The sequence below is a fragment of the Lentzea miocenica genome (assembly GCF_033949945.1).
Lineage (GTDB): Bacteria > Actinomycetota > Actinomycetes > Mycobacteriales > Pseudonocardiaceae > Lentzea > Lentzea miocenica.
This window is the reverse complement of the sequence record NZ_JAXAVW010000023.1, coordinates 112,465-166,863: the sequence shown is the minus strand read 5'-3', so window position 1 is coordinate 166,863 and position 54,399 is coordinate 112,465. Positions and strand designations below refer to the sequence as shown.

The 54,399-nt window shown below is 68.4% G+C and carries 57 protein-coding genes, 1 tRNA gene and 1 pseudogene (1 of these 59 only partly in view); 38 read left to right on the top strand and 21 right to left on the bottom strand.

Annotation, left to right across the window (positions count from 1 at the left end; genetic code table 11):
- Nucleotides 1-205 precede the first annotated feature (205 nt).
- Genes SK803_RS27490 through SK803_RS27480 form a run of 3 tightly spaced genes read left to right on the top strand, consistent with a single transcriptional unit; the run spans nt 206 to nt 1,635 of the window.
- Complete coding sequence (locus SK803_RS27490) at nt 206-508, top strand: YbaB/EbfC family nucleoid-associated protein (protein WP_319969005.1); 303 nt, start codon at nt 206-208, stop codon at nt 506-508.
- Complete coding sequence (recR, locus tag SK803_RS27485) at nt 509-1,117, top strand: recombination mediator RecR (protein WP_319968997.1); 609 nt, start codon at nt 509-511, stop codon at nt 1,115-1,117. It abuts the gene before it with no gap.
- Nucleotides 1,114-1,635: a uridine kinase family protein gene (locus tag SK803_RS27480; RefSeq protein WP_319968996.1), complete on the top strand. Its 522-nt coding sequence runs from the start codon at nt 1,114-1,116 to the stop codon at nt 1,633-1,635. The genes recR and SK803_RS27480 overlap by 4 nt, the downstream gene beginning before the upstream one ends.
- On the opposite strand, the gene SK803_RS27475 is transcribed toward SK803_RS27480, so the two are convergent.
- Nucleotides 1,614-4,892 (bottom strand): AfsR/SARP family transcriptional regulator, encoded by a 3,279-nt coding sequence (locus tag SK803_RS27475; RefSeq protein WP_319968995.1) that lies wholly within the window; start codon nt 4,890-4,892, stop codon nt 1,614-1,616. The genes SK803_RS27480 and SK803_RS27475 overlap by 22 nt on opposite strands.
- A 217-nt stretch (nt 4,893-5,109) precedes the next feature.
- On the opposite strand from SK803_RS27475, the gene SK803_RS27470 reads away from it, so the two are divergent.
- The 6 genes from SK803_RS27470 (at nt 5,110) to SK803_RS27445 (ending at nt 11,565) form a co-directional block, all read left to right on the top strand.
- Nucleotides 5,110-6,789 (top strand): ABC transporter substrate-binding protein, encoded by a 1,680-nt coding sequence (locus SK803_RS27470; RefSeq protein ID WP_319968994.1) that lies wholly within the window; start codon nt 5,110-5,112, stop codon nt 6,787-6,789.
- 42 nt (nt 6,790-6,831) lie between these two features.
- Nucleotides 6,832-7,836, top strand: coding sequence for an ABC transporter permease (locus SK803_RS27465; RefSeq protein WP_319968993.1), 1,005 nt, complete (start codon nt 6,832-6,834; stop codon nt 7,834-7,836).
- 5 nt (nt 7,837-7,841) lie between these two features.
- Complete coding sequence (locus SK803_RS27460; protein ID WP_319968992.1) at nt 7,842-8,765, top strand: ABC transporter permease; 924 nt, start codon at nt 7,842-7,844, stop codon at nt 8,763-8,765.
- Nucleotides 8,766-8,771: 6 nt separating this feature from the next.
- Nucleotides 8,772-9,770, top strand: coding sequence for an ABC transporter ATP-binding protein (locus tag SK803_RS27455; RefSeq protein WP_319968991.1), 999 nt, complete (start codon nt 8,772-8,774; stop codon nt 9,768-9,770).
- A gap of 26 nt (nt 9,771-9,796) precedes the next feature.
- On the top strand, nt 9,797-10,873 hold the full coding sequence (locus SK803_RS27450) for an ABC transporter ATP-binding protein (RefSeq protein WP_319969004.1): 1,077 nt from the start codon (nt 9,797-9,799) through the stop codon (nt 10,871-10,873).
- 80 nt (nt 10,874-10,953) lie between these two features.
- Complete coding sequence (locus tag SK803_RS27445) at nt 10,954-11,565, top strand: TetR/AcrR family transcriptional regulator (protein ID WP_319968990.1); 612 nt, start codon at nt 10,954-10,956, stop codon at nt 11,563-11,565.
- A 41-nt stretch (nt 11,566-11,606) separates the two neighbouring features.
- Here the strand turns inward: SK803_RS27445 and SK803_RS27440 are convergent.
- Nucleotides 11,607-11,978, bottom strand: a pseudogene (locus SK803_RS27440) (DedA family protein); the annotation flags it as partial.
- 277 nt (nt 11,979-12,255) lie between these two features.
- Between SK803_RS27440 and SK803_RS27435 the strand changes: the two are divergent.
- From SK803_RS27435 to SK803_RS27420, 4 genes are all read left to right on the top strand, one after another.
- A complete protein-coding gene (locus SK803_RS27435; RefSeq protein WP_319968989.1) occupies nt 12,256-12,432 on the top strand; it encodes a hypothetical protein in 177 nt (58 codons plus the stop codon).
- 157 nt (nt 12,433-12,589) lie between these two features.
- Complete coding sequence (locus SK803_RS27430; RefSeq protein WP_319968988.1) at nt 12,590-14,158, top strand: discoidin domain-containing protein; 1,569 nt, start codon at nt 12,590-12,592, stop codon at nt 14,156-14,158.
- Nucleotides 14,159-14,204: 46 nt separating this feature from the next.
- Nucleotides 14,205-15,338, top strand: coding sequence for an MFS transporter (locus tag SK803_RS27425; RefSeq protein WP_319968987.1), 1,134 nt, complete (start codon nt 14,205-14,207; stop codon nt 15,336-15,338).
- Nucleotides 15,335-16,279 carry a hypothetical protein gene (locus SK803_RS27420; protein WP_319968986.1) on the top strand — a complete coding sequence of 315 codons (945 nt, stop codon included), beginning with the start codon at nt 15,335-15,337 and terminating at the stop codon, nt 16,277-16,279. Before SK803_RS27425 ends, SK803_RS27420 begins: the two co-directional genes overlap by 4 nt.
- Here SK803_RS27420 and leuA read toward each other — a convergent pair.
- On the bottom strand, nt 16,276-18,066 hold the full coding sequence (leuA, locus tag SK803_RS27415) for a 2-isopropylmalate synthase (RefSeq protein WP_319968985.1): 1,791 nt from the start codon (nt 18,064-18,066) through the stop codon (nt 16,276-16,278). The genes SK803_RS27420 and leuA overlap by 4 nt on opposite strands.
- A 508-nt stretch (nt 18,067-18,574) precedes the next feature.
- Between leuA and SK803_RS27410 the strand changes: the two genes are divergently transcribed.
- From SK803_RS27410 to SK803_RS27400, 3 genes are read left to right on the top strand one after another with little or no spacing between them, the layout of a single operon-like run.
- Nucleotides 18,575-18,871 carry a hypothetical protein gene (locus SK803_RS27410; RefSeq protein WP_319968984.1) on the top strand — a complete coding sequence of 99 codons (297 nt, stop codon included), beginning with the start codon at nt 18,575-18,577 and terminating at the stop codon, nt 18,869-18,871.
- 18 nt (nt 18,872-18,889) lie between these two features.
- Nucleotides 18,890-19,177, top strand: a complete 288-nt coding sequence (locus tag SK803_RS27405; RefSeq protein ID WP_319968983.1) for a hypothetical protein — start codon at nt 18,890-18,892, stop codon at nt 19,175-19,177.
- 10 nt (nt 19,178-19,187) lie between these two features.
- Nucleotides 19,188-19,688 carry an NUDIX domain-containing protein gene (locus tag SK803_RS27400; protein ID WP_319968982.1) on the top strand — a complete coding sequence of 167 codons (501 nt, stop codon included), beginning with the start codon at nt 19,188-19,190 and terminating at the stop codon, nt 19,686-19,688.
- Here the strand turns inward: SK803_RS27400 and SK803_RS27395 are convergent.
- The gene (locus SK803_RS27395; RefSeq protein ID WP_319968981.1) at nt 19,674-20,234 is read right to left on the bottom strand and encodes a nitroreductase family protein; all 561 of its coding nucleotides are present in this window, start codon (nt 20,232-20,234) and stop codon (nt 19,674-19,676) included. The two genes, SK803_RS27400 and SK803_RS27395, sit on opposite strands and share 15 nt — an antisense overlap.
- Nucleotides 20,234-21,457: a hypothetical protein gene (locus SK803_RS27390; protein ID WP_319968980.1), complete on the bottom strand. Its 1,224-nt coding sequence runs from the start codon at nt 21,455-21,457 to the stop codon at nt 20,234-20,236. The genes SK803_RS27395 and SK803_RS27390 overlap by 1 nt, the downstream gene beginning before the upstream one ends.
- Before the next feature lie 104 nt (nt 21,458-21,561).
- Between SK803_RS27390 and SK803_RS27385 the strand changes: the two genes are divergently transcribed.
- The 6 genes from SK803_RS27385 (at nt 21,562) to SK803_RS27360 (ending at nt 28,680) form a co-directional block, all read left to right on the top strand.
- Entirely contained in the window at nt 21,562-22,827 is a 1,266-nt protein-coding gene (locus tag SK803_RS27385; protein ID WP_319968979.1) for an aspartate kinase, read from the top strand.
- Entirely contained in the window at nt 22,824-23,888 is a 1,065-nt protein-coding gene (locus SK803_RS27380) for an aspartate-semialdehyde dehydrogenase (protein WP_319968978.1), read from the top strand. Before SK803_RS27385 ends, SK803_RS27380 begins: the two co-directional genes overlap by 4 nt.
- Before the next feature lie 66 nt (nt 23,889-23,954).
- Complete coding sequence (locus SK803_RS27375; protein ID WP_319968977.1) at nt 23,955-24,695, top strand: class I SAM-dependent methyltransferase; 741 nt, start codon at nt 23,955-23,957, stop codon at nt 24,693-24,695.
- Nucleotides 24,692-26,107 carry a gluconokinase gene (locus SK803_RS27370; RefSeq protein ID WP_319968976.1) on the top strand — a complete coding sequence of 472 codons (1,416 nt, stop codon included), beginning with the start codon at nt 24,692-24,694 and terminating at the stop codon, nt 26,105-26,107. Before SK803_RS27375 ends, SK803_RS27370 begins: the two co-directional genes overlap by 4 nt.
- A gap of 195 nt (nt 26,108-26,302) precedes the next feature.
- Nucleotides 26,303-27,493: an MFS transporter gene (locus SK803_RS27365; RefSeq protein WP_319968975.1), complete on the top strand. Its 1,191-nt coding sequence runs from the start codon at nt 26,303-26,305 to the stop codon at nt 27,491-27,493.
- On the top strand, nt 27,490-28,680 hold the full coding sequence (locus SK803_RS27360; RefSeq protein ID WP_319968974.1) for an MFS transporter: 1,191 nt from the start codon (nt 27,490-27,492) through the stop codon (nt 28,678-28,680). Before SK803_RS27365 ends, SK803_RS27360 begins: the two co-directional genes overlap by 4 nt.
- Here SK803_RS27360 and SK803_RS27355 read toward each other — a convergent pair.
- Nucleotides 28,656-29,708, bottom strand: coding sequence for an alpha/beta hydrolase (locus tag SK803_RS27355; protein WP_319968973.1), 1,053 nt, complete (start codon nt 29,706-29,708; stop codon nt 28,656-28,658). The two genes, SK803_RS27360 and SK803_RS27355, sit on opposite strands and share 25 nt — an antisense overlap.
- 65 nt (nt 29,709-29,773) lie before the next feature.
- On the opposite strand from SK803_RS27355, the gene SK803_RS27350 reads away from it, so the two are divergent.
- The 3 genes from SK803_RS27350 to SK803_RS27340 all read left to right on the top strand — a co-directional run bounded on the left by SK803_RS27350 (nt 29,774) and on the right by SK803_RS27340 (nt 31,344).
- Nucleotides 29,774-30,349, top strand: coding sequence for an NADPH-dependent FMN reductase (locus tag SK803_RS27350; protein ID WP_319968972.1), 576 nt, complete (start codon nt 29,774-29,776; stop codon nt 30,347-30,349).
- A 79-nt stretch (nt 30,350-30,428) separates the two neighbouring features.
- On the top strand, nt 30,429-30,851 hold the full coding sequence (locus SK803_RS27345; protein ID WP_319968971.1) for an organic hydroperoxide resistance protein: 423 nt from the start codon (nt 30,429-30,431) through the stop codon (nt 30,849-30,851).
- 16 nt (nt 30,852-30,867) lie between these two features.
- A complete protein-coding gene (locus SK803_RS27340) occupies nt 30,868-31,344 on the top strand; it encodes a Dps family protein (RefSeq protein ID WP_319968970.1) in 477 nt (158 codons plus the stop codon).
- Here SK803_RS27340 and SK803_RS27335 read toward each other — a convergent pair.
- Complete coding sequence (locus SK803_RS27335) at nt 31,341-32,207, bottom strand: hypothetical protein (RefSeq protein ID WP_319968969.1); 867 nt, start codon at nt 32,205-32,207, stop codon at nt 31,341-31,343. The two genes, SK803_RS27340 and SK803_RS27335, sit on opposite strands and share 4 nt — an antisense overlap.
- Before the next feature lie 229 nt (nt 32,208-32,436).
- Complete coding sequence (locus tag SK803_RS27330) at nt 32,437-34,251, bottom strand: prolyl oligopeptidase family serine peptidase (protein WP_319968968.1); 1,815 nt, start codon at nt 34,249-34,251, stop codon at nt 32,437-32,439.
- A 159-nt stretch (nt 34,252-34,410) separates the two neighbouring features.
- On the opposite strand from SK803_RS27330, the gene SK803_RS27325 reads away from it, so the two are divergent.
- The 3 genes from SK803_RS27325 to SK803_RS27315 all read left to right on the top strand — a co-directional run bounded on the left by SK803_RS27325 (nt 34,411) and on the right by SK803_RS27315 (nt 35,836).
- A complete protein-coding gene (locus SK803_RS27325; protein WP_319968967.1) occupies nt 34,411-34,839 on the top strand; it encodes a hypothetical protein in 429 nt (142 codons plus the stop codon).
- Nucleotides 34,836-35,288 carry a DUF3291 domain-containing protein gene (locus tag SK803_RS27320; protein ID WP_319968966.1) on the top strand — a complete coding sequence of 151 codons (453 nt, stop codon included), beginning with the start codon at nt 34,836-34,838 and terminating at the stop codon, nt 35,286-35,288. Before SK803_RS27325 ends, SK803_RS27320 begins: the two co-directional genes overlap by 4 nt.
- 80 nt (nt 35,289-35,368) lie before the next feature.
- On the top strand, nt 35,369-35,836 hold the full coding sequence (locus tag SK803_RS27315; RefSeq protein ID WP_319968965.1) for a GAF domain-containing protein: 468 nt from the start codon (nt 35,369-35,371) through the stop codon (nt 35,834-35,836).
- Here SK803_RS27315 and SK803_RS27310 read toward each other — a convergent pair.
- From SK803_RS27310 to SK803_RS27290, 5 genes are all read right to left on the bottom strand, one after another.
- Entirely contained in the window at nt 35,829-36,125 is a 297-nt protein-coding gene (locus tag SK803_RS27310) for an antibiotic biosynthesis monooxygenase family protein (protein WP_319968964.1), read from the bottom strand. The two genes, SK803_RS27315 and SK803_RS27310, sit on opposite strands and share 8 nt — an antisense overlap.
- 10 nt (nt 36,126-36,135) lie before the next feature.
- Nucleotides 36,136-36,360 carry a hypothetical protein gene (locus tag SK803_RS27305; protein ID WP_319968963.1) on the bottom strand — a complete coding sequence of 75 codons (225 nt, stop codon included), beginning with the start codon at nt 36,358-36,360 and terminating at the stop codon, nt 36,136-36,138.
- Between the two features lie 383 nt (nt 36,361-36,743).
- Nucleotides 36,744-37,868, bottom strand: a complete 1,125-nt coding sequence (locus tag SK803_RS27300; protein ID WP_319968962.1) for a pentapeptide repeat-containing protein — start codon at nt 37,866-37,868, stop codon at nt 36,744-36,746.
- A 145-nt stretch (nt 37,869-38,013) separates the two neighbouring features.
- Nucleotides 38,014-38,087 (bottom strand) — tRNA-Pro (locus SK803_RS27295).
- 24 nt (nt 38,088-38,111) lie between these two features.
- A complete protein-coding gene (locus SK803_RS27290) occupies nt 38,112-39,059 on the bottom strand; it encodes a metallophosphoesterase (protein WP_319968961.1) in 948 nt (315 codons plus the stop codon).
- Between the two features lie 68 nt (nt 39,060-39,127).
- On the opposite strand from SK803_RS27290, the gene SK803_RS27285 reads away from it, so the two are divergent.
- The gene (locus tag SK803_RS27285) at nt 39,128-39,598 is read left to right on the top strand and encodes a GatB/YqeY domain-containing protein (RefSeq protein ID WP_319968960.1); all 471 of its coding nucleotides are present in this window, start codon (nt 39,128-39,130) and stop codon (nt 39,596-39,598) included.
- 43 nt (nt 39,599-39,641) lie between these two features.
- Here the strand turns inward: SK803_RS27285 and SK803_RS27280 are convergent, their stop codons facing one another.
- Nucleotides 39,642-40,358: a haloacid dehalogenase type II gene (locus SK803_RS27280; RefSeq protein ID WP_319968959.1), complete on the bottom strand. Its 717-nt coding sequence runs from the start codon at nt 40,356-40,358 to the stop codon at nt 39,642-39,644.
- 52 nt (nt 40,359-40,410) lie between these two features.
- Here SK803_RS27280 and SK803_RS27275 point away from each other — a divergent pair, with 52 nt between their 5' ends.
- Nucleotides 40,411-41,070 carry a GntR family transcriptional regulator gene (locus tag SK803_RS27275; RefSeq protein ID WP_319968958.1) on the top strand — a complete coding sequence of 220 codons (660 nt, stop codon included), beginning with the start codon at nt 40,411-40,413 and terminating at the stop codon, nt 41,068-41,070.
- A gap of 3 nt (nt 41,071-41,073) precedes the next feature.
- Here SK803_RS27275 and SK803_RS27270 read toward each other — a convergent pair whose 3' ends face one another.
- On the bottom strand, nt 41,074-43,512 hold the full coding sequence (locus SK803_RS27270; protein WP_319968957.1) for a transglycosylase domain-containing protein: 2,439 nt from the start codon (nt 43,510-43,512) through the stop codon (nt 41,074-41,076).
- A gap of 237 nt (nt 43,513-43,749) precedes the next feature.
- On the opposite strand from SK803_RS27270, the gene SK803_RS27265 reads away from it, so the two are divergent.
- On the top strand, nt 43,750-44,040 hold the full coding sequence (locus SK803_RS27265; RefSeq protein WP_319968956.1) for a WhiB family transcriptional regulator: 291 nt from the start codon (nt 43,750-43,752) through the stop codon (nt 44,038-44,040).
- Here SK803_RS27265 and SK803_RS27260 read toward each other — a convergent pair whose 3' ends face one another.
- The 3 genes from SK803_RS27260 to SK803_RS27250 are packed head-to-tail and all read right to left on the bottom strand — an operon-like array spanning nt 44,041 to nt 46,453.
- A complete protein-coding gene (locus SK803_RS27260; RefSeq protein ID WP_319968955.1) occupies nt 44,041-45,168 on the bottom strand; it encodes an ArsA family ATPase in 1,128 nt (375 codons plus the stop codon).
- The gene (locus SK803_RS27255; protein WP_319968954.1) at nt 45,165-46,157 is read right to left on the bottom strand and encodes an ArsA-related P-loop ATPase; all 993 of its coding nucleotides are present in this window, start codon (nt 46,155-46,157) and stop codon (nt 45,165-45,167) included. Before SK803_RS27255 ends, SK803_RS27260 begins: the two co-directional genes overlap by 4 nt.
- Nucleotides 46,158-46,201: 44 nt before the next feature.
- Complete coding sequence (locus SK803_RS27250) at nt 46,202-46,453, bottom strand: hypothetical protein (protein ID WP_319968953.1); 252 nt, start codon at nt 46,451-46,453, stop codon at nt 46,202-46,204.
- Between the two features lie 68 nt (nt 46,454-46,521).
- Here SK803_RS27250 and SK803_RS27245 point away from each other — a divergent pair, with 68 nt between their 5' ends.
- From SK803_RS27245 to SK803_RS27230, 4 genes are read left to right on the top strand one after another with little or no spacing between them, the layout of a single operon-like run.
- The gene (locus SK803_RS27245; RefSeq protein ID WP_089950120.1) at nt 46,522-46,677 is read left to right on the top strand and encodes a DUF4177 domain-containing protein; all 156 of its coding nucleotides are present in this window, start codon (nt 46,522-46,524) and stop codon (nt 46,675-46,677) included.
- Complete coding sequence (locus tag SK803_RS27240; RefSeq protein ID WP_319968952.1) at nt 46,674-47,129, top strand: RidA family protein; 456 nt, start codon at nt 46,674-46,676, stop codon at nt 47,127-47,129. Before SK803_RS27245 ends, SK803_RS27240 begins: the two co-directional genes overlap by 4 nt.
- Nucleotide 47,130: 1 nt before the next feature.
- Nucleotides 47,131-47,733 carry a hypothetical protein gene (locus SK803_RS27235; RefSeq protein ID WP_319968951.1) on the top strand — a complete coding sequence of 201 codons (603 nt, stop codon included), beginning with the start codon at nt 47,131-47,133 and terminating at the stop codon, nt 47,731-47,733.
- 11 nt (nt 47,734-47,744) lie between these two features.
- Nucleotides 47,745-48,902 (top strand): hypothetical protein, encoded by a 1,158-nt coding sequence (locus SK803_RS27230; RefSeq protein WP_319968950.1) that lies wholly within the window; start codon nt 47,745-47,747, stop codon nt 48,900-48,902.
- 3 nt (nt 48,903-48,905) lie between these two features.
- Here the strand turns inward: SK803_RS27230 and SK803_RS27225 are convergent, their stop codons facing one another.
- Together SK803_RS27225 and SK803_RS27220 are read right to left on the bottom strand one after the other, a co-directional pair.
- On the bottom strand, nt 48,906-49,715 hold the full coding sequence (locus SK803_RS27225; protein WP_319968949.1) for an MBL fold metallo-hydrolase: 810 nt from the start codon (nt 49,713-49,715) through the stop codon (nt 48,906-48,908).
- A complete protein-coding gene (locus SK803_RS27220; protein WP_319968948.1) occupies nt 49,712-50,506 on the bottom strand; it encodes an NUDIX hydrolase in 795 nt (264 codons plus the stop codon). The genes SK803_RS27225 and SK803_RS27220 overlap by 4 nt, the downstream gene beginning before the upstream one ends.
- A 39-nt stretch (nt 50,507-50,545) precedes the next feature.
- On the opposite strand from SK803_RS27220, the gene SK803_RS27215 reads away from it, so the two are divergent.
- Genes SK803_RS27215 through dnaN form a run of 3 tightly spaced genes read left to right on the top strand, consistent with a single transcriptional unit; the run spans nt 50,546 to nt 52,947 of the window.
- On the top strand, nt 50,546-50,902 hold the full coding sequence (locus tag SK803_RS27215) for a hypothetical protein (protein ID WP_319968947.1): 357 nt from the start codon (nt 50,546-50,548) through the stop codon (nt 50,900-50,902).
- 14 nt (nt 50,903-50,916) lie between these two features.
- Entirely contained in the window at nt 50,917-51,807 is an 891-nt protein-coding gene (locus SK803_RS27210) for a Gfo/Idh/MocA family protein (RefSeq protein WP_319968946.1), read from the top strand.
- Nucleotides 51,808-51,855: 48 nt separating this feature from the next.
- Entirely contained in the window at nt 51,856-52,947 is a 1,092-nt protein-coding gene (dnaN, locus tag SK803_RS27205) for a DNA polymerase III subunit beta (RefSeq protein ID WP_319968945.1), read from the top strand.
- Between the two features lie 355 nt (nt 52,948-53,302).
- On the opposite strand, the gene SK803_RS27200 is transcribed toward dnaN, so the two are convergent.
- Nucleotides 53,303-54,399, bottom strand: partial view of an MFS transporter gene (locus SK803_RS27200; RefSeq protein ID WP_319968944.1) — the 3' portion only. 157 nt of this gene lie beyond the right edge of the window; the window shows 1,097 of its 1,254 coding nt (coding positions 158-1,254); its start codon lies beyond the right edge, outside the window — the gene reads right to left on this strand; it ends in the stop codon at nt 53,303-53,305.

Genomic DNA, 54,399 nt, shown 5'->3' with positions numbered 1-54,399 from the left:
GCGCAACAGGCGTGCCATCAACCCGCCGGTGGCGTGGACAAGGTCCTTGATCAGATTGGCGGGGTCCGGGGCGGAGCCCCGAAATCTCTGAACCGGAACCGAACCACCCAACCCGACCACCACACCCCAAACCCGTACCCTGGAACCACAACCCCAGCGAACGGCTCACCCGAGAGGACCAGCGGTGCAACCCGGTCAGTTCGACATGCAGGCCCTGCTCCAGCAGGCCCAGAACATGCAGCAGCAGATGGCCTCGGCCCAGGAAGAACTGGCCAACACCGAAGTCACCGGCAACGCGGGCAACGGCCTGGTCACCGCCACGGTCACCGGCGGCGGCGAGATCACCAACCTCACCATCGACCCCAAGATCGTGGACCCCGAAGACGTCGACACCCTCCAGGACCTGGTGATCGCCGCCATCAAGGACGCCAACCAGAAGGCCCAGCAGCTGGTGGAGCAGAAGCTCGGCCCGCTCGCCCAGGGTGGCCTCGGCGGGTTGCTCGGCTAGATGTACGAGGGCCCAGTACAGGACCTGATCGACGAACTGGGCAGACTCCCGGGCGTCGGTCCGAAGAGCGCCCAGCGCATCGCCTTCCACCTCCTGGCAACGGAAGCAGCCGACATCGAACGGCTGCAGAACGCACTCCAGAAGGTCAAGGAAGGCGTCGTCTTCTGCGACGTCTGCGGCAACGTGAGCGCCGAGACCACCTGCCGGATCTGCCGCGACCCCAAGCGCGACCTGGCGCTGGTCTGCGTCGTCGAGGAGCCCAAGGACGTCCAGGCGATCGAGCGCACCAGGGAGTTCAAGGGCCGCTACCACGTCCTGGGCGGCGCGCTCGATCCGCTCAGCGGCGTCGGACCGGACCAGCTCCGCATCCGGCAGCTGCTCAACCGGATCGGCACGGCCACCGACGGGATCGACATCTCCGAGGTCATCATCGCCACGGACCCGAACACCGAGGGCGAGGCCACGGCCACCTACCTGGTCCGGATGCTCAGGGACTTCCCAGGCCTGTCCGTCACGCGACTGGCCAGCGGCCTGCCGATGGGCGGCGACCTGGAGTTCGCCGACGAACTGACGCTCGGACGTGCGCTATCTGGTCGCCGGAGCATGTGACCCGAAATCCACCGCGACTGGGCAACACCCGCCTGGTCGCGGTGGACGGCCCGTCGGGCTCCGGCAAGTCGACGTTCGCGAAGAACCTCGCAACCGAACTCGACGCCACGCTGATCCTCACGGACCACTTCGCCATGTGGGACGACCCGGCCATCGGCTGGTGGCCTGAACTGCTAGCCGTACTCGACGAGGTCGCCGCAGGCAGGCAGGCGCACTACCGCAAAACCGATTGGTCCCAAGGCTTCCCGCGCCGCAACGAGGGCCCAGTGGTCGAAGTCCGTCCAGGGAGGACGATCATCTTCGAGGGCATGTCCTCGGCCAGGAAAGCGATCGCCCACCGGCTGAGCCTCGCGATCTTCATCGACCACGGTGACGAAAAGGCCCGCCTCGAACGAGCGGTCGCGCGCGACGGTGAGAAGTACCGCAAGGACTTCGAGCGCTGGCAGCAGTACGAACGCGGCTGGTTCGCCGTTGACGAAACCAAGGCCAGAGCTGACTACGTTGTCACCTCGAGCTGAGCCCGGACCACCCCGGCCTCAGGCGTTCCGATCGCGCTGAACACCTCCAGCGACGACGTCCAGTAGTCCCGTGCCGAGTCCACGTCACCCAGCGCGGCACAGGCATCGCCGGCCAGCAGGAGAGCTCGCCCGAACACCCACCGGTGCCCGGAGTCCGAACCGACGGAAGCGGCTCGCTGCGCACATTCCAGCGCACCGGTCGCGTCCGAGGTGTCGAGGTGGATGCGCCCGAGCACGAGCAGCACCTCCATCTCGGCCAGCCGGAACTGCGACCGCCCCGCCTCCACCAGCGCCGAGGTCGCCATCGACAACGCGTCCTCGTACCGGCCCACCCCGCGGTACGCGGCGGCCAGGCCCCGCCGGGCCGAGCAGATGCCCCACGAGTAGCCGGTCTCGACCGCGATGGCCAGCGCCGCCGAGAACTGCTCGACCGCCGACTCGTACCGGCCGGCACCTTCCAAGGCGCGGCCGAGCAGGTTCAGCGCGTCGCAGACGCTCTTGACGTTCTCCAGGTCCTGCGCGATCTGCATGGCGGCGGAAGCCTCGACGGCCGCCTCTTCGTAGCGGCCGCGCATGATCAGCGTGATGGCCATGCCCTCGTGCATGGTGTGGCCGAAGTTGCGGGCGGCCGCACGTTCGTACAGCGCGCTGGCCTGCGCGAAGTAGGAGGCGCCCAGGTCGGGCTCTCCGCGCCACGCGTGCACCTCGCCCAGAGCGCGCATCGAGTTCGCCTGGCTGATCCACGAGTCGAGGCGCGTGCCGACCTCCAGCGCCTCCTCGAACGTGGTCGCCGCGCGGTCGAGCTGGCCCAGCTGCATGTAGACGCCGCCGAGGTTGAACAGCGCGTTGGCGAGCACCTGGATCGCGCCGACCCGGCGGGCGATCACCAACGCGCGCTCCAGGTGGTCGGCGGCGTGTTCGAGTTCGCCCAGGTCGATGTAGACGCTGCCGGCGTTGGACAGCACGGCGGCCTCGGCCTCTGGCAGGTCGATGCGTTCCTGCAGGGCGATGGCCTGCTGGTAGTAGCCCAGCGCGTTGCGGTGCTGGCCCGTCACCCAGTAAAGCGTGCCGAGCGAGGACAGCATCGCGAGCTGACCGAGTTCGTCCCGCGGTGCGCGAGCTCCCAGCAACCCAGCCTTGGCGGTCTCGCGCCACTCCGCGGTCAGGCCCTGCGTGTAGAAGTAGCCGCGCAGGGCGTCGGCCAGCTGCCACGGCGAGTTCTCGGGGTCGCGCTCGACGGCGTGCGCCACCAGGGCGACCAGGTTGGCCCGCTCGATGTCCAGCCAGGCCAGCGCCTCGGTGCTGGTGCTGAACGTGCGCGGCACCACGCTGTCGAGCGGAGCCGGGCGCGGGAAGCGGAACAGCGTCGACTTCATCGCCGCCGTCGCGTTGTCGACCGAGCGCACCGCCCAGTCCACCAGCCGCCGCAGCGACAGCCGGGAGTCCGCACGGCCTTCCTCGAACGCCAGGCGCTCGGCCGCGTAGTCGCGCAGCAGGTCGTGGAACTGGTAGCGCGACGGCGCGTGGTTCGCGATCAGGTTCGCGGTGGCCAGCCGGTCGAGCCGGCGGCGAGCGTCCTGAGTGGTCAGTCCGCTCAACGCGGCCGCCATCTCCGGCGTGAAGTCAGTACCCGGGACAAGAGACAGCAGCCGGAACATCTGCGCGAGCTCGGGCTTCAGGGCTGTGTAAGAGAGGTCGAACGCCGCGTGCACCGCCACCCGTTCGTCGCCCTCGACCGCCAGGGCAGCGAGCCGGTTGCCCGCCCGCAGCTCCTCCACGTAGTCCGCGATGGACAGTTCCGGACGCGACACGAGGTTCGCGGCTGCGATACGCAAAGCCAATGGCAGATGCGCGCACAACGCCGCCAGCTCCAGCGCCGCGCCCTCCTGGCACGCGACCTCGTCCGCACCCAAAATGCCTGCGAGGAGTGACTTCGTCTCGTGCCAGTCGAGCACGTCCAACCGCACGTTCGACGCCGCGTGCGACACGGCCAGACCGCGCAACGTGTCGCGTGAGGTCACCAGCACCGCACATCCCGGCGATCCGGGCAGAAGCGGGCGGATCTGCTCAGCGGACGACGCGTTGTCGAGCAGCAGCAGCACGCGCTGACCGGTCAACGTCGACCGGAACATCGCCTCCTGCTCGTCCTGGTCCAGCGGCACCTGGTCCGGCTCGGTCCCCAGCGCGCGCAGGAACCGCGGCAGCACGTCGACCGCGCTCAACGGCGGGCCGGGCGCGTATCCGCGCAGGTTCACGTACAGCTGACCGTCCGGGAAGTCCGCGCGCATCCGGTGCGCCGCGTGCACGGCCAGCGCCGTCTTGCCAACACCCGGCGGCCCGGCCAGTGTGACGACCGGCACACCCTGCGCGGTCCGCAGCAGCGCGATGATCAACGAAACGGCCTCGTCGCGGCCCACGAAGTCGGGGATGTCCCCCGGCAGCTGCGACGGCACGACCCGCTCGGGCTTCGCGGCCACCACGGGCGCACCGGACGACGCGGCGGCCACCGAGCCGATCGACCCGGACAGCACCTGGCTGTGCACGCGCCGCAGCTCGTCGCCCGGGTCGATGCCCAGCTCCTCGCCCAGCAGACGGGAAACCCGCTGGTAGGCGGCCAGTGCCTCGCTCTGCCTGCCGGACCGGTACAGCGCCACCATCAGCTGCGCCCAGAACCGCTCGCGCAACGGGTGTTCGCTGGTCAGCCGGGACAGCTCCGCGACCAGCTGGCCGTGGCGGCCCAGTTCGAGATCGACCTCGACCCGGCGTTCCAGCACGTGCAGGCGGCGCTCGTTCAGCCGCGGCACCTCGTCGCGGTGCAGGATCTCGGACGGCACGTCGACCAGTGCCGGACCCCGCCAGAGCCCGAGGGCGGCGGCGAACGCGGCCGAGGCGGCCTGCAGGTTGCCGGCGCCGCGCTCCTGCTCGCCCTGCTCGATCAAGGGCTCGAAGCGCATCAGGTCGATCGTCTTCTCGTCGACGTCGATCAAGTACCCGTCCGGAACGGTCCGGATGGGCACCGACGGCCCGAGCAGCTGTCTGAGACGCATCACGTAGGTCTGCAAAGTCGCGCGGGCACGCGCGGGCGGATCGTCGCCCCAGACGTTCCCGGCGAGCTCGTCCACGGACACCGACGTGCCCGCACGCAGCAACAACGACACCAGCAGGGCCCGCTGACGACCCGCGCGGACCAGCAGAGGTTCGGAGTCGAGGAGGACCTGGAGAGGGCCGAGCACGCGGAACTCGACCTGCCTGCTCATGCGACCTCCTCCGCGTGTCGGTGTTGTTTCTACAGCCTAGGAGAGCGTTCGACGCATCTGTGGTGCTCACGTTGGGTCAGCGGGCATGCGCCGGACGTATCAGAATGCCTGGTCTAGTGGCCGGATCGTGACCTGAGTTGCCCCGGAGGGGGTATGTACAACGGTTATCGTCGGCGACCACACCGTGAGACGTGCGGATTTCTGCAAGGGGTGTTTGATGGTCCACTCAGTAACGGCTCGACGCCGGTGGGTTGCCGTGATCGGCTTCCTGAGCGTCAGTGCCCTCGCCCTCTCAGGTTGCGCGACATCCCAGCGCGACTCAGGAGGTGGCGGCAAGGAAGGTGGCACGCTGACCTTCGGTGCCGCTGGCGCGCCGAAGCTCTTCGACCCGTTCTACGCGACGGACGGCGAGACCTTCCGGGTCTCTCGCCAGATGTTCGAGGGTCTGGTCGGCTTCAAGCCGGGCACCGCGGAGGTCGAGCCCGCGCTCGCCACGAAGTACGAGTCGAGCGCCGACGGCAAGACGTGGACCTTCACCCTCAAGGAGGGCGTGAAGTTCCACGACGGTACGGACTTCAACGCCGAGGCCGTGTGCTTCAACTTCAACCGCTGGTACAACCAGAAGGGCGCCGGCCAGTCCGACGCCGTCTCCCAGTACTGGCTGGACAACTTCGGCGGGTTCGCGACCACGCCGGACAAGCCGTCGCTGTTCAAGGCCTGCTCGGCCAAGGACGCCAAGACCGCGGTCGTCGAACTGAACGAGGTCACCTCGCAGTTCCCCTCGGTCCTCGGCTTCACGTCGTTCTCCATCTCCAGCCCCGAGGCGCTGAAGAAGTACGACGCGGACAACGTCGTGGCCGCCGGTGACGCGTTCACCTACCCGGCTTACGCGACCGAGCACCCGACCGGCACGGGCCCGTTCAAGTTCGGCAAGTACGACAAGGCCAACAACACCGTGGAGCTCGTGAAGAACGACGCCTACCACGGCACCAAGGTCAAGCTGGACAAGATCGTCTTCAAGATCATCCCGGACGAGACCGCCCGCAAGCAGGCGCTCAAGGCCGGCGACATCGACGGTTACGACCTGCCGAACGCGGCCGACTGGTCCGGTCTGAAGACCGACGGCTTCAACGTCGCGATCCGTCCGGCGTTCAACGTGTTCTACCTGGGCATCAACCAGAAGAACAACCCGAAGCTCGCCGACCTCAAGGTCCGTCAGGCCCTGATGTACGCGATCAACCGCGAGCAGCTGGTCAAGTCGCAGCTGCCCGAGGGCGCGAAGGTCGCGACGCAGTTCATGCCGGACACCGTCAACGGCTACAACAAGGACATCAAGGCCGTCGGCTACGACGCCGCCAAGGCCAAGTCCCTGCTGGCCGAGGCCGGTGCCTCCGACCTGACGCTGAAGTTCTACTGGCCGTCCGAGGTCACGCGTCCGTACATGCCGTCCCCGAAGGACCTCTTCGGTGCGATCTCCGGTGACCTGCAGGCCGCCGGCATCAAGATCGAGGTCGTCACGAAGCCGTGGAACGGTGGCTACCTGACCGACGTCGACAACAGCATCCCGGACCTGTTCCTGCTCGGCTGGACCGGTGACAACGGCACCGCGCACAACTGGGTCGGCACGTTCTTCGGCCGCACCGACAACCGCTTCAACACCGGTGTGTCGCCGTGGGGCGCCTCGCTCAAGGACGCACTGGCCAAGGCCAACGCCGAGCCCGACGAGGGCAAGCGCACCAAGCTGTACGAAGAGATCAACAAGAAGATCATGGACGAGTACCTGCCCGCGATCCCGATCTCGCACTCCCCGCCCGCTCTGGTGTTGAAGTCGGACATCAAGGGTGTCGTTCCGAGCCCGTTGACCGACGAGAAGTTCGGCTCGGCCTCCAAGGGCTGACCTGACTAGCTCCCACCACAAGAGAACAACGGGGTAGCTCAAGTGCTCCGCTACACCATTCGGCGGCTGATTCAGCTGGTCGGCGTGGTGCTGGTGCTCTCGCTGCTGCTCTTCGCGTGGCTGCGCGTACTCCCAGGAGGGCCGGTTTCGGCCCTCCTGGGAGACCGCTCTACGCCGGAGAAGGCGGCGGAGCTCACCAAGCAGCTCGGCCTCGATCAGCCGATTTTCGTGCAGTACTTCAAATTCCTCGGTCGCGCGGCGACCGGCGACTTCGGCGTCTCCACCGGTGTTCAGCCCGGTGACTCGGCGCTCGACATCTTCATCCAGCGGTTCCCCGCGACGCTCGAACTCAGCTTCTTCGCGATCCTGATCGCGATCGCGGTCGGCGTCCCGCTCGGTTACCTCGCGGCGAAGCGCCGCGGCAGCTGGTTCGACAACCTCAGCGTCGTCGGTTCGCTCATCGGCGTCGCTGTGCCGGTGTTCTTCCTGGCCTACGTGCTCAAGGGGGTGGCCTCGTCCTCGCTCGGGCTGCCGTCCAGCGGTCGTCAGGACGCCATCGACGCCACTCGCGTCACCAACTTCTTCACTCTCGACGGCATCATCACCGGCGAGTGGGACGCGACGTTCAACGCGCTGGAACACCTCATCCTGCCCGCGATCGCGCTGGCCACGATCCCGTTCGCGGTGATCTTCCGGATCACCCGCGCGGCCGTGCTCGACGTGCTCGACGAGGACTTCGTGCGCACCGCCGAGTCCAAGGGCCTCACCGCATCGGTGATCCGCCGCCGGCACGTGCTGCGCAACGCGATGCTGCCGGTCGTCACGACGATCGGCCTGCAGACCGGTGCGCTGCTCTCCGGCGCGGTGCTCACCGAGAGAGTGTTCTCGTTCCCCGGTGTCGGCGAAGCGCTCGCCATCGGGTTCGAGCGGCGTGACTACCCGGTGCTGCTGTTGTTGATCATCATGGCCGCGAGCGTCTACGTCGTGGTCAACCTGCTGGTCGACCTCTCGTACGCGCTCATCGACCCGCGCATCAGGACGAGGTGAGACCAGTGGCACTTGGTGTGACCAAGAAGGAAAAGATCGACGATCTCGCCGAGACCGCGGGCGTCTCGCTCGCGGCCAGCGCGTGGAAGCGGCTCAAGCGCAGCCCGGTGTTCCTCACCGGCGCGACGATCATCGGCATCTTCATCGCGATCTCGCTGCTCTCGCCGTGGCTCGCACCGCACGACCCGGCCAGTCCGATGCTGATCGACCAGGTCATCAAGGCGCGCAACGAGATCCCGGCCGCCCAGCCGGGCCACCCGCTCGGTGGCGACCTGCAGGGCCGCGACTTCCTGTCGCGCCTGCTGATCGGCTCGCAGCAGACGTTGATCGTCGGCATCGGCGCGACGATCATCGGCCTGACCGGCGGCCTGATCCTGGGCACGCTCGCGGGCGCGATCGGCGGCTGGGTCGACTCGGTCGTCATGCGCATCGTCGACGTCATGCTGTCGCTGCCGTCGCTGCTGCTCGCGTTCTCGATCGCGGCGATGTTCGCCCGGCCCAGCCAGTTCACCGTGATCCTCGCGGTGGCGATCGTGCAGATCCCGGTGTTCGCCCGGTTGCTCAGAGGCTCGATGCTGGCGCAACGGCACAGCGACCACGTGCTCGCGGCGACGGCGCTGGGTGTGAAGAAGGGCGCGATCGTGTTCCGGCACATGCTGCCGAACTCGCTCGGCCCGGTCATCGTGCAGTCCACCCTGGTGCTGGCGACCGCGATCATCGAGGCGGCGGCGCTGTCGTTCCTCGGTCTCGGCAACCCGGACGACAGGACCCCGGAGTGGGGCCAGATGCTCGGTGACGTGCAGAAGGTGTTCGACACCCATCCGCACCTCGCCGCGTGGCCCGCTATCTGCATCATCATCGTCGCGCTCGGCTTCACGCTCATGGGCGAGACGCTGCGCGAAGCCCTCGACCCGAAGAACAGGCGGTGAGTCCTCGTGGCACTGCTCGAAGTACGTGACCTCACCGTCGTGTTCCAGCGCAAGGGCGAAGAGCCGTTCCGCGCGGTCGACGGCGTCAGCTTCGACGTCGAGCCCGGCCAGACCGTCGGGCTCGTCGGCGAGTCGGGCTGTGGCAAGTCGGTGACATCGTTGGCGATCATGGGTCTGCTGCCCAAGCGCGGCGCCAAGATCACCGGCACCGTGACCTACGACGGCACGGACCTGCTCAAGCTGTCCGACAGGGAGATGCGCGACCGTCGTGGCCGCGATCTCGGCATGGTCTTCCAGGACCCGCTGTCGTCGCTCAACCCCGTGATCCCGATCGGCCTGCAGGTCACCGAGGTGCTCGAACGGCACCGCGGCCTGGCCCGCAAGGAGGCCATGATCGAGGCGAAGAACCTGCTCGACAAGGTCGGCATCCCGGACCCGAACCGGCGGCTCAAGGAATACCCGCACCAGCTCTCGGGCGGTATGCGGCAGCGCGCGCTCATCGCGATCGCGCTGGCGTGCCGGCCGAAGCTGCTGATCGCGGACGAGCCGACGACGGCGCTGGACGTGACGATCCAGGCCCAGATCCTGTCGGTGATGAAGGAACTGGTGCAGGACCTCGGCACCGCGCTCGTGATGATCACCCACGACCTGGGTGTCGTCGCCGGGCTGTGCGACGAGGTGAACGTGCTGTACGGCGGCAAGGTGGTCGAGAAGGCCAACCGGCACCCGCTCTTCGCGGAGCCGCGCCACCCGTACACGCACGGTCTGCTGGCCTCGATCCCGCGCCTCGACGCGGCGCCCGGCGAGAAGCTGACGCCGATCAGGGGTTCCGTCGCGGACAACATCCCGTGGGCGAACGCCTGCGCGTTCGCACCCCGGTGCCCGAACGCGCTGGACGTCTGCCGCGAGGTGACGCCCGCCGTAGAAGATCAGCTGGGCCGTCTGCTCCGCTGCCACAACCCGGTGGTGCCGGGAACTCCCGCCGCCGAGGAGGTGCCGGTGTGAGCGAGACCCTGGTGTCCGTGCAGGACATGAAGGTGCACTTCCCGATCAAGCGGGGTGTGCTGCTGGACCGGACCGTCGGCTACGTCTACGCGGTCGACGGCGTCGACCTCGAGATCAAGCGCGGCGAGACGTACGGCCTGGTCGGCGAGTCGGGGTGCGGCAAGTCCACCCTCGGGCGGGCGATGCTGCGGCTCAACGAGCCGACCGCGGGCAAGATGGTCTTCGACGGGCAGGACTTCTCGGCCCTGAAGGGCGAGGAGCTGCGCAAGATGCGGCGCCGGATCCAGATGGTGTTCCAGGACCCGCTGTCGTCGCTCGACCCGCGCCAGTCCGTGGAGTCCATCCTGGTCGAGGGCCTGCGGGCGCACGATCTGGACAAGGGCAAGGAGTCGACCAACAAGCGACTTCGCGACCTGCTCACGGCCGTCGGCCTGCCGACCACGGCGCTGCGCAAGTACCCGCACGAGTTCTCGGGCGGGCAGCGGCAGCGCATCGGCATCGCCCGTGCCCTGGCCCTGGAGCCGGACCTGATCGTCGCCGACGAGCCGGTGTCCGCGCTCGACGTGTCGGTGCAGGCACAGGTCGTGAACCTGATGGAGGAGCTCCAGCAGCAGTTCGGCCTGACCTACCTGGTGATCGCGCACGACCTCGCGGTCGTGAAGCACATCTCCGACCGCGTGGGCGTGATGTACCTCGGCGGCCTGGTCGAGGAGGCCTCCGCGCAGGACCTCTACGCCGAGCCGCTGCACCCGTACACGCGGGCGCTGCTGTCGGCGATCCCGGTGCCCGACCCCGTGGTCGAGGACCGGCGCGAACGGATCTTGCTCGCGGGTGACCTCCCGTCGCCCGCGAACCCGCCGTCCGGCTGCCGGTTCCACACCCGGTGCCCGTGGCGGCAGGCGACCAAGTGCGACACCGAGCGGCCCGTGCTGCGGGAGCTCAAGCCGGGTCACAAGGTCGCGTGCCACTACGCGGAGCAGATCCGGTCCGGCGAGATCCAGCCGCACGAGGTGAAGCCGATCCTGATCGAGGAGGGCGACGGCATGTCGCCCGACGTCCCGCTCGTGGGCCCGGCCTCGGTGACCGAGGCGCTCAACCCCTGAGTTGTCGTCGTACGTCCGGGGCCACCTCGTTTCGAGGTGGCCCCGTTCGTTTCTCCAGGCTTCTCTGTTGCTCTGGATCAATGGACAGTCGGGGCTCGATCTTGTCGAGGGCTGCCGAGATCGCCTCGGTCGACGGCCTGGAGGGCGTCACGATCGGACGGCTCGCGGTCGAGCTCGGCATGAGCAAGAGCGGCGTCTTCTCGCACTTCGGCGCCAAGGAAGAGCTGCAGATCGCCACCGTGCACGCGGCCGCGGAGATCTTCGCGCGCGAGGTCGTGATCGCCGGCGGACCACTGCTGGACCTGTGCGGCAGGTGGCTCGACTACTCGAAGCGCCGCGTGTTCCCCGGCGGCTGCTTCTTCGTGGTGACCCGCTCGGAGTTCGCCGCCCGGCCCGGCCGCGTGCGCGACGCGTTGATGCTCTTCAACCTGCGCTGGATCTCACTGCTGGAACGACTGACCGGCAACGCCGACATGGCGTTCGAGGTGGACGCCCTGCTGGCCGCCGCGGACCGCTTCGCCGTGCTTTACGACGACGCCTCGGCGTACGAGAGAGTGCGCTCGTCCTTGCGCGCACGGATCACCATGCCCACGGGGATGGAGATGAGCGTGGCCACGCCGAACGACAGCAGCATCGCCAGCCAGGCCTCGTCGACGATCTGGCCGCCGATGAACCCGACGGTGGCGGGGTAGAGGCTCCACAGGGCCGACCCGATCGCCGCGACGGGGACGAAGCGCCGCAACGGCCACTTGAGCGCCCCTGCCAGCAATGCGCCCACGATGCCACCGGCCGGCAGGAACCGGGCCGCGATGAGGATCGTCTCGCCCTTGGTCCCGAGCTGGTCGGCGGTCCACACGACCATTGCCCGCGCCTTGGCGTTCTTGTTGACCCGGTCGAGGGCCCGCATGCCCATCCGGCGCCCCATCGTAAAGTTGATCATGTCGCTGGCGAGGCAACCCGCGGCGGCGACGAGCACCACGAGGTACAGCGGAACCTCACCGGAAGCGGCCAGAACGCCGGCACCGATGAGCACTGCCTCCGTCGGGGCCAAGGGCACGACGGCGACCAGGAACAGCACGACGAGGCTGGCTGCTGTGGTGCTCATGATCCGTGAACGTACGTGACCCGGATGAACAATCCCGACCTGGGTGTTTCTTCAGCGCAACCACAGGATCGAAGTCGATCTCGGTAGGGCGTTCAGGTGCGGCGGTTCGTCTGATTTCCGGGACTGGTCGTGGGCGCTGGACGTTCGTACGCGTAGCTCGCGCAACTCGCACGGTCCGCGCAGCCCACGCGTGGCTCGTCCGAACGGCCCCGCCCACTGTTCGAACGGGCATGACTGGCCGTCACGCTCCAAAATTTCCCGGTACAGGTTCCGGGCGTTGATCCTCCTCGCCGCCCTGGTCGGCACCACCTGGTCGTTGTCCGATCCTGTCAGCCAAGTCAGCGCCTATGACTGGGTGCGCAGCGCACTCCTGGGCGTGGTCCAGGGCGCAGCTGCGGGTTTGGTCGCTCACGCCGTTCTGTGGCGGTTCAACCAGTCAGTGCGTGACACGTGATGACTGCTCGGTTCTGCCGGTAGACCTCCGATCTGTCATCGATTCAACCGGTAGTTCTGTCGTTGACCTGTGTCCTGGGCCACAACTAGCCTCCCGAATCAATAGGAAAGCTTCTTTACCAATCCTTCGAGCCGCCGCCCTTGCCCAGGAGGACGAAGTGATCAGAAAACGCACCCGAGCGGGTGTCGCGTTGGCCCTGTTCGCGCTGGTAGTACCCCAGATCGCGGCATCGGGCACGGCGAACGCGGCTGATTCCCTGCTCTCCGCCAACAAACCCACCACCACGTCGTCCATCGAGGCCGAGACCTTCGGCGGCGCCAACGCCGTCGACGGGGATCCGGCCACTCGCTGGGCGAGCCTCGAAGGTGTCGATCCGCAGTGGATCGCCGTCGACCTGGGTGGCACCGCCACCATCTCCAAGGTCAAGCTCACCTGGGAGGCCGCGTACGCCTCCGAGTACAAGATCCAGACGTCCAGCGACGGGTCGACGTGGAGCACCAAGAAGACCCTCACCGGTCAGAACGGTGGCGTCGACGAGACCGCGGTGGCCGCTTCCGGCCGTTACGTGCGGATCTACGGCACCAAGCGCGGCACGTCCTACGGCTACTCGCTCTTCGAGCTGGAGGTCTGGGGCAGCGGGAACGGTGGCGACCAGACGCCGCCCAGCGCGCCGTCCAACCTCGCCAGCACGGGGACCACGTCGAGCTCGGTGAGTCTGCAGTGGACGGCCGCGACCGACAACGTCGGCGTGACCGGCTACGACGTCCTGCGCAACGGCAGTGTCGTCGGGACGCCCACCGGGACGACCTTCACCGACACGGGTCTCGCGTCGGGCACGCAGTTCACCTACACCGTCCGCGCTCGTGACGCGGCCGGGAACCTCGGGCCCGCGAGCAACTCGGTGCAGGCGACCACGGGTCCGGCGGCCCCTGGCGACACCATCACGGTCGTCGCGGCCGGAGACATCGCGTCGCTGACGAACACCGAGCACTACGAGACGGCGAAGCTGATCGACCAGATCAAGCCGAACCACGTTCTCACGGTCGGTGACAACCAGTACGACAGCGGCACGCTCGCGGAGTACAAGGCCCACTACGACAAGTCGTGGGGCAAGTTCAAGAGCATCACCCACCCCGCGACCGGCAACCACGAGTGGGAGGACAACCTCAACGGCTACAAGTCGTACTTCGGCGCACAGGCGTACCCCGCCGGCAAGCCGTACTACAGCTGGGAAGCCGGTGACTTCCACTTCGTGTCGTTCGACTCCCAGAAGCTCTACGACACGGGCAGCGACTCGACGCAGATCAACTGGCTGAAGGCAGACCTCGCCGCGAACACCAAGGCGTGCGTCGTCGGCTACTGGCACCACCCGCGGTTCAACTCGGGCGAGTACGGCGACAAGTCCGTGATGGCCCCGCTGTGGAACACCTTCGCGGACGCCAAGGCCGACCTCGTGCTGAGCGGCCACGACCACCACTACGAGCGGTTGAAGCCGCTGAACAAGAGCGGTTCGGTCGACGAGGTCAACGGCCTTCGTGCCGCGATCATCGGCATCGGCGGCGACTACCTGTACAGCAACGTCAAGCCGCGCACGGGTGTCGAGAAGTGGTTCGCGGACTCCCACGGCGTCGTGAAGTTCACCCTGTCCGGTCGCTCCTACTCGTGGGAGGTCATCGACACGGCCGGCCGGGTGCGCGACAAGGCCGGTCCTTACAACTGTCGTTGATCGGATCTGGCTGTTGGTCGGTTCTGGCTGTTGATCGGAGGCCGTCGTGTACATCGCAACCGCTAGACAAGCTCCGGCATCCGGTGGCACCGGCAGGATCGCGGGGAACGTTCTCGCGTTGGGCGCGGTGTCCCTGCTCACGGACGTCTCGTCCGAGATGGTCACCGCCATCCTGCCGCTCTACCTCGTGCTGGGGCTGGGGTTCTCCCCACTGCAGTTCGGTGTGCTCGACGGCATCTACACCGGTGTGACGGCACTGGTTCGCGTCGTGGGCGGTCATGCGGCGGACCGCTGGCAACGGCGCAAGTTGGTGGCCGGGCTCGGGTACGGGATCTCGGCGCTGGGCAAGCTCGGCCTGCTCGCCGCCGGGACCTCGGCCACCGCGATGGGGCTCGTGCTGGCCGGGGATCGAACCGGCAAGGGTTTGCGCACCGCGCCGAGGGACGCGCTGATCACGTTGAGCAGCGAGCCCTCGGCGCTCGGACGGGCCTTCGGTGTCCACCGGGCCATGGACACCGTGGGCGCCTTCCTCGGCCCGCTGGTCGCGTTCTGTCTCTTGTGGACGCTGCCGGCGCGGTACGACGTGGTGTTCGTGGTGAGCTTCTGCTTCGCCGCGGTCGGGTTCCTCGTGCTCGTGCTCTTCGTCCGTGATCACCGGGACGTGCTGCCACGCGTCGCGGTGTCGCTGAAGGCGGCCTTCGGGCTGTTGCGGTCCAGGCCGTTCCGGCGGGTCTGCCTGATCGCGTGCGGGCTCGGGTTCCTGACGCTGGGCGACGGGTTCATCTACCTGCTGCTGCAGAAGAAGCTCGACGTGGAGCTCGCCTACATCGCACTGCTGCCCCTCGGCACGGCCGGCGTGTACCTGCTCGCCGCCGTGCCGCTGGGCTCGCTGGCGGACAAGGTCGGCCGGTGGCGGATCTTCCTCGCCGGTCACGTCGCGCTGCTCGGCGCGTACGTGCTGCTCATCGGAACGTCCGGAATCTCGTTGCTCGTGGGAGTTCTGTTGCTGCACGGGCTGTTCTACGCGTGCACGGACGGCGTTTTGATGGCGGTTGCCAGCCCGATGATCCCCGACGAGCTGCGCACATCCGGTCTGGCTCTGCTCCAGACCGGCCAGGTGCTCGCCCGTGCCACGTCTTCGGTCCTGTTCGGTGCACTTTGGACGTGGTTCGCTTGGTGAGGATCCTGGTCGTCGTGGTTGCCGTGATCGCGCTCGGCGTGGGCGCCACCGCCTACGCCCTGCGTGCTCCGGACAAGGTTTCGGTTGCCACTGAAGCAGGTCCGGTCGAGCTGTCGTCCGGGCGACTGATGTTCGTGGACGACGCGAGCGGCAAGGTGGCCTCGGTGCCGCTGGCGGACCCGGCCGGTCCGCGCCGGTTGAGTTCCTTGTCCTGCAAGCGCTTCTACACGGCCGCCGGGCAGGGACTGTGCCTTGCCGACGCCTCCGGCCCGCTGCCGGGTGCCTCGGCGGTGTTCGTCGACCGGGGACTGACCGAACGTCATCGCGTGGAGGTCGACGGTGTGCCCAACCGCGCCAAGCTGTCGGCGGACGGGCGGATGGCGTCGTGGACGACGTTCGTCACCGGCGACTCGTACTCGCAGGCAGGCACGTTCTCGACCCGGACGGCGATCTTCGACCAGCAGACCGAGACCTACTCCAGCAACATCGAGGGCACGCGGATCGCGGGCATGAAGACGACCAACGACATGAACTTCTGGGGCGTCACCTTCGCGCCGGACGACCGCACTTACTACGCGACGATGAGCACCGCCGGGAAGACGTACCTGATCCAGGGCGACGCTTCTGAGGAGTCGGCGAAGGTGTTGCGGGAGAACGTCGAATGCCCGTCGCTGTCACCGGACGGCAAGCGCGTGGCGTTCAAGAAGCGCGTGCCCGGCGACGGCGCCCGGCCGTGGCGCGAGCACGTGCTGGACCTGAGCACGATGGTGGAGACACCGCTGGCCGAGACCCGCGGGATCGACGACCAGGTCGTGTGGCTCGACAACGACACCATCGCCTACGGCCTGCCGGGAGAGGGCATCTGGGCCGTGCAAGCGAACGGGGAGGGCGCGCCGCGGCAGTTGGTGCCGCACGCGTCCTCCCCGTCCGTTGTCTCTTAGCGGTTGGCCCGGTTCACGGCCGAGACGATCGCGCGGAACGAGGCCGCGACCGTCGACGAGTCGATACCGACGCCCCACAGCACGCGGTCGCCCACCGCGCACTCGAGGTAGGCGGCCGCGCGGGCGTCGTCACCGGCGGACAGCGCGTGCTCCGCGTAGTCCATGACCCGCACGTCGTAGCCCACGGACGCGAGCGCGTCGACGAACGCGGCGATCGGCCCGTTGCCGGCGCCCGTGATCTCCTGCTGCTCGCCGTCGATCAGCAGCGTCGCGGTGATCTCCTCGTGCCCGCTGCCGTCCGACGACGCCTTGTGCTTGAGCAGGTACAGCGGAACCTTGCCGTGCAGGTACTCCTCCGCGAAGGCGTCCCACATCTCCTTCGGGTTGATCTCGCCGCCCTGCGTGTCGGTGACCTCCTGGATCACCTTCGAGAACTCGATCTGCAGGCGCCGCGGCAGGTCCAGGTGGTGCTCCTGCTTCATCAGGTACGCCACACCGCCCTTGCCGGACTGCGAGTTGACCCGGATGACGGCCTCGTAGTTGCGGCCGACGTCCTTCGGGTCGATCGGCAGGTACGGGACCTCCCACTGGAAGTCGTCGACGTGCTGCCCTGCCTCCTTGGCGTCGGCCTCCAGCGCCTCGAAGCCCTTCTTGATGGCGTCCTGGTGCGAGCCCGAGAAGGCGGTGAAGACCAGGTCACCGCCGTACGGGTGGCGCTCGGCGACCGGCAGCTGGTTGCAGTACTCGACGGTCCGGCGGACCTCGTCGATGTCGCTGAAGTCGATCTGCGGGTCGATGCCCTGGCTGAACATGTTCATCGCCAGCGTGACCAGGCAGACGTTGCCGGTGCGCTCACCGTTGCCGAACAGGCAGCCCTCGATGCGGTCCGCACCGGCCAGGTAACCCAGCTCGGCGGCCGCGACACCGGTGCCGCGGTCGTTGTGCGGGTGCAGGCTCAGGATGATCGAGTCGCGGCTGTCGAGGTTGCGGGACATCCACTCGATCGAGTCCGCGTAGACGTTCGGCGTGGCCATCTCGACGGTGGCCGGCAGGTTGATGATCAGCGGCTTCTCGGGCGTGGGCTGGATGACGGCCGTGACGGCGTTGCAGACTTCGAGGGCGTAGGTCAGCTCGGTGCCCGTGTAGGACTCGGGGCTGTACTCGTAGCGGAAGTCGGTTTCCGGGTAGTCGCGCTCCTGCTGCTTCGCGAACTTCGCGGCGTCCACGGCGATCTTCTTGATGCCCTCGCGGTCGGAGCGGAAGACCACGCGGCGCTGCAGGATCGACGTCGAGTTGTAGAAGTGGACGATGGCCTTGTTGGCGCCGCGCAGGGACTCGAAGGTCCTGGCGATCAGCTCTTCACGGCACTGCGTCAGGACCTGGATCGTGACGTCGTCCGGGATGGCGCCGTCCTCGATGATCTCCCGGACGAAGTCGAAGTCGGTCTGGCTGGCGGCAGGGAAGCCGACCTCGATCTCCTTGAAGCCCATGCGGACCAGCAGGTCGAACATCTTGCGCTTGCGGGCCGGGGACATGGGGTCGATCAGGGCCTGGTTGCCGTCTCGCAGGTCGACCGCGCACCAGAGGGGGGCTTCGGTCGCCCGTTTGGTGGGCCAGGTGCGGTCGGGGACGTCGATGACCTCTACTACCTCGTGAAACGGGCGGTAGCGGTGGAAGGGCATGCTGCTGCCGAGTTGGTGGTTCCACTGCGGCTGGGAGTCCGGGGCCGGGCGCGCGGGCTGGCGAATTCGGCTGTTGCCGGAGGTGTAGGCGTCTGGGGAAGTCATGGATTTTGCTCCGGTGCGGGTCGTTTGATGGGAACGACCGGCGGCAACGCTGAGTCCCGCGACGGGGGGCCGGTCTGATCAGACCCCGTCACGGCAGCGAAGCAGGAGGGAACGCCACACGGGGGACAGAGTAGCCACAGGTTGGGCTGGGATGGAACTTAGGGACCGGATCGTGGGACACCCATGGGTGGTTGCGTTGGCACCGCCCGCTCCGGTTCAGGGACTTCGGGGCTCCGCCCCGGACCCCGCCAATCTGATCAAAGACCGGTTCCACGCCGTGCGTGGGTTGATGGCACGCCTGTTGCGTAGGGCGGCGGCACGTTGCCTGGTTGCAGCAAGAGCTGAGGTACGACTCGTGACGGGACCACCCACCGGAACCTCCCGTTTCAAGCGGAAGGAGCCTCGGCTTCGCCTTCGGGTCGCCTCGCCTCCGGCTTCGGCGCGATGAGGTGCATGTCATGGTGCATGCACAAGTTTTGCGGCGCGTGAATCCGGGAATCGTTCATGTATGTCCAGATTACGTACGACCAGTGGCCGCGGCACGGCTTCACGCGTGATCAGCGGCATCGGTGCGCTCTTCGCCCTGATCGAGATCCTCTACATCCTGATGATCGTGCTCGGTGCGAACCAGGCGAACGCGTTCTTCAAGTTCGTCCAGTCCCTCGCCGAGCCCCTGGCACTGTTCTTCCCCGGCCTCTTCGGAACCGGTAACTACAACCTCGACGTCTTCCTCAACTACGGTCTCGCCGCCGTGTTCTGGCTGGTCGTGACCGGGCTGCTCGCGCGTGCGGTGTCGCGCTACTGAGTAGTAGATTCCCGGCCCATGCGTACGCGGGTGGTCGGGATCGCCGCAGGAGTTGTCAGCTGGGTCGGCCTCGCGCTGGCGGTCGTGCTCGTCGTTCACGTCGTGCTCACCGTCGGCGGGGCCAACCCTGACAACGTGATAACCAGTTTTGTGAAGGCGGTTGCGGAGCCTGTCGCGCTCGCCTTCAAGGACCTTTTCGAACCCGGAGACGCCAAGCTCCGGGTCATCGTCAATTTTGGGCTGGCCGCGTTGTTCTGGCTGGCCGTTCGAGCGATCGTCCTCAAGCTCGTGAGGCGCCTGAACTAGGTTCGTGGTCATGGCGCGTGACGACTTCTGCAACAGCTGCGGCGCTCAGTACGCCGACACGTCCGGGTACCCGCGTGAGTGCGGGAGTTGCGGATACATGGTGTGGGACAACCCGTCGCCGGTCGTGGTGTTGCTGGTGCCGGTCAAGGACGGGGCTCGGACCGGGTTGTTGACGGTTCGGCGGGCGATTCCGCCGGTGGGGGAGCTGGCGTTCGTCAGCGGGTTCATCGAGCGTGGGGAGACCTGGCAGCAGAGTGCTGTGCGGGAGCTCGAGGAAGAGGCTTGCGTGCGGATCGACCCTGAGGGGTTGCAGCCGCTGCACTTCGTGTCGACGCCGGACGGGGGAACGGTGTTGATGTTCGCCACCGCGCCTGCGATCGACGTTGAGGACATGCCGCCGTTCGTGCCGAACGACGAGGCGTCGGAGCGCAAGGTCATCTTTGAGCGTGAGCCGTTGGCGTTTCCGCTGCACAGTGATGTCGCGCGGAAGTACTTCTCATGCGAAGGGTGACTGGCCCCAGGTGCCGGTGAAGACGGTTTCGGAGAGCGGGTGGCGGCGGCGTTCGCGCTGTTCGCGGGCTTGAAGGTCTTCGGGGAGGTCTTCCAGACGGCCCTGGTGTCCCAGCGCCATGACGACCAGCGGGCGTACGTCGTCGGGCATGGTGAAGGCGGTGTGGGCGGCTGTTTTGTCGAAGCCGCCCATCATGTGTGCGATCAGGCCCATGTCCACGGCCTGCAGGGCGATGTTCTCCATGGCCAGGCCCAGGCCGAACTCGATGCTGGGCAGGTCGCCGCGATCGTCGGCGGTGATCACGCAGCCGATCAGCAGTGCGGAGGCGCGGAAGGCCCAGGTCTTGTTGCCCGGTCGGAGGGTTTCGAAGATCGCGTCGAACGTCGGGGTGCCGCGCTTGCCGACGACGAAGCGGGCCGGCTGGCTGTTGCCGTGGGACGGGGCCCAGCGGGCGGCTTCCAGCAGGGTGCGCAGGTCGTCGTCGGAAAGCGTTGCCTCAGCGTCGAACGCGCGCGGGCTCCAGCGCTTCGAGATCAGCTCGTTCATCAGATCGCATACTGCCAAACGGCCAGGGCGTTGGCGCCGAACCAGGCGCTGAAAAGAGTCGCCAGGCCCAGGACGGTCAGGACCGTGGAGGTCTTGCGGCGGGCCAGGACCAGGGCCAGCGGGAGCAGCAGGGTGAACGCGGGCAGGAGCAGGCGGGCCTTGGAGTTCATCAGGCCGTTCGAGCCGATGTCCATGACCAGCACGCCGATGCCGTAAGCGATCAGCGGCCATTCCATGCGTCGCTGGAAGGCGTAGACGACCAGCACGACGGCCAGGACGAGCAGCCAGACGGTGCCGGTTTCGAGTTCGGAACGCGGGTTGCCGAGGTGTTCGAAGGCGAACTCCAGGGTGGCGGCGCCGCCGTCGAACTTCGAGCCCCAGCCGCGTTGCTGCACGCCGAACCAGCCGGTCAGGTCACCGGTGCGGATCGCCACCCAGCCGAGGTAGCCGAGCAGGCCCAACGGTGCGATGAGGCCGCCTACCCACGCTCGCCAGTCGCGTTTGTCGGCGATCACCGCTACCAGCGCCGCGAGGCCGACCGCTGCGATCAGGGCTGCCGCGGTGGGGCGGACCAGGCCTGCCGCCGCGCAGCACACGCCGGCGAGGATCCATTGTTTCTTCACCACGCCGACGAGCGCCCACGCGGCGAACGCGCAGAACGTGGCTTCGGAGTAGGTCATGGACAGCACGACGGCCATCGGGGACGCGGCGAACAGCGTCACGAAGATCAGACCGGCCTTGGTCGAACCGCCGCGGACCGCGCGGCCGAGCACGAACAGGCCGTAGGTGCAGAACAGGCCGCTGATCAGGCTCACCGCGAAGGCGGCGCCCACCGCGTCCACGCCTGGCAGGCCGTCGACCCACCTGATCAGGGCGGGGTAGCCGGGGAAGAACGCCAGCGGCGTCTCGGCAGAGCGCTTGCCGGCCGCGTCGGTGAGGCGCAGCGGCACGTCGTTGTAGCCCCCGGAGGCGATTCCGAGGAACCACTCACCGTCCCACGACTTGAGGTTGTCGGCGGCGGTGTCGGCCTTGCCGTTGATCTTGTTCTGGTACTCGACCACGAGCTGCAGCACGAAGAGACCTACCTGGCGAACGAACAGGTAGATCAGTGCGGGCGCCGTCCAGAGCGCGACGGGATGTCTGAGCGCCTCGGCCAACCGTGAGGGCGCATTGCTCTCATGCACGGCTGCTGGGGCCTCCACGACATCGGCGGTCGACGACACCCGGACAGAGTAGTCACGCGCGTCACGGCTCCAGAGTCTCACCAGGTGGTCCGGGTAGGCTGCCTTCGACGTGGGGTTTTAGTCTCGCGAAGGAGGTCAGGTCGGTGGCGCTCGTCGTCCAGAAGTACGGCGGTTCATCGGTTGGAAGCGCCGAGCGGATCAAACGCGTGGCCGAGCGCATCGTCGCGACCAAGAAGGCGGGGAACGACGTCGTCGTCGTCGTGTCCGCCATGGGTGACACGACTGATGAGCTGCTCGATCTCGCCCGCCAGGTCTCGCCGGTGCCGCCCGCGCGTGAGCTCGACATGCTTCTCACCTCCGGTGAGCGGATCTCGATGTCGCTGCTCGCGATGGCGATCAACTCGCTCGGCGCCGAAGCGCGCTCGTACACGGGCTCGCAGGCCGGCGTGATCACGACTTCGGTGCACGGCAAAGCGCGGATCATCGACGTGACGCCGAGCCGGATCCAGGACGCGACGTCCGAGGGGGCCATCGCGATCGTCGCGGGCTTCCAGGGCGTCTCCCAGGACTCGAAGGAGATCACGACGCTCGGCCGTGGCGGCAGCGACACCACCGCGGTGGCGCTCGCCGCCGCGACCAAAGCCGACGTGTGCGAGATCTACACCGACGTGGACGGCGTCTACACCGCCGACCCGCGCATCGTGCCGAACGCGAAGAAGCTCGACACGATCACTTACGAGGAAATGCTCGAGATGGCCGCGTGTGGCGCCAAGGTGCTGATGCTCCGCTGTGTGGAGTACGCCCGCCGCTACAACGTGCCCGTGCATGTCCGCTCTTCGTTCAGCAACAAGACCGGAACCATCGTGTCCGGTTCAGTGGAGGACCTTCACGTGGAACAGGCGATGATCACCGGCGTCGCGCACGACCGGTCCGAGGCCAAGATCACTGTCACCGCCGTGCCGGACCACCCCGGCATCGCGGCCAAGATCTTCCGGGTGGTGGCGCAGGCGGAGCTCGACATCGACATGGTCGTGCAGAACGTCTCGCAGGCCGCGTCCGGCCGCACCGACATCACGTTCACGCTGGCCAAGGTCGACGGCCCGCGCGCGGTGGCGGCACTGGAGAAGTCGCGTGGCGAGATCGGCTTCGACCAGGTCCTCTACGACGAGCACGTCGGCAAGGTGTCGCTGATCGGCGCGGGCATGCGCTCGCACCCCGGCGTCACGGCGACGTTCTGCGAGGCGCTGGCCACGGCCGGCGTCAACATCGACATCATCTCCACCTCGGAGATCCGCATCTCGGTCATCTGCCGCGACACCCAGCTCGACGACGCCGTCCGTGCCCTGCACGACGCGTTCGACCTGGGCACCGACGAAGAGGCCGTCGTCTACGCAGGGACTGGACGATGACTGCCCCCGTGCTCGCGCTGGTAGGCGCGACCGGTGCCGTCGGCACCGTCATGATCGACATCATCAACACCCGGTCCACCGTGCCGTGGGGCGAGATCAGGCTGATCGCGTCCCCGCGCTCGGCGGGCAAGAAGATCAACGTGCGCGGCCAGGACGTCACGGTCATCGCGCTCTCGCCCGAGGCGTTCGACGGCGTGGACATCGCGATGTTCGACGTGCCGGACGAGGTCTCGGCCGAGTGGGCCCCGATCGCCGCCGAGCGCGGCGCGGTCGCGATCGACAACTCCGGCGCGTTCCGGATGGACGCGGACGTGCCGCTGGTCGTGCCCGAGGTCAACGCCGACCAGATCAACAACCGCCCGCGCGGCATCATCGCGAACCCGAACTGCACGACGCTGTCGATGATGGCGTCGCTCGGTGCCCTGCACCGCGAGTTCGAGCTCAAGGAACTGGTCGTCGCCTCCTACCAGGCCGCGTCCGGCGGTGGCCAGGCGGCGATCGACCGCCTGTACGCCGAGATCAGCGCGCTGGCCGGCAAGGAGGTCGGTGTCGTCGCGGGCGATGTCCGCGAGACGCTGGAGGCAGCGGGCCTGCCCATCTCCGACTCGCCGTTCCCGGCTCCGCTGGCGCTGAACGTGGTGCCGTGGGCGGGTTCGCTGAAGGACGACGGCTGGACGTCCGAGGAGCTGAAGGTCCGCAACGAGGCCCGCAAGATCCTCGGCATCCCGGACCTGAAGGTCTCCGCGACGTGTGTCCGCGTCCCGGTCGTGACCACGCACTCGCTGTCCGTCCACGCGACGTTCGCCCGCGAGGTCACCGTCGAGGCCGCGCACAAGATCTTCGAGGCGCAGCCGTCGATCGTGCTGGTCGACGACCCGGCCGCGAAGCGCTTCCCGACGCCCGCCGACATGGTGGGCGAGGACCCGACGTACGTCGGCCGCGTGCGTCAGGCGCTGGACTTCCCGAACACGCTGGACTTCTTCGTGTGCGGTGACAACCTGCGCAAGGGTGCCGCGCTGAACACCTACGAGGTCGCGGAAGAGCTCGCGAAGCGCCTCTGAACGCTCTGACGTGAAGGCCCCTGTCGTGCGAACGGCAGGGGCCCTTCGCGTTCTAGGCTGAGATCCATGGCGGAGAGCGACGAGCAGTACGACGCGCTGGGTGTGATCTACGAACGGGCCAAGCACATCCCGACCGGACTGGCCGAGCGCGCGACGCTGCTGTCGGCGGTCGGTGACCTGCTCGGCAGGTCCGTGCTGGACGTCGCCTGCGGCACCGGTTTCTACGCGCGGCTCTTCCACGACCTCGGCGCGACGAAGGTGGTGGGCGTCGACTCGGCCGGCGAGATGATCGGCTACGCCCGGTACGTCGAGGAACGCGAACCGCGTGGCATCACCTACGCGCAACACGACGCGACCGGCCTGCCCGTGCTCGGCGAGTTCGACGTCGTCACGGCCGTGTGGCTGCTCGGCTACGCGGAAGACGTGCCCGCGCTCGACGCCATGATCGGCAACCTCAAGGCGAACCTCGCCGAGGGCGGGCGTCTCGTCGCGCTGGTCCCGAACCCGGACGCCGACTGGGACCTGCTCGCCCAGTACGGCCGCTACGGCTACGAGATCACCCGCACCGGTCCGATGAACGTGAAGCAGCCGGTCCAGGTGCACGTGCTGGGCGACCCGCCGTTCGACTTCGACTCCTTCTACTGGGAGCGCGGCGTGTTCGACGCGGCGCTGACGCGAGCCGGCCTGACCGAGGTGACGCGCCAGCCCGCCGTGACGCCGGACGACGAGCGCGGCGACGAGTTCTGGGGCCCGCTGCGGCAGTCCCCGAGCTTCGCGGTCTTCACCGCCGTGCGGGCCGACTCGTGATCGTCCTCGCGGTCGACCTCGGCACGACGGCCACCAAGGTCGTCGCGGTGGACGCGCAGGCTCGCGTGATCGCCTCCACCGAACGCGCGTATCCGATGCGCACCAGCGGTCTCGAAGCCACGCACGACCCGCAGCAGGTGCTCGATGCCGCGTTCGACGCGATCCGCGAACTGGCCTCCGAGGACGTCCGAGCCATCGCGCTGACCGGTGCCATGCACTCGATCATGGGCCTGGACGCGTCGCTGAAGCCGGTCACGGAGGCGTTGAGCTGGGCCGACAACCGTGCCGTAGAGCAGACCGAACGGTTGCGGGGCACGTCAGAAGGCCGCGAACTGCACCAGGCGACCGGCGCCCCGATCCACTCGTTCACACCGCTGATGAAGCTCGCCTGGTTCCACGAGAACGGCGTCCGTGCGGCGAAGTGGTGCGAGATCAAGGACTTCGTGCACCTGCACCTCACCGGCGAGCTGATCAACGAGCACTCGTCCGGTTCCGGTACCGGCCTGATGAACATCCACACCCTCCAGTGGCACGAGCCGTCGCTGGAGTTCGCCGGCGTCACCGCGGACCAGCTCCCGCCGTTGGTCGAACCCACTCACTCGACGCCGTTGAAAGCCGAGATTCCCGGGCTGCGCAAGGGCATCCCGGTCATCGTCGGCGGCGGTGACGGCCCGCTCGGCAACCTCGGTGTCGGCGCGGCCACCCCCGGCGCCGGCGCGGTCTCGCTCGGCACGTCGGGCGCGCTCCGGGTGGCGCAGCGGGGTCCCGGCGTCGACGACGAGGGCCGCACGTTCAGCTACGCGATCGCCGAAGGTCTCTGGGTCCGCGGCGGCGCGATCAGCAACGGCGGCGTGGTGGCGCAGTGGGCGTCCGAGACGTTCCACATTCCGGTCGGTGACCTGCTGAAACAGGCCGAGCAGGTCGATTCGGACGGCCTGGTCGCGTTGCCGTACCTGCTCGGCGAACGGGCACCGTGGTGGGATCCGACCGCGCACGCCGCGTTGCTGGGCCTGCGTCGCGAACACACGCCGCAGCAGATCACGAAAGCCCTGGTCGAGGGCGTTTGTCAGCAGCTCGCACTGGTGCTGGACGCGGTTCCGCACGTGGAGTCGCTGCGGATCACCGGTGGTGCTTTCCGCGCCCCGATCTGGGCGCAGACCCTGGCCAACACGCTCGGCATGCCGTTGCACCTCACCGAGGACACCGGCGGTTCGGCCGTCGGCGCGGCGCTGCTGGCGTGGCGGGCGCTGGACGAGATCGAGTCGCTGACCGTCGACCTCGTGCGGCCGACTCGGACGATCACGCCGGACGAGGACGCCATCACGAGGTACGCGAAGGCACGACCGTTCGTGGCGAAGGCGTACCGGGCGCTGGAGGAGCTGTACAGCGAGGGCACCGGCCCCAGAAGGTGACCTCGGCGCGTTCGACGTGGAAACCGGCGAGTTCCATCGCCGGTTCGAAGACGCAGTCGACGTCCTCGACTCGGCCGCATTCGCGACACACGAGGTGGTCCGGGACTGCCATGGCCATCACCTTAGTCCTGCGATCTTGAACACATCAAGAAAACGAAGGGTTAAACATTTTGCGGTCCGCGTGAGGATGGGGACGTGGATCTCGCCCCCTTCAAACACGTCCTCATGCTGCCCGGGGTTCGCCCTCTCGCACTGCTGATGTTCTTCGCGAGGATGCCTCCGGCGGCGACCGGCGTGATCCTCACGCTGCACGTCGCGGTCACCCTGGACCGGGGGTACGGCGCGGCGGGACTGGTCGGGGCGGCGGGCACGATCGGCATGGGGCTGGGCGCTCCGCTGATGGGCAGGCTGATCGACGAACGCGGCCTGCGCACGATGCTCACGATCAGCGTCACGGCCTCCGCGGCGTTCTGGCTCACCGCACCGCTGATGGGCTACTGGACGCTGCTGTTCACCTCGTTCGGCGTCGGCCTGCTCGGCGTGCCCATGATGTCGATCGGACGCCAGGTCATCACCGCGCTCGTGCCGGAGAGCCGGCGCCGGGTCGCGTTGTCGGTCGACTCGATCTCCGTCGAACTGTCGTTCATGGGCGGGCCCGCGCTCGGCGTGTTCGTCGCGACGAAGTTCTCCACGAACGCCGCGTTGCTGTTCATCGGCGTCTCGATCCTGATCGCGGGCGTGCTGCTGTACTGGGCGAACCCGCCGGTGGTGCACGAGGACGAGGTCGTCGACGGGCCTCAGCCGAAGATCGTCGAGTGGATGCGCGGCCGGATCGTCGGCGTGCTGGTCGTGTGCGTCGGCGCGACCGTGTGCCTCGGCGGCATGGAGGTCTCGGCGATCGCGTCGCTGGAGCACATCGGCAAGCAGAGCTGGCTGGGCGTCGTGTTCTTCGCGATGTGCGCGGCGTCGATCGTGGGCGGGTTGGTCTACGGCGGCGTGAAGCGCGTGCCCAGCGTGCTGGTGTTGCTGGTGCTCATGGCGGCCCTGGAGATCCCGGTGGGCCTGGGTGACGGCAACGTCCTCCTGCTGTGCCTGCTCCTCGTGCCGATGAACCTGATGTGCGCACCGTTGATCGCGGCGTCGGGAGAGCACATCAGCAAGCTCGCGCCACCCACCGCTCGTGGTCTGGCGATGGGGCTGCAGGGGTCGGCGTTCACCGTCGGCAGCGCGATCGGCGCCCCGCTCGCCGGAGTCGCTGTCGACCGCGGCGGCGCTCCCCTCGGGTTCGCGGTGGTCGGCGTGGTCGGGCTGCTGGTGGCGGGAGTCGCCTGGCTGCTGGCCCGGCAGGGCAAACCGGTTGCCACCGGGGCGACGATGGCACCGTGAACCTCGCCCCGTTCAAACACGTCCTGGCGCTGCCGGGGGTACGTCCCCTGATGCTGCTGATGCTGTTCGCCAGGATTCCCCCGACGGCGGCGGGCGTCACGGTGACCCTGCACGTCGTCACCACGCTCGACAAGGGCTACGCGGCGGCCGGCACCGTCGGTTTCGCGACGATGATCGGTCTCGGCTTCGGCTCCCCGCTGATGGGCAGGCTGGTCGACAGCAAGGGCCTGCGGATCACGCTCGCGCTGAGCCTGCTCGAAGGCGTTTTCTGGGTGACGGCGCCGCTGATGGACTACTACCTGCTGCTGGTCCTGGCGTTCGCCAACGGGCTGGTGGCGGTGCCGATGATGTCGATCGGCCGCCAGGCCCTCACCGCTCTCATCCCCGCGGCGCAGCGGCGGCCGGCGTTCTCGCTGGACTCGATCTCGGTCGAGCTGTCGTTCATGGTCGGGCCCGCTGCGGGGGTGCTGATCGCGACGAAGTTCTCGACCGGCACGGCGCTCATCTCGATCGGCGTGGCGATCCTGGCCGCGAGCGCGGTGCTGTTCGTGGTGAACCCGGTGCTGGTGCACGAGGACGAGGACGTCACCGGTCCTCAGCCCAAGGTGAAGGAGTGGTTGCGCGGACCGGTGATCGCGGCGTTGATCATCCCGTTCGGCGCCACGATGACGTTGTCGGGCATGGAGATCGCCTCGATCGCCTCGCTGGAACGCTCGGGTCAGCAGAGCTGGCTCGGCCTGGTCTTCGTGGTGATGTGCGCCGCGTCGGCCCTCGGCGGGCTCTTCTACGGCAGCCTCAAACGGGTGCCGGGCGGTGTCGTGCTGCTGGCGGGGATGGCGTTGCTCGAGATCCCGGTCGGCCTCGGCGACGGCAGTGTGGCGTTGCTGGCCATCGCGCTCATCCCGATGAACCTGCTGTGCGCGCCGACCATCGCCGCCTCGACCGAGTTGATCAGCAAGCACGCGCCGGCCTCAGCGCGCGGGCTGGCGCTGGGACTGCAGGGTTCGGCCTTCACGTTCGGCGTCGCGGCAGGTCAGCCGCTCGCGGGGGTTGCGGTGGACCACAGCGGACCCCCGCTCGGTTTCGTCGTCGCGGGACTGGCCGGACTGGCCGTCGCCGGTCTCGGCTGGGTGTTCTCCCGGCAGAGCCGGTCCAGGCAGGATCAGGCGGTCTCGCTCACGTCCTGAGCGGAGTTGGCCAGCGCGAAGCCGGTCCGCAGCGCGCCGACGGCCTCGGACACGGCCTCGCGGAAGATCCCGCCGATGCCGAGCACGTTCGCGAAGCCGTGGAACAGGCCTTCGTGGCGCCGCAGCACGACCGGCACGCCGTCGGCGGCCAGGCGTTCGGCGAAGGCCTCGCCCTCGTCGCGCAACGGGTCGTAGCCCGCCGTCGCGATGTAGGTGGGTGGCAGGCCCGAGAGGTCCTCGGCGAGCATGATCGACAGCCGCGGGTCGTGACGGTCCTGGCCACCGGCGCTGTACTGGTCGAGGAACCAGTCCATCTTCTCGTCGGTCAGGAAGAACCCGTTGCCGAAGATCTCCCGCGACCGGCGGCGCACCGAAGCGTCCACGCCGGGGTAGAAGAGCAGCAGGAACGCGATGTCCGTCTCGGCGCTGTGCGCGGTGACCGCGGCCAGGTTGCCACCCGCGCTGTCGCCGCCGAGCGCGATCCGGTTCGCGTCGATGCCCAGGTCCTCGGCCTTGGCCACGGCGTAGCGCAGCACCTCGGCCGCGTCGTCGACCGCCGCCGGGAACGGGTGCTCGGGGGCGAGCCGGTAGTCGGCCGCCAGCACGCGCACCCCGGCTTCCTTCGCGAGGAACCGGCACAGGTTGTCGTGGGTCTCCAGGCCACCGGTGACCCAGCCGCCACCGTGGTAGAAGATCAACAACGGTGAGCCGGTCGGGAGCAGCTGCGGCGTGTAGAGCCGACCGGCGAACTCGCCGATCGTGAGGTCGCGCGCGTCCACTCCGGTGATCTTCGGACCGGAGACGAGCTTCGAACTCAACTCCAGGTCTAGCCGGCTCTCGGACGCTGTCTTCGTGCGCCAGTCCGTCCCGGACAGATGTGCGAGCTTCAGCAGCAGCTGTGCTTCCGGGTGCAGGTACTGGCCATCCAGGTAGATCGGGTCACCGGCGATGAGTCGGCGCAACGGGCCGGGGAGACCGAACGCGAAGCGCAGTGCACCGGCCAGTACGCCGGCCTGGAAGTTCGACATGTGTTGCAGGTTACTCGCGAGTACGGCTGGATCTCCAGGTATCTGGAGGTGGAAGGATCGATGTCATGACGGTGACGGTGGTGGGCATCGGGGGCTCGATCAGGTCCGACTCGCAGTCCGAGCGGGCGCTGCGGGTGGCCCTGGAAGGCGCTCGCGAGCTCGGTGCGGAAACGATCCAGTACAGCGGCCCTGAGCTGGTGCTTCCCTTCTACGACCCGTCAGTGCCGGAGCGCACGGACGTCGCCCTGCGGATGGTCGAGGACCTGCGCCGGGCCGACGGCGTGATCCTCGTGTCGCCTGGCTACCACGGCACCGTGTCCGGTCTGGTCAAGAACGCCCTCGACTACATCGAGGACCTGCGCGACGACGAACGCCCGTACCTCGACGGCCGTGCGGTCGGCACCATCACCGCCGCGTACGGCTGGCAGGCCGCGGTGAACACGCTCGCGGCGGTCCGTTCGATCGTGCACGCGCTGCGCGGCTGGCCGACGCCGTTGGGTGCCGCGATCAACTCCGCGCAGGTCAAGTTCGACGGCGACGGTGCCTGTTCGGACGCCGACGTGGACCGGAACCTTCGCGTCATCGGCCGCCAGGTCGCCGAGTTCGCGCTGCGCCAGGCGTCTCATCTGGACGTGAACTGAGTCACGATCGGGCAGATAAGTCGTGCGCGATCCGTTCTAACCGGTGGGTAACAAAACCACTGATTCAAGGGAGAGCGGAATGGAAGCGCTGTACACGGCTGAGGCGACTGCTTACGGCGAAGGCCGCAACGGCGAGGTTCGTTCATCCGATGGTGTGATCGACGAGGTGCTGTCGGTCCCCAAGGAGATGGGTGGCCCCGGCGGCGACGCGACCAACCCCGAGCAGCTGTTCGCGGCCGGTTACGCGGCTTGCTTCAACTCCGCGCTCTCGGCCGTCGCGCGCGCCGGGAAGATTCAGGTGGCTTCTTCTGAGGTAACCGCCAAGGTGGGGATCGGATCCAACGGCACGGGCGGCTTCCAGCTGACCGTCGCGCTCGCGGTGAACATCCCCGGACTCGACCAGGCGGTCGCGGAGAAGCTCGTCGAGCAGGCCCACCAGGTCTGCCCGTACTCCAACGCGACGCGCGGCAACATCGAGGTGGCGCTCACCGTCACCGTCTGAGGAGGCGCGTTCGACCATGGCCAAGAACCCGATCACCAGCCCGCTCTCCGACGCTGATCGCGATGCCGTCGGAACCGTGCTGCAGGCAACGCTCGTCGACCTCGTCGACCTGTCCCTGATCGGGAAGCAGGCGCACTGGAACGTGATCGGCAAGAACTTCCGAAGCGTCCACCTTCAGCTCGACGAACTGGTCGTTCTCGCGCGCAACGCCGCCGACCAGGTCGCCGAACGCGCGGCCGCCCTCGGCGTCACGCCGAACGGCACGGCGAAGACCATCGCCGCGTCGTCCGGCGTGCCCGAGATCGAGACCGGCTGGCTGAAGGAGGAGCAGGTCGTCACCGCGATCACGTCCTCGCTGGGCAAGCTCATCGCCCGCATGCGCACCCGCATCGACGAGACCGACAAGCCGGACCTCGTCACCCAGGACCTGCTGATCGGCATCACGCAGGAACTGGAGCAGGCGCACTGGATGTGGCAGGCCCAGTCGGCCTAGCTCATGAGTTGACGGACGGCCCGTTCCTCGATGGAACGGGCCTCGTCGACTTTCTGGGCCAGTTCGTCGTAGTCGCCGCCCTCGGCGATCTCGGACCAGAGCCTCCCGGACTTCCGGAATCCTTGTGCGCCAGGGAGTCCAGCTTCCTCCAGGAACTCCGCGTAGAGCGGCCTCGTCGCACTCTTCGCCGTGTACTCGACCTCCAGGCAGTCGTGCAGCCGCTGCCGCACGAACCCGGGGTCGCCGGCCCACCGCTGGGCCCAGCCCTTCTTCCCCTTGTCGCGCAACTGTTCCGCGAGCTTGCGCATGCCGGAGAAGCCGAAGTTCACGTCGAAGTTGTTGCCCAGCACCGGCCCGGTGAGGTGTTCGCACGTCATCCGCACGGCCGCGGCCACGTCGGGCTCGCCTGTCCGTTCACCGACGCTGATCATCTCGTGCTTGCCCTGCCCCCAGCTCGTCATGAACTCGGCCAGCGGCTGGACGTTCGTGCCGTGGTTGTGCACGGTGACCGCGTCGCCGTCGACACCGAGCACGCCAACCGGATGCTTCTCCTTGCCCAGCAAGCAGATCACCGGCCCGTCGGCTGAACGCAACTGCTGTTCGGCCTTGCGCGCGGACGTGGTGCTGGTGACTTCGTGGGCGATGTTCGCGTGCTGCAGCGCGGTCGGGATGAACGGCGCGGGGTGGTGCCGCGCGACGATCGTCATCGTGGGCGTGTGCCCCTTGTACTCGAACACGAAGTACATGAACCCGATGCCGCCGGCGAGCCCGGACAGCATCGCCTCGGACCACTCGTCGTCGAGCATCTCCCGCAACAGCCAGGAGTCGTGCATCTGTCCGGTGGGCCGCGCCTCCTTGAGCACGTGCCTGCGTGCGGTGGCATCACGTTGCCGGCACCGCTTGACCCGTCGCCGGCACCGCTTTACCGACGTGCTCGGTGGGCGAGCTGGCGTGCCCACCGCTCCCCGCGCGATTCCTCATGACGCAACGCGCGATCCCCGGATTTGGTTCCCGCTCTGTCCACAGGCTACCCGGGTTCGGATAACCGCAGGTCAGCGAATTGGCAGCCTGTGGACAACTCGCGATCATGAACTATTTCGCGGCCAGATGCCGCCGAGCGAAGTCCACCTCGGCCGCCGTCTGCCGCATCGTCTCGGCGACGACCAACGAGCCGTGGCCCGCGTCGTAGCGGTACATCTCGTAGGCGTGACCGCGGCCCGCGAGCGCGTCGAGGTAGTTGTCGATCTGCCGGATCGGGCAGCGCGGGTCGTTCTCGCCGGCGAGGATCAGCACCGGCGCGGTGACCTGGTCGACGTACGTGAGCGGCGAGCACTCCTGGTAGAGCTCCGGCAGCTCTTCCGGCGAGCCGCCGAACAGTGCCCGGTCGAACGCCCGCAGCGGCTCCATCTCGTCCTCGTACGCGGCGAAGTAGTCCGCCACCGGGACGCCCGCGATGCCGACGGTCCAGCGTTCCGGCTGGACGCCGATGCCGAGCAGGGTCAGGTAGCCGCCCCACGACGCGCCGCTGAGGACCGACTTGTTCGGGTCGGTGAGGCCGGACTCGATCGCCCAGTCGTGCACGGCGGCGATGTCCTCGAGTTCGGTGAGGCCGGGCCTGCCCTCGATGGCGTCACGCCACTTCGAGCCGTAGCCGCTGGAGCCGCGGTAGTTCACGTGCACCGTCGCGAAGCCGGCGTCCAGCCACACCGCGCGGTAGGCGGAGAAGCGGTCCTCGTCGGACGAGTGCGGTCCGCCGTGGATCAGGAAGACGGTCGGGAACGGACCCTCGCCCTCGGGCTTGGAGACCATCGCGTGGACATCGCCGACGAACACGTCTTCGAGCTTCGCCGAGGTCGCGGGCTTGGCGCCCTGCGGCTCGACCAGCACGCGCTCGGTGCCGTCGGTGGCCAGCGCGCGGATCACCGTGGACCTCTCGGCGGACGACCACGAGTACTCGACGGTGCCGTCCGGCCGCACGCCCGCCGAACCGATCACGCCGGGTGCGGTGTCCAGAGTGGACAGTTCGCCGGTCGTGAGGTCGTAGCGGTGCACGGTGTTGCGCGCGTGGTGGGTGTGCACGACCAGCAACGCGGAGGCGTCCGGGTACCAGTCGGCGGCGACTTCGCCCGGCAGGTCGAGGACGATCTCCCGTTCGGTGTCGGCGGCGACGTCCCAGATCAGCAGCTCCTCGCGGCCACGGCGCTCGTGCAGCACCAGCAGCCGCTGGTCGCCGCTCACCGGGCTGAACGAGATGGCGTCGAGCCCCTTGCCCTTGCCGTCCCACTTCTCGGCCCTGGTCTCGCCCGTCTCGGCGTCGAGCGCGCGCAGGGCCATGTGCCGGTTGTCGCCGTGCTCGGAGTGCGCGATCACGACCAGCGACTCGTCCTTGGCCATCGCGGTGACGCCGGCGTCGTTGACGTGCTGGTAGATCACCTCGGCCGTGCCGTTGCGGGACAGCCACACGGTGGTGCCGTCGTCGGTCGACGCGGCCACGGCCGTCACGGTGCGGCCGATCTCCAGGCCTGCCGGGTAACCGGGCGTCACGCTGCTGATCGCCGGCTCGGCCTTGCTGCCGTCAGCCTCGAACGGCTCGCGCACCCAGACGCCGAACTCGTCGCCGTCGTGGTCGTCGAACCACCAGATCTCGGTGCCGTCCGGGTTCAACGTGGCGTGCGACGTGCCGTTCGGCCGGTCGGTGACCTTGCGGTGCTCGTCCTTCGCCCGGTCCCAGGCGTAGATCTCCCACACGCCGCTCGCGTTGGAGACGTACAGCGTGCGGTCCGGTGCGTCGTCGGCCCAGCCGGGCAGGCTCATCCGGGGAGCGGTGAACCGCTCGCGCCACCGGGTCTCGGCAGCCGGATCGTCAAAAAGCTGTTCCGGAACGTCAGGAGAAGGGTGCGTGGTCACGTCCCAACACTAGAGTCAGACGTCGTTCTAGGGGGATGCCAGATGACACAACCACCACAGTGGGGTGCGCCGCCACCAGCGCGGCCGCCATCACCACCGCTCGGCTACGCGCCACGGCAGCCCGCGCCCGCAGCCCCGATGTATCAGCGGCTGCCTCCAATGCCGTCCCAGCTGATGATGGCGGCCCTGCTGCACTGGGTGTTCGTCGTCGCGATCTGTGGTCTCGCCGTTGTCACGTTTGTGGGCTACTCGATGCGCGACATCATGTTCTGGAGCATCTGGGCCGGGCTCGGCGTGGTCTGCCTCGGCCTGCTCAACGTGCCGGCGGCGTTGGCCCTTCACCACCCCCACTTCCCGCAGGCGATCTCGTCACGGATCGCGACCGTCATCACCCTCGTCACGTTCGCCGGCGCGTTGTTCCGGTCAGTGGGCAACGGAGACCACAAGATCGTCCCGATGCTGGGAGTCGCCGCGATCCTGGTGCTGTGCACCGTCAACCTCTTCCTCACGACCCGGCCGCAGGTGAAACAGTGGATCGCGGCCAGGCGGCAGCTGTCCCTGAGCCAGGGCCACGGGCCGCGCCGATGACCTCCTTCGAACTGGCCCAGGTCAACATCTCGCGGCTGCTGGAACCGTTGGACAGCCCGCTGCTCAAGGACTTCGTCGACGCCCTCGACCCGGTCAACGCGGTCGCGGACGCCGCACCCGGCTTCCGCTGGCGGCTGCAGGGCGAGGCGGGCGACGCGACCGCGATCCGCGTCTTCGACGACGACTGGCTGATCGTGAACATGTCCGTGTGGGAGTCGCCGGAATCGTTGCTGGCCTACGTCTACGGCGACGCCCACCGGGCCGTGCTGCGCGGCCGGCGCCAGTGGTTCCACCACCCGGTCGAGGCGATGACCGCGCTGTGGTGGGTGCCTGCCGGCCACCGGCCTTCGGTCGCGGAAGCCGAGGAACGGTTGGTGCACCTGCGCACGCACGGCCCGTCGTCCTATGTGTTCACGCTGAAGCAGACCTACGGCGCGACGATCAATTGATCGCAGCTGACTTTCTCCGGGCAGAGGAATAACTAGGTGCCGGACCCGGCGAGAGTTAACGTTGACACATGTCAGAAACGATGGATCGCCTCGCCGGTGCAGCCACGTTGGAGGAAGTGCAACGGGTCGTCCGCACCACGGCGCGCTCCTCGCTGGCCGCCCACGGGGCGACGTTGGTGCTGCTAGACGGCGATCTCTGCTACTACGCCGACGAGGACTCGATGAGCCCGCTGTGGAAGGGCCAGCGTTTTCCCACGGCCAACTGCATCAGCGGCTGGGCGATGATTCACCGCCAAACAGTGGCGATCAGGGACATCCGCTTCGATTCGAGGATTCCTCAAGAAGCGTATCGGCCGACATTCGTGCGCAGCCTGCTGATGGTTCCGATCCTGCGCCCTGACCCGATCGGCGCCATCGGCTGTTACTGGGCGATCCCGCACACCGCGACCCCGGAGGAGACTTCCACGCTGGAGTCACTGGCCGCCGTCGCCGGCGATGCACTGGAACGGTTCCCCGAGGGCCTGCCCGCGCGGGGCCTCATCAACTGAAGTGGTGGAAGTGCCGCAGGGCCAGCGGCCGCTGCAGGTACTCGTCCTCGTCCGGGAACGTCACCGGGTCGGTGCGCCAGTTTCCGCCGGCGTAGTTCTCGAGCGCCTGCTCGTCCCGCCACCGGCTCACGTACTGGACCCGCCGCGGATCGTCGGCGTCGACGAGCACCTCGTGACCTTCAAGGCCTTCGTACTTCTCCGGGAACGTCCTGACGAGCTCCCACACCCGTTCGACGAACTCCTGCTCCCGGCCGGGCTTCACGAGCGCTTCGGACACACGCGTCAGCATGCGTCCGATCCTATTGCCGGCGCAGCTCGTCCTCGAAGATCTGGTCGACCTGCCGCGAAGCCCGCGACAACGCCTTGACCGAGGCGAAAACCACGATGAAGCCGATCGCGACAGCGGCCGTGACCCAAGCCGACGTGAGCATGTAGACGATCGCCAGCGCTTGCAAGACCACAATGGACTTTGCGGCTATGACGATCCACGACCTGTGGGCGGGCCTGGCGGCGGTGGAATCCATCACAGAACATCTCCCGACTTTCAACGAGTGCCGAACCACAGCCTTCGTCGTCCGGATCAAGGTGGTCGTTACGCACCGTGAGTTGAAGCTTCAACCTTCACTCGTAAGGGTTAACGCAACGTGCGCGTTCCGTATAGTTTGGTACGGAACGGTGGCCCTGCGTCATACAAGCACGGTGACGTCTGCGGCCGCTCGTGTCGAGTCGCGTCACACGATCGAGTGGTTCAAGTGGACGATTCGTGTCTTTGTTCGAAACGAGAAGGACCTTCGACTCTGCGACCACCGGGACCTCCGGTGGTCGAGACGAGGGTCGTATGTCGACAAAGCGAGAATCGAGCCGGATTCCGCCCCATTGGGAAATCCAGGCGGGTTCTCGTCGTGGCTCAAGCGGGCCGCGCGTCAGTGGACCAGCCGCCGCTGACCGCGTTCGGCGGACACGCGTCCTTGCGGTTCGCTCCCCACATGTTCGCGCCCTGGATCTGCGCCTCCCAGAAGTCCGCCCGCTGAAGCTGCGCATCACGCATATCCGCGCGCTGCAACTGCGCCTTGTGCAGATCCGCGTCCTGGAGCTGCGCGTCCACGAGGTACGCGTCCTGGAGCTGAGCGTCCTGCAGGTGAGCGTGTTGGAGCTGGGCCCGCCTCATGTGCGCGTCCTGGAGCTGAGCGCGATTCAGATGTGCGTTTTGGAGCCGCGCGTCTGCCAGGTGGGCGCGTTGAAGCTGCGTACCCGTCAAGTTCGCGTTCTGGAGCCGCGCCTTGGTCAGATGCGCCTGCTGCAGCTGCGCCCCCGTCAGGTTCGCACGCCGCAACTGCGCACCGTTCAGCCGAGCCCGCTGGAGCTGAGCCCCCGACAGGTCCGCGCTTTCAAGTCGCGCATCCTCAAGCCGCGCGCCCTTCAGGTGCAGCTGCCGGAAGTTGATCGGATTCCGCTCCTGCTTGGCCCGATGCGGACGCTTGCAGAGCGCCGTGAGAGCAGCCTGCACATCGGGCGTGGGCTCGTCCGGCAGCTCCGCCACCTCTGTGCCGATCGGCGGGTGCATCCACCGCGCCTCACTCGTCGATTCAACGACCCGGCGAGGCACCCGATCGCGAATGAAGGCGACCAGAACCTCGACCACATCGCCGTGGTGATCGGGGGAGTCGCGCATGACGTGCTCCAGCGCGTTGATCCCGCCGATGCGGATGTACAGCTCATCGGAGCCAAGCCGTTCCAGCGCCTTGGTGAACCGCTCGGTCACCTGCCCGCGGTGGGCCAGCCGGTAGTTCCGCGCGGTGTAGAGCAGACCGATGCCGACGACCAGTGCGCCGCCCGCGGAGATCACGATCAGGCGAGCGTTGTGTTCGGCAGGTAACCGCTGCTCCGGGGCCGTCTTGCCCAGAACCTCCTGGTCCACCAGGAATCCGAACGTGGGTGCGTGCCAGATCGCCAGCACGTACCCGGTCAGGATGGCCACGGCGACGAGCGCGAACACCAAACGCCAGAAACCGGCACGGACAGTTGCGGTCACGCTACGAGGTCGGAGCGCACTCGGCACCCGTTACAACAACGGCGTGCATTCGTGCGGCAGATCCGTTCTCCCCGGAATTCTCCCAAGACACAAAAACAAATCAGCCCCCGTCCAAATTGGACAGGGGCTGACCTGTGTTATTCAATCGGGGTGACAGGATTTGAACCTGCGACCTCTTCGTCCCGAACGAAGCGCGCTACCAAGCTGCGCCACACCCCGGCTGGGAACGAGTTGAACTCTACATCATGTCCGCGCCAGCTCCGAATCGGACCCCCTGGTTTCGCCCTGACCAGGCGTAACCGGCCGCGGAACGAGGGTCAGCAGCGAAGCCTCCGGAGGGCAGCAGAACCGCACCGGCGCGTACGGCGAAGTGCCCATGCCGGCGGACACGTTCATCCACATGTGCGAACCCCACCGCGACACACCGCGGGCGCGGCCGCGGTCCAGTTCGCAGTTGGTCACCAACGCGCCGTAGAAAGGCACGCGCAGTTGGCCGCCGTGGGTGTGGCCGGCCATCACGAAGTCGTAGCCGTCGGCGGCGAAGGGGTCCAGCACGCGGGGTTCTGGGGAGTGGGTGATGCCCAGCCTCAGGGCCGCGTTCGGGTCCGGGGTGCCGGCGATGTCCACGTAGCGGTCGCGCTTCAGGTGTGGGTCGTCGACGCCTGCCACGAAGATGTTTTGGCCGTTCACCGTGATGGTGCGGCGGACGTGGGTCATGTCCTCCCAGCCGCGCTCGATCATGCCGGCGCGGAGGTCGCGCCACGGGAGGGTCACGCCGTGGATGCGCTTGGTCTTGGACGACGGCAGCAGGTAGCGCACCGGGTTCTTCAGGCGGGGCGCGTAGTAGTCGTTGCTGCCGAAGACGAACAGGCCCGGCTTGTCGAGCAGCGGGCCGAGCGCGCGCAGCACGCCGGGGACGGCGTCCTTGTGTGCGAGGTTGTCGCCCGTGTTCACGACCAGGTCGGGGTTCAGGTCGGCCAGTGCGGCCACCCAGCGCTGCTTCGACACCTGGTTGGGCGTCATGTGCAGGTCTGAGATGTGCAGCACACGGATCGGCTTGGCTCCGGGGGACAGCACGGGCACCGTGGCGGTGCGCAGGGTCCAGTGCCTTCTCTCGATTCCCGCCGCGTAAGCGACGGTTGCGGCGCCGAGTGCGGTCGTGGCGAGGAGTGCGCGGCCGAGCTTGTTCACGTGTCAAGGGTACGGAAGGCGGTTAACTCGATCGGCGCGGCATCCGGCGGGCGGTACCGTTCTGCGCCATGGCGGAGTTGAAGACGCGGTTGCAGAACGACCTGACTGTGGCCATGAAGGCCAGGGAGACGGTCACGGCCGGTGCGCTGCGGATGGCGCTCACGGCGGTCACGAACGAAGAGGTCTCGGGCAAGCAGGCTCGTGAGCTCAGCGACGACGAGGTCGTCAAGGTCCTCGCGCGCGAGGCGAAGAAGCGCAAGGAGGCCGCTGAGGCCTTCGACGGTGCCGGCCGGGTCGAGAAGGCCGACCTGGAACGTGCCGAGCTCGCCGTGCTGGAGGTCTACCTCCCCGCGCAACTCGACGATGCCGAGCTGGCGTCCATTGTGGACTCCGCGGTCGCCGCCGTCACCGCGCAGCTCGGTGAGACGCCGGGGCCGAAGCAGATGGGCCAGGTCATGAAGGTCGTCAACGCCGAGGTCGCCGGACGCGCCGAGGGTGGCCGTGTCGCCGCCGCGGTGAAGGCCAAGCTGACCTCTTGACGAGTGAACCCGCGACCTCCCGACGAGGTCGCGGGTTCAGCGGCTAGAACGCCTTGTCGACCGCGTCCGCGAACTCGCCCATCGACCCGAACTCCAGGTCGTAGCTGTACTCGCCGGACGGCTCTGGCGTCGCGCCCCAGCCCGGCCTGTCGCGCCGCCGGTTGATCCACACCGACGGCAGCCCCTCCCGCTTGGCCGGGACGTGGTCGTGGAACAGGCTCTGCGCCACGTGCAGCAGGCGGGACCGCTGCACGCCCAACGAGTCGAGCGTGGCGTCCAACGCCCGGAAGTGGTTCTCGGCCGGCTTGTACGCGCCGACGTCCTCGGCCGTGATGATCGCCGCGAAGTCACCGCGCAGATGCCGGTTGCTGCCCGCGAACCCGGCGCGGTGCACGTTGGACAGAATGATCAACTGGTAGCGGGAAGCCAAGCGCGCCAACGCATCGGCCGAATCGGGGAACGCCGGCCAGTCCGGCACCGAGCCGCCCAGCCGCTCGGCCCACTCGTCGCTCACCTCGTGCCCCAGCGCCGCGCCGGTGCGACGGAACGCCGCGGCCAGCACCTCCGGATACAGCCGGAACGGCGTCTCCGCCGCCACCGCGGCCTCGTGCGACCCGTACGCGAGGAGCAGTTCCTCGACCGGAAGATCGAGCCCCTGTTCGCGCGCCCACGGCGACAGCACCGCGGCGATGCCGGTCTCCCAGTCGATGAGCGTGCCGTAGCAGTCGAAGCTGAGTGCCTTGAACTCCGTCAGGTCCATGAACCAAACTGTAGTACAGTTCAACTGTAGTGCAACTGGTTAGACTGACCACATGTCAGCCCTCGACGGCCTCGAAGTGCGCCGCACCACCACGGCCCAGCAGCTGGCCGACGGCCTGTCCGAACGGATCATGGCCGGCGCTTTCGGCCCTGGTGACAGGCTCAGGGAGAGCGCGATCGCGGCCGAGCTGGGCGTCGCCCGCAACACCATCCGCGAGGCCGTCAGGATCCTCGAGCTGACCGGCCTGGTCCGCTACGAGGTCAACCGCGGCGCCGTCGTCATCGCCCCGACGCCGGAGAACGTCGAGGCCCTCTACACCGCCCGCGAACGCCTCGAAACGGCCGCAGCCGCCCGCCTCCCGCGCCCGGAGCAGCTCAAAGCGATCACAGACGCGTTCGACGACCTCGTGGAAGCCGCGCAAACCGGAGAACTGAACAAGATCGTCGACCGGGACCTGGCCTTCCACCAGGCGATCGTGGCCGTGCTCGACAGCTCACGGCTCGACGAGTTCTACGCCTCGATGACCCAGGAGCTGCGCTTCTACCTCACGGTCCTCTCGAAGGAGGAGACGCCGGACGAGGTCGTCGCGGAGCACCAGGTCATCGTCGACGCCATCCGCGCGGGCGACCGCGACCGGGCGGCCGCCGAGATCAGCGCCCACATCGACACCAGCGTCCAGCGGCTCAAGCAGATGCTCGCCGAACGCCGGTAGCGACTACCTGCGGGTGGGTTGGGTCGGCAGCGTGATCGGTGGCGGTTCGTTCGGGTTGCCGGGGTTGGTCGGAGGGTTCGGCTGGTTCGTCGGCTCCGTGGCCACCGGCGGCGGCACGTAGCCCGAGCTGATCGACAGCGTGATCACCGTGCCGCGCAACGCGTTGCCGCGCGGCGTCTGGCTCACGACCGTGCCCTTGGGCTGCTCGGAGTTGACCGTCTGCTGGCTCGCCTTGTAGCCGGCCTGCTCCAGGGTCCGCACGGCGTCGTTGGCCTGCTTGCCCACGACGTCGGGGATCTGGATCTCCCGGCCGCCCTTGAGGTACCGCGGCTCGACCGGCGCCAGCGGCGACACCGGCAGCGAGGCGTGCATCTTCGACATCGTCTCGAACCACGTCCTGGCCGGGATCGTGCCGCCGAAGATGTTGCCGCCGGGGCACAACCGGGGCGCGCCGCCCACGCAGATCGGGCGCGGGGTGATGCCGTCGTTGAACGTCTGCACGGCACCCGCGAAGTCCGGGGTCGCACCGATGAACGCCGCCGACTTGTACTCCTCGGTGGTGCCCGTCTTGCCGATCATCGGGCGGGTCCACTTGGCCGCACGGGCCGCCGCCGCGGCGGTGCCGTTGCCCTGGTCGTCCTTGCTCATGCCGGCGGCCAGGCCGTTCGCGAGGCCCTCGGCCACCACCTGCTCGCACGGCGCCTCGTTGACCTGCACGGCCTTGCCGTTGCGGTCCAGCACCTTGGCGATCGGGGTCGGCGGGCACCACTTGCCGCCGCTCACGATGGTCGCGACGACGTTCGCCAGCTCCAAAGTGGACACCGGCGCCGGCGACAGCGTGAACGACGCGTTGCCGCCACCCTGCTTGTAGAACTCGGTCTGCGAGATGCGGTTCTGCTTGTCCTTGGCCTTCGGGTCCGGCCGGGTGCCCTGCAGGTTCGTCGCCATCGTCTCGCGCATGCCCAGCCGGGACGCCATGTCGACGACGGCGTCCATGCCGGTCTGCTCTTCGAGGATCACGAAGCCGGTGTTCGGCGAGGTCTGCAGGGCCTGCTGGAGCGTCATCGACGACGGGTAGCTCGAGTCGAAGTTGCTCAGGCAGTACCAGCGGGTGCCGGGCTCGCCGGTCGACGGGCAGCGCTGGGCGCCACCCTTGAAGACCTTCGAGGTGTACGAGGTCGGCGTCTGGATGACGTTCTCGATGCCGAGACCCTTCTCCAGCGCCGCCGCGGCCGTGAAGACCTTGTAGATCGAGCCGGCGCCGAACTTGTTCTCCACGCCGCTGGGCAGGTCGAACGTCGTCTGGTTCTGGTCCGCCTTCAGGCCGTAGTCGCGGTTCGCGACCAGTGCGAGCACGTCGTGGCGTTCCTTGCCGGGCTTCACGACGGCCATCGTGTTCGCGATGCCGGGGGTGCCCTTGCCGACGCCCGCCTCCGCGGCCGCCTTCGCCGTCGAGGTGACCGCTCTGTCCAAAGTGGTCTGAATGGTGTAACCGCCGGTGCGCAGCTGTTCCTCGCTGAATCCCGCGCGCTGCAAGTAGTTCACGACGTACGAGCAGAAGAAACCGTTTTCCGGACCGGCACCGACACAACCGTTCGGTGGTGTGCGAACCGGGTTCGCGAGTCCGAGGCCTTCCTTCTTCGCGGCCTCACCCGCGTCGCGCGACAGCTTGTCGTTCTCGACCATCCTGTCGATCACTTTGTTGCGCCGGTCCAAAGCTTTGTCCGGATACGCTTCGGGGTCGAGTGCTGACGGACTGTTCACCATTCCCGCGAGCATCGCCGCCTGAGGAACCGTCAACTTGTCCGGAGTCGTGTTGAAGTAAGCCTGCGCCGCCGCCGCGATGCCGTAAATCGTCGAACCGAAAGGAACGACGTTGAGGTACCGGGCGAGGATCTCCTCCTTGCCGAGCTTTCGCTCCAGCTGCAACGAGATCCGGGCCTCGCGCATCTTGCGCGCGATGGTCTGCTCCTGGGCCTTGGCCTGCTCCAGCTTGTTGTTCCGCGCCACGACGTGGACCAGGTAGTTCTTGACGTACTGCTGCGTCAGCGTGGACGCGCCCTGCGACACCGAGCCGCTGACCTGGTTCGTCAGCCCGGCGCGGATGGTCCCCTTCCAGTCCACGCCCTGGTGCTCGTAGAACCGGCGGTCCTCCACCGAGATCAGCGCCGCCTTCATCGTCGGCGAGATCTTCTCCGGCGGTGTCAGGACTCTGTACTGGTCGAACAGGTAGGCGATCGGCTGCCCGTCCTTGTCGGTGACCGTGGTGATCAACGGGGGATCCGTGGTCACGAGGTCGGCCGAGATGCTGTCCACGGTGTCGCTGGCGCGGTTGGACACGAGGCCCGTCGCGCCCACGACGGGGAACAGCATGCCGGCGAGGAGAACCCCGGCCAGCAGGCACAGGCCGAGCATCTTGAGCACGCCATTCCTGACTCGCACGCGGGTCAGCGTACGCCGTACACGAACGGGTGAGCGTGATCAGTAAGGGTCGTTACTCAGCATGAGTAGAGATACGCAAGACAGGTAACAGTCGGGTGACCCAGGGTTGGACGTGGAACCGAACGGCACTACAGTCCGTCAACGTCCAAGGAATGCAGCCGTGGCTCGAACGCTACGGCATCCGTGGCAGGGGTGTGGCGGATTTCCACATTTGGACAGCACTGAGGAGTGGGGGATATGAACCAGGGGGATTGGCGTATCAACGCTTCGTGCCGAGATGAGGAGCCGGACCAGCTCTTCGTCCGAGGTGCGGAGCAGCGCAAGGCGAAGCTCGTGTGCCTGGGTTGCCCAGTTCGCATGGAATGCCTGGCCGAAGCGCTGGACAACAGGATCGAGTTCGGGGTCTGGGGAGGCATGACCGAGCGCGAACGCCGTGCTCTGCTGCGTCGCCGTCCTGACGTGGAGTCGTGGTTCGAACTTCTCGACACCGCACGTCAGGAGCACCACGAGGACTCCAGGGTCGGATAACTACTCCCCGGCGAGTCGACGACCTATCTCTCGGAGGCCGTCGAGGTCGTGCACGTCAGCGGGCAAAGCAGGCACGCCGACCAGCGCGACACCGGGGTGAGCACGTGTGAACCGGGCCAGCAGCCGCTTCTCCCGATCGGCGACTGCTGCCCGGTCCGCATGCAGCCTGAGCACCGCCGCCGCGAGCGGCGCCTCACCCGAGCGGTCCAGATCGTCCGCCGCGGCGAGAGCGTTCGCAGCAGGCAGGTTCGTCGCGAGCACGGGATGAGTCCTGTTCGCGACGAGCCCGCACAACGGCATGCTTTCGGCGCTGAGGCGCTCGACGAAATAGCTGGCCTCACGCAATGCGTCCGGTTCCGCGGCCGCCACCACGACAAATCCGGTGCCCGGTGAGCGGAGCAGCTCATACGTGCGTTGCGCGCGTTCGCGGAATCCACCGAACATGCTGTCGAACGCCTGAACGAACGTTGACGCGTCCTGCAACAGCTGGCCACCGACGATCGTCGACACAGCGCGGGTGAAAAGGCTGAAACCGGTTCCGACGATCTTGAGCAACCCTCGGCCGCTCGCGCGCGCGGGCGCGGAGAGCATTCGGATGAACCTGCCGTCGAGCACCGTCGACAGCCGCTGCGGCGCGTCCAGGAAGTCCAGCGCGGACCGGCTCGGCGGGGTGTCGACGATGATCAGGTCCCACTCGTCCTGCGCCACCAGCTGGCCCAGCTTCTCCATCGCCATGTACTCCTGCGTGCCGGAGAATGACGAGGAAATGGTCTGGTAGAAGGGGTTCGACAGGATCTGGTCGGCCCGGTCGCGGCCCGCGTGGGTGAGCACCATGTCGTCGAACGTGCGACGCATGTCCAGCATCATCGCGAACAGCTCGCCCTTGGGCTCGAAGCCCTCGACGACGACCTCGCGCGGGGTGTTGTCCAGCTCCCGCAGGCCGAGCGACTGCGCCAGCCGCCGTGCCGGGTCGATGGTCAGCACGACCACGCGCCGGCCGCGTTCGGCCGCCCGCAACGCCAGCGCCGCCGCCGTGGTCGTCTTGCCGACGCCGCCGGAGCCGCAGCAGACGAGAACGCGCGTCGTCTGGTCGTCCAGCAGCGTGTCGAAGTCGAGCCTGGTGGTCACCGGACACCTGCCGCGACCAGCACCTCGGCCAGCTCGTACAACGCGGCCACGTCCACCCCGTCGTTCAGCTCCGGCAGCTCCACCGTCGGCAGGTCCGACTGGCTGAGCAGCTCCATCGCCTCCTGTTGTGACTGCACCCGGATGGCGTGCTCCACCGTCTCGTCGACCAAACCTTCGAGGGTGAACTCGTCGAGATCCAGTCCGGCGGACTGGAGCCCGGCGCGCACCCGTGACTCGTCGATCCGGCCCTCCGCGGCGACCGGCACCGAACGGGCGGGCAGCCGGGCCGGGTGGACCCGGTTCACCAGCACCGCACCCGGTCGCAGGTCGGCGCCGTCGAGTTCGGCGACCGCGTCCAGGGTCTCGCGCACCGGCATCTCCTCCAGCAGCGCGACCAGGTGCACGGCGGTGTCGCCGGAGTGCAGCAGTCGCACGACTCCCTCGCTCTGCCCCTTGATCGGCCCGACCTTGGCGAGGTCGGCCATGGCCTTGGTGACGTCCAGGAACTTGACCACGCGCCCGGTGGGCGGCGCGTCCAGCACCACGGCGTCGTAGAGGTGGCGGCCGTCCGGGCCGGTGCGGTTCACGCACTCCTTGACCTTGCCGGTCAGCAGCACGTCCCGCAGGCCGGGCGCGAGCGTGGTGGCGAACTCGATGGCGCCCATCTTGCGCAGCGTGCGGCCCGCGAACCCGAGGTTGTAGAACATCGCCAGGTACTCGAGCAGCGCGGCCTCGGCGTCGATCGCGAGCGCGTGGATCTCACCGCCGCCCGGCGCGGCCGCGATCCGTTCCTCGGCGTAGGGAAGCGGGGCGCGGTCGAAGAGCTGGGCGATGCCCTGCCGGCCCTCGACCTCGATCAGCAGCACCCGGCGGCCGCCGGTGGCCAGCGCGAGCGCCAGCGCCGCCGCGATCGTGGTCTTGCCGGTGCCGCCCTTGCCGGAGACCACGTGCAGACGGGCTCGGGTCAGCTCCTCGGTCCAAGACGTCACACGTCCAGACTATGTGTGAAATCGGTCAGGTGTGGACCTGTCGGTCAATCAACCATGGTGAGGAAGAGAACGGCCATGGCGGTCGCGGCCACCAGTGCCCAGGCCACGACCGAGGGCAGCCACAGCGCGATGCTGAGCGTGATGACGCCCACGATCACCAGTCCGATCAGCCCCGCGCGCACCACGTCGGCGCGCTGGCTGTGCTTGCGATCACGGACCTGCGCCATGCCGACGAGCACCATCACCAGCCCGCCCACGCCGAACAGGCTGGTGGCGATGATCCGCCAGGTCTCCATGTGATCAAGGTAGCCCCAACTGCGAGAACCGCGCAGAGGTCGATCGGGTGGCAAGTTAGGCTCCGCGCATGACGAAGTGGGAGTACGCGACCGTGCCGTTGTTGATCCACGCAACGAAGCAGATCCTCGACCAGTGGGGCGACGACGGCTGGGAGCTGGTCACGGTGCTGACGAACCCGACGGGTGAGCAGCACGTCGCGTACCTGAAGCGGGCCAAGGCATGAGCACCTGGAGCACCCGCCTGAAGGAGCTCGGCATCGAGCTGCCGGGCGTCGCCGCTCCGCTCGCCGCCTACGTGCCCGCCACCCAGAGCGGGCCGTGGGTGTTCACCTCGGGCCAGCTGCCGTTCGTCGAGGGCAAGCTCCCCGCCACCGGCAAGGTCGGCGCCGAGGTCTCCCCCGAGGAGGCCAAGCAGTACTCCGCCACCTGCATCCTCAACGCGCTCGCCGCCGTGCACGCGCTCGTGGGGATTGACTCGATCAAGCGAGTCGTGAAAGTTGTCGGGTTCGTGGCCTCCGCCGAGGGCTTCACGGGGCAGCCGGGTGTCATCAACGGCGCGTCGGAGCTGCTCGGCGAGATCTTCGGAGACGCGGGCAAGCACGCCCGGTCGGCCGTGGGGGTCGCAGAGCTGCCGATCGGCGCTCCCGTGGAGATCGAACTGATCGTCGAGGTGTGACATGTCGGACACGTGCCACGAACTGCTGCTGCGGCTCGCCGGGCGCCTGCCGGACGACCTGCTGTGGCGGTACCGCGACTGGGCGGCGTCGGACGCGTATGCGGTGCTCGCGCGGTCTTTGCCGCGCACTCTGCTGCACGGACGCATCCCTCTGACGGATCACGAGATGCGCCTTTTGCAGGACGCGCTCGTGCCCTACGGGGCGGAACCCGGTGCTGTCAGTTCGGTCAAAGGACTGGACGAACTGCCACCCACCGACTACACCTTTTCCCCGGAATCACCCGATCGGGTGTCGATGGGGGATTCCGCGACCGTCGTGCTCGGTGCCACGCTGCGAGGCCGGCACGGGGTCGGTGAGGTTCGCTCCTGCTGGCGCATCGGTCCCACTGGGATCAACCGCGTTCTGCTGGTGGCGGCGACCACCGGCCACGCCCGGCTGACCGGCGAGTTGCAGCGCGTTCTGCGGGCTTTGGGCGAACACGACCCGTGCGTTGAGGTCGTGCCGTCCGGTCTGGACCTGCCGCCCTACCACCGGGCGGCGCTGGCGGCATCGGAGCTGGTGTGTGCCGGCGCCGAGTCCGATGAGCACCTGGTGCTCAGCTAAGGAGAGCTGACGTGACGACGAACGACGGTGTCGCTCTGCCGGTCCGTCTCCACGATCTCCTGCTGTCGATGGCCGGGCGCGTCGATGACGCCGCCCTGTCACAGGCGCGCGAGTTCCTCGCGGTCGGAGAGCTGGACCGCGCGATCGAGATGCTCCTCGGCACGCTCCTCGCGGGCAGCATCCCGGTGCTGCCGGACGAGCGGGCGGCCATCACGTGGATGCTGCACGAGGTTCGCTCGGACGGGGCGCTGACCGACCGCCTGCCGGTCGTGGAGATGCTGCCGTTCGTCCGTCACCGCTTCACCGCCGAGTCCGACCCGGCCGCGGACATCGCGGGTCCGCTGACCCGTGCGGTGTCGGTGCTGCCGGACGTGCGCTCGGTGCGCTGCGTGTGGCGTTCCTCGCCCGCCGGATCGACGCCGGGCCCGTTGCCGCAACGCGTGGTGCTGGTGGACATCGGTCCGCAGGGCTTCGCGCCCGCGACGGCCTACCGGGTCGACTCGGTGCTGCGCAAGGCGGGCGTCCGCGCCTCCGTCGAGGTGCTGACCGTCGGCACGCAGCTCAGCGACTACCACGCCGCCGCGGTGACGTCCTCGCGTGCGGTGCCGATCTCCGGTGCCCCGATGGCGCCGCCTCCGCCGGCCCACCAGCCGGCCATGGCGCACGAACCGACCGCCGCCTGGTTCGACCAGAACGAAGAACTTCCCGCTCCGGCGCCGGTGGCCGAGCCGACACCGGCGCCGGAGCCACTGGAAGAGACCGGCTCACGTCGCACCCGCTCGTCGTCGTCGTCGACACTCGAGGGCTCCCAGCCCTTCCCGCCCAAGCCCGTGAAGCGCATCCCGAAGGCGCCGGTCGAGCCGGAGCCCGAGGTGCTCGCCGAGCCCATGCCGATCAACCGGGCCGAGGTGACCACCGAGCTGAAGGCGGACGAGCTGGCGGCGCTGCAGGCCGCGCTGGCCGAGCCCGCCGAGCCCGCCGAGCCGTCGTCGGTGGACGCGAACCTGAGCGAGCGCGAGCGGGCCCTGTTGCAGCAGCTGCACGAGGAGCTGGCGCAGCGGGAGCAGACCGGCACGAAGTCGACCGACAGCGGTCGCTGGCAGATCGACCGGTCCTCGTCGCGTCAGTCGGCGTTCGGGGTCACGAACAACGGGCACCAGCCCCAGTAGCTCTCAGCAACCCGACCGCAGGTACTCCAGCTGGGCGCGGACCGACCACTCCGCCGCCGGCCACAGCACCCTGTCCACGTCCGCGTAGACGACCTCGACGACCTGTCGCGGGGTCGGTGAGCCGCCGAGCGACTCCACGGCTGCGCGGACCTGTTCCAGGCGCTGGGTCCGGTGCGCGAGGTAGGCGCGCGCGGCGTCACCGGCGTCCGCGAGTTCGGGACCGTGTCCTGGCAGGACCGCGGTGTGTTCCGGCAGTTCGGCCAGCAGCTTGAGGGACTCGAAGTAGTCGCCGAGCTTGCCGTCCGGGTGGGCCACGATCGTCGTGCCGCGGCCCAGGACCGTGTCACCGGTCAGCACGGCCTCGCCGTCGATCACGAAGCACAGCGAGTCGCTGGTGTGGCCCGGCGTGCCCAGGACGCGGAGTTCCAGACCGGCGCTGGTGATCACGTCGCCATCCACGAGGCCTTCTGAGCCGTAGGTGAACGTCGGGTCGAGCGCGCGCACCGGGGCCTTGACCAGCTCGCCGAACTCGCGGGCGCCCTCGGAGTGGTCCGGGTGGCCGTGGGTCAGCAGGATCTCGGCGATCGGGCCGACGGCGGCGATCCGCTTCAGGTGGGCCTCGTCGAGCGGGCCGGGGTCGATGACGACGTACGACGTGGCGTCCGGGGCCTTGAGCAGCCACGTGTTCGTGCCGTCGAGCGTCATCGGGGACGGGTTGTCGGCCAGCAGCACGGCGGCGTGCGGCGTGACCTGGCGCAGTTCGCCGTACCGGGGGTGCGCGGCGCGGGCGCCGATCAGCGGGGAGCCGCTCACTGGAACACCACCCGGATGACGTCGCCGTCGCGGATGAGCTTGGGGATGATCTTCTCGACGCTGCGTTCCTCGGCCATGACCTTCTCGACGGTCCCGAGGGCGCCCACCTCGTCGAGCGTGCGCCAGGTGGGCGGCATGAGCATGCGGCGGCCTTCCTGGGCGTCCTGAACGGCCTCTGCGGGCGTCTGCCAGGAGGCGTCGGAGGCTTCGGTGGTCTCACCGTCGGCGCGTTGCCCGGCCGGCAGCTGGGCGACGAAGAAGCGGGTGTCGTAGCGGCGGGGTTCCTCGTACGGGGTGACCCAGTTCGCCCACGGCCGCAGGAGATCCGCGCGCAGCACCAGGTTGTTGGCCGCGAGGAACTGGGCGAGCGAGAGGTCGCGGTCGACCAGCTGCTGCCGTGCGGTGGCGTAGATCGAGGTGTCGGCGACGACCGAGTTGGCGTCGGGGCCCGCGAGCAGGACGCCGGACTCCTCGAAGGTCTCGCGGACGGCGGCGCACACGAAGGCGCGGGCCGTCGCGGCGTCGACGCCGAAGATCTCGCCCCACCACTGCGGTGACGGACCCGTCCACGCGACGGACGTGTCGGCGTCGCGCTGGTCGACGCCGCCGCCGGGGAAGACGGTCATGCCGCCCGCGAACGCCATGCCCTTCACGCGGCGCAGCAGGAAGGCCTCCAGGCCGTCGTCGCCATCTCGCAGCAGCACCACTGTGACGGCGTCGCGGGGTTCCGCGGGTTGAGCGGCCGGCGAGCTGGGTACCAGGTTTCCCGGCAAGGTCATGTCGTCGGGCATCCTCCGAGCGTACGACCGCGCTAACTCGAGGATGGTGTGATGGCGACGAACGTCTCCGGCTGCCTGGTGAAGATCCTGCTGTTCCTGCTGGGCGTGGTGATGGGCACCGGCCTCACCGCGGTCGCGGGCGTGGTGATGTTCGTGCCGGACCGCACGACCGTGATCAGCGTCGATCCGACGTCGACCGCACCGGGCGTGTACGTGAAAAAGGTCGAACGGCTGGTAGGCGGCACCTACTACGAGATCTGGCTCGGCCCAACGCCGGACCGCGGTCACGTGGTGACGGTGCCCAGCGGCTGGGAACACGACCCGGACCGCGAAACGACCGGCGACGGCATGCGGCTGAAGTTCGACAACGGGGGCGAGATCTTCGTCCCCAAGGCGAGTTACTCCTGAGGCAGGATGTGCGAGTGGACGAACAGCTGCGCGTAGGACTTGTCGGTGCGGGCCCGTGGGCTCAGATGATTCACGCCCCCGGCATCGCGAACCACCCCGGCACGACGCTGACCGGCGTCTGGGCCCGCCGTGCGGAGGCGGCCGGTGACCTGGCCCGTGAACACGGCGCGGAGCCGTTCGCGGACTACGCCGAGATGCTGTCCACTGTGGACGCAGTGGCGTTCTGCGTGCCGCCGTCCGTCCAGGGCCCGATGGCGATCGAGGCGGCCAACGCGGGCAAGCACGTGATCCTGGAGAAGCCGATCGCGGAGTCGGTCGAGGTGGCTGAACGCTTGTCCGCGGCAGTTTCCGACGCGGGCGTCGCCTCGCTGGTCGTCCTGACCCGCCGCTACGCCCCGGAGACGAAGGAACTGCTGGCCCAGCTGCACCGCACCGGCGGCTGGACCGGCGCCGACGGCCGCTGGCTGACCGGTGCCCTGCTGGACGGCCCGTTCTCGAACTCCCAGTGGCGCCACGAGAAGGGCGCGCTGGACGACATCGGCCCGCACGCCTTCGACCTGCTCGACGCGGCCCTCGGCGAGATCACCGACGTGATCGCGGCGAACGTCTCCGAGACCGGCCTGTGGCAGCTGATCCTGCAGCACGCGGGAGGCGCCACGAGCACCCTGTCGCTGACCCTGTCGCTGCCGCTGCAGCCACCGTTCGCGGACTTCACCGTGTTCGGCCCCAACGGCCACCGCACGCTGAACAGCCGCGACACGTCCGCCCTGGACTGCTTCACCAACCTGCTCGACGACTTCGTGGCCATGGTGCACAGCGGCACCACCGCTCACGAGTGCGACGTGCGGCGCGGCCTGCACCTGCAGCGCGTCATCGACCTGGCCCGCCGCAAGGCCGGGGCCTGACGCTCCGCCCGTCCAAAATTGTCAGGGGTCCCCGCTAGCTTCATTCGCATGGACCTCACCGCCACGACAGCCGACCTCGCCGGCGCCGCCGCCGAGGTGGCGCGCCTGCTGCCCACCCGCGTGCTCAACCCGGTGCTGGCCGGGTTGCGCATCCGGGCGGGCCGGGACGTCGAGATCGCGGGCAGCGACCAGGAGCACGGCGTGCGGTTGTCCGTGAACGCCACCGTGCACACCGAGGGCGAGGTGCTCGTGCCGGCGAAACCGCTGGCCGCGACCCTCCAGGCCCTGGACGACCCACAGGTGAGGCTCAAGGTCGAGGGCCAGCGGCTGGCGATCCGCACGCCGTCGTCGAGGTTCGCGATCCCACTGCTCGACCTCAACGACCACCCCGGCATCCCAGAGCTGCCGCAACTGCAGGGCCACGTCGACGCCGACAAGCTCAAGACCATCGCGGCGGTGGCGGGCGCGGCCTCGAAGGACGACGCGCTGCCGATCTTCACCGGCATCCGCATCCAGTCGGACGCGCAGAAGCTGCACGTCATCGCGACCGACCGCTACCGCATGGCCTACGCCACATTGCCGTGGGAACAAGAAGGTCAACTGGACCTGTTGGTCCCAGCGAAGGCCATCGTCGAGGCGGCCAGACAGGCCACCGGCAAGGTCGCCCTGCACGCGAACGAGGACCGCATCGGCCTCGCCTGGCACAACAACTCGATCTCCACCGCACTCTTGGCCGCTCCCTTCCCGGACGACCGGGCGCGCCGACTCCTGGAGGCAGTCATCGACAGCACGGTGCTCGTGGACGCGGACGCGCTGGCCCGCGCCGTCCGCAGAGCCACGCCCTACGGCGGCCCGCACCAGGCGGTCACCCTCCAGGTCGAGGACAGCGAGGTAAGGGTCAAGGGCAGCGACCCGCAGCAGGGCGAGTCCGAGGAGTTCGTCAAGGCCACAGTGGACGGCGACCGCGTGACCAAAACCTTCCAGGCCCGCTACCTGGCGGACGCGCTGAAGGCCTTCGCGGGCCGCCGGATCGAGCTGAAGATCCAGGACGGCCTGCGGTCCACGGTGCTCACCTCGACACCGGGCGAGGACGGCGTGGAGCTGACCTACCTGGTCGTGCCCATGCGGTCCGTGGCTTAACGCACGCGGGGCGCTTTCGTACCGTCATGCGGTGCGAAAGCGCCCCGCGTGAGGCTCAGCGCGCGGCGAGGTCCATCTCGGAACGCGCCGACAGGCCGGTGTTCGGGACGGTCGGGGCTGAGGCAGCCCCGTCGGAACCACCTCAGCTGCGGCGAGGTCCATCTTCGAACGAGCCTGCAGGCCCCTGCCTGCCGCGACCCGCGTCGAACCAAGCCCAGAAACCCGGCCTCAACGCGCCCAGCTTCATCTCGAAGCGCGCCGGCAGGCCCGTGTACGCGACAGCCGCGGCTGAGGCAGCCCATCGGGAGCCATCTCAGCCGCGGCTCACATCGAATGAAGCCCGCGAACCCAGGCCTCAGCGTGCGGCGAGGTCCATCTCCGAGCGCGCCGGCAGCGGCTCTGCGGTGGGCACGCCACGCCGGACGGTGCCGCGCAGCAGCCACACGGCAAGTGCGATCAGCAGGCCGGCCACACCCGCGGCGACGAACGCCGGGCGCGTGCCGAAGTGCTCGATCAGCTGGCCGGACAGGCTCTGGCCGATGGCGAGGCCGACGGTCACCGAGGTGATCACCCAGCCGAACGCCTCCGCGGCCATGCCGTTCGGCGTGACCTGCTCGATGGACGCGGAGTGGGCGGTCGACTGCGGCGTGATCAGGGTGCCGACCACGAACAGCGCCAGGCCCAGGCCGAGCAGCGAGGCGGGGATCGCCAGCAGCAGCGAGAGCAGGGCGAAGCCGCCCAGCAGCACCGGCAGGCGCAGGTGCATCGGGCGCGGCCACGGGCGCATGCCGTAGAGCACGCCGAAGATCACCGAGCTGATCGACCACAGCGACAGCATTACGCCGCCCATCGAGGCCTGGCCCGCCGCCTTCGCGAACGCCGGCACGGCCACCTCGACGAAGCCGATCGTCACGCCGAAGCCGAGTGCCGCGAGCGCCACCGTGCGCATGCCGGGGTAGGCGAACGCGCCGAGCAACGGGCGCGGCGTCTGCGTGACAGGGCCCCACGCGCGCACGACCGGGTTCGTCGCGAACCACAGTGCGCCCACGACCATCAGCACCGCACCGACGACCACGCCGGTGCCCGCCCACGGCGCCGCCAGCAGCAGACCGGCGAGACCCGGTCCGAGGATGAAGAAGACCTCCATGCTGATGGCCTCGTAGGCGTAGGCCGCCATGCGCGTCGCGCCGGTCGGCACCATCCGCTCCCACAGCGCACGCGACGCCGAGCCCACCATCGGCTCGCTGAAGCCGACGCCGAGGGCGAGCGGGACCAGCACGAACACCGGCGAACCCGCCTCGACGGCGAGCACCGAGACGGTCACGAACACCGCGAACAACGCGGTCACGATCATCAACGGGCGGGTGGGACCGAAGCGGTCCATCAGCCTGCCCTGGACGACGGAACCCATCGCCACGCCCACCAGCGCCGCGCCCGAGACCAGGCCGGCGA

Excerpts from the sequence above, each read along its gene's own strand:
- SK803_RS27410 (WP_319968984.1), top strand. The coding sequence starts at position 18,575 with ATGTCCAGATTACGTACGACCAGTGGCCGCGGCACGGCTTCACGCGTG.
- SK803_RS27305 (WP_319968963.1), bottom strand. The coding sequence starts at position 36,360 with ATGGATTCCACCGCCGCCAGGCCCGCCCACAGGTCGTGGATCGTCATA.
- SK803_RS27285 (WP_319968960.1), top strand. The coding sequence starts at position 39,128 with ATGGCGGAGTTGAAGACGCGGTTGCAGAACGACCTGACTGTGGCCATG.
- SK803_RS27355 (WP_319968973.1), bottom strand. The coding sequence starts at position 29,708 with ATGTCGAACTTCCAGGCCGGCGTACTGGCCGGTGCACTGCGCTTCGCG.
- SK803_RS27235 (WP_319968951.1), top strand. The coding sequence starts at position 47,131 with ATGTCGGACACGTGCCACGAACTGCTGCTGCGGCTCGCCGGGCGCCTG.
- SK803_RS27325 (WP_319968967.1), top strand. The coding sequence starts at position 34,411 with ATGCCGTCCCAGCTGATGATGGCGGCCCTGCTGCACTGGGTGTTCGTC.
- dnaN (WP_319968945.1), top strand. The coding sequence starts at position 51,856 with ATGGACCTCACCGCCACGACAGCCGACCTCGCCGGCGCCGCCGCCGAG.
- SK803_RS27250 (WP_319968953.1), bottom strand. The coding sequence starts at position 46,453 with ATGGAGACCTGGCGGATCATCGCCACCAGCCTGTTCGGCGTGGGCGGG.
- SK803_RS27445 (WP_319968990.1), top strand. The coding sequence starts at position 10,954 with ATGGACAGTCGGGGCTCGATCTTGTCGAGGGCTGCCGAGATCGCCTCG.
- SK803_RS27265 (WP_319968956.1), top strand. The coding sequence starts at position 43,750 with ATGAACCAGGGGGATTGGCGTATCAACGCTTCGTGCCGAGATGAGGAG.
- SK803_RS27400 (WP_319968982.1), top strand. The coding sequence starts at position 19,188 with ATGGCGCGTGACGACTTCTGCAACAGCTGCGGCGCTCAGTACGCCGAC.
- SK803_RS27375 (WP_319968977.1), top strand. The coding sequence starts at position 23,955 with ATGGCGGAGAGCGACGAGCAGTACGACGCGCTGGGTGTGATCTACGAA.
- SK803_RS27340 (WP_319968970.1), top strand. The coding sequence starts at position 30,868 with ATGGCCAAGAACCCGATCACCAGCCCGCTCTCCGACGCTGATCGCGAT.
- SK803_RS27395 (WP_319968981.1), bottom strand. The coding sequence starts at position 20,234 with ATGAACGAGCTGATCTCGAAGCGCTGGAGCCCGCGCGCGTTCGACGCT.
- SK803_RS27280 (WP_319968959.1), bottom strand. The coding sequence starts at position 40,358 with ATGGACCTGACGGAGTTCAAGGCACTCAGCTTCGACTGCTACGGCACG.
- SK803_RS27490 (WP_319969005.1), top strand. The coding sequence starts at position 206 with ATGCAGGCCCTGCTCCAGCAGGCCCAGAACATGCAGCAGCAGATGGCC.
- SK803_RS27405 (WP_319968983.1), top strand. The coding sequence starts at position 18,890 with ATGCGTACGCGGGTGGTCGGGATCGCCGCAGGAGTTGTCAGCTGGGTC.
- SK803_RS27345 (WP_319968971.1), top strand. The coding sequence starts at position 30,429 with ATGGAAGCGCTGTACACGGCTGAGGCGACTGCTTACGGCGAAGGCCGC.
- SK803_RS27310 (WP_319968964.1), bottom strand. The coding sequence starts at position 36,125 with ATGCTGACGCGTGTGTCCGAAGCGCTCGTGAAGCCCGGCCGGGAGCAG.
- SK803_RS27315 (WP_319968965.1), top strand. The coding sequence starts at position 35,369 with ATGGATCGCCTCGCCGGTGCAGCCACGTTGGAGGAAGTGCAACGGGTC.
- SK803_RS27475 (WP_319968995.1), bottom strand. The coding sequence starts at position 4,892 with ATGAGCAGGCAGGTCGAGTTCCGCGTGCTCGGCCCTCTCCAGGTCCTC.
- recR (WP_319968997.1), top strand. The coding sequence starts at position 509 with ATGTACGAGGGCCCAGTACAGGACCTGATCGACGAACTGGGCAGACTC.
- SK803_RS27245 (WP_089950120.1), top strand. The coding sequence starts at position 46,522 with ATGACGAAGTGGGAGTACGCGACCGTGCCGTTGTTGATCCACGCAACG.
- SK803_RS27320 (WP_319968966.1), top strand. The coding sequence starts at position 34,836 with ATGACCTCCTTCGAACTGGCCCAGGTCAACATCTCGCGGCTGCTGGAA.
- SK803_RS27240 (WP_319968952.1), top strand. The coding sequence starts at position 46,674 with ATGAGCACCTGGAGCACCCGCCTGAAGGAGCTCGGCATCGAGCTGCCG.
- SK803_RS27275 (WP_319968958.1), top strand. The coding sequence starts at position 40,411 with ATGTCAGCCCTCGACGGCCTCGAAGTGCGCCGCACCACCACGGCCCAG.
- SK803_RS27215 (WP_319968947.1), top strand. The coding sequence starts at position 50,546 with ATGGCGACGAACGTCTCCGGCTGCCTGGTGAAGATCCTGCTGTTCCTG.
- SK803_RS27450 (WP_319969004.1), top strand. The coding sequence starts at position 9,797 with ATGAAGGTGCACTTCCCGATCAAGCGGGGTGTGCTGCTGGACCGGACC.
- SK803_RS27350 (WP_319968972.1), top strand. The coding sequence starts at position 29,774 with ATGACGGTGACGGTGGTGGGCATCGGGGGCTCGATCAGGTCCGACTCG.
- SK803_RS27380 (WP_319968978.1), top strand. The coding sequence starts at position 22,824 with ATGACTGCCCCCGTGCTCGCGCTGGTAGGCGCGACCGGTGCCGTCGGC.
- SK803_RS27470 (WP_319968994.1), top strand. The coding sequence starts at position 5,110 with ATGGTCCACTCAGTAACGGCTCGACGCCGGTGGGTTGCCGTGATCGGC.
- leuA (WP_319968985.1), bottom strand. The coding sequence starts at position 18,066 with ATGACTTCCCCAGACGCCTACACCTCCGGCAACAGCCGAATTCGCCAG.
- SK803_RS27220 (WP_319968948.1), bottom strand. The coding sequence starts at position 50,506 with ATGCCCGACGACATGACCTTGCCGGGAAACCTGGTACCCAGCTCGCCG.